General features: G+C 61.8%; 56 protein-coding genes and 1 riboswitch (1 of these 57 only partly in view). Of the genes, 29 read left to right on the top strand and 27 right to left on the bottom strand.

What is annotated here, in order from left to right; all coding sequences use genetic code 11:
• The 7 genes from rdgB to HX823_RS05120 form a co-directional block, all read right to left on the bottom strand.
• Nucleotides 1–521, bottom strand: the 5' portion of a protein-coding gene (gene rdgB, locus HX823_RS05150; RefSeq protein ID WP_177074291.1) for an RdgB/HAM1 family non-canonical purine NTP pyrophosphatase. 76 nt of this gene lie to the left of the window's left edge; the window shows 521 of its 597 coding nt (coding positions 1–521); its start codon is at nucleotides 519–521; the stop codon falls past the left edge of the window.
• The gene (locus HX823_RS05145) at nucleotides 518–952 is read right to left on the bottom strand and encodes a DUF4426 domain-containing protein (RefSeq protein ID WP_016976033.1); all 435 of its coding nucleotides are present in this window, start codon (nucleotides 950–952) and stop codon (nucleotides 518–520) included. Before HX823_RS05145 ends, rdgB begins: the two co-directional genes overlap by 4 nt.
• Nucleotides 953–973: 21 nt before the next feature.
• A complete protein-coding gene (gene metW, locus HX823_RS05140; RefSeq protein ID WP_010207236.1) occupies nucleotides 974–1,594 on the bottom strand; it encodes a methionine biosynthesis protein MetW in 621 nt (206 codons plus the stop codon).
• A 7-nt stretch (nucleotides 1,595–1,601) separates the two neighbouring features.
• On the bottom strand, nucleotides 1,602–2,741 hold the full coding sequence (locus HX823_RS05135) for a homoserine O-acetyltransferase (RefSeq protein ID WP_177074290.1): 1,140 nt from the start codon (nucleotides 2,739–2,741) through the stop codon (nucleotides 1,602–1,604).
• A gap of 95 nt (nucleotides 2,742–2,836) precedes the next feature.
• Nucleotides 2,837–3,427 carry a YggT family protein gene (locus tag HX823_RS05130; RefSeq protein WP_095013876.1) on the bottom strand — a complete coding sequence of 197 codons (591 nt, stop codon included), beginning with the start codon at nucleotides 3,425–3,427 and terminating at the stop codon, nucleotides 2,837–2,839.
• Nucleotides 3,428–3,436: 9 nt separating this feature from the next.
• Nucleotides 3,437–4,255 (bottom strand): pyrroline-5-carboxylate reductase, encoded by an 819-nt coding sequence (gene proC / locus HX823_RS05125; RefSeq protein ID WP_177074289.1) that lies wholly within the window; start codon nucleotides 4,253–4,255, stop codon nucleotides 3,437–3,439.
• A 33-nt stretch (nucleotides 4,256–4,288) separates the two neighbouring features.
• Nucleotides 4,289–4,975: a YggS family pyridoxal phosphate-dependent enzyme gene (locus tag HX823_RS05120; RefSeq protein ID WP_177074288.1), complete on the bottom strand. Its 687-nt coding sequence runs from the start codon at nucleotides 4,973–4,975 to the stop codon at nucleotides 4,289–4,291.
• A 57-nt stretch (nucleotides 4,976–5,032) separates the two neighbouring features.
• On the opposite strand from HX823_RS05120, the gene HX823_RS05115 reads away from it, so the two are divergent.
• Nucleotides 5,033–6,067: a type IV pilus twitching motility protein PilT gene (locus HX823_RS05115; protein ID WP_177074287.1), complete on the top strand. Its 1,035-nt coding sequence runs from the start codon at nucleotides 5,033–5,035 to the stop codon at nucleotides 6,065–6,067.
• A gap of 122 nt (nucleotides 6,068–6,189) precedes the next feature.
• Here HX823_RS05115 and HX823_RS05110 read toward each other — a convergent pair whose 3' ends face one another.
• Nucleotides 6,190–6,828: a C40 family peptidase gene (locus HX823_RS05110; protein WP_033897060.1), complete on the bottom strand. Its 639-nt coding sequence runs from the start codon at nucleotides 6,826–6,828 to the stop codon at nucleotides 6,190–6,192.
• Between the two features lie 250 nt (nucleotides 6,829–7,078).
• Between HX823_RS05110 and HX823_RS05105 the strand changes: the two genes are divergently transcribed.
• Complete coding sequence (locus HX823_RS05105) at nucleotides 7,079–7,507, top strand: TM2 domain-containing protein (protein ID WP_218169641.1); 429 nt, start codon at nucleotides 7,079–7,081, stop codon at nucleotides 7,505–7,507.
• A gap of 143 nt (nucleotides 7,508–7,650) precedes the next feature.
• Here HX823_RS05105 and HX823_RS05100 read toward each other — a convergent pair whose 3' ends face one another.
• The 7 genes from HX823_RS05100 to gshB all read right to left on the bottom strand — a co-directional run bounded on the left by HX823_RS05100 (nucleotide 7,651) and on the right by gshB (nucleotide 13,538).
• Nucleotides 7,651–8,922: a dihydroorotase gene (locus tag HX823_RS05100; protein WP_177074286.1), complete on the bottom strand. Its 1,272-nt coding sequence runs from the start codon at nucleotides 8,920–8,922 to the stop codon at nucleotides 7,651–7,653.
• Nucleotides 8,919–9,923, bottom strand: coding sequence for an aspartate carbamoyltransferase catalytic subunit (locus HX823_RS05095; protein ID WP_016976042.1), 1,005 nt, complete (start codon nucleotides 9,921–9,923; stop codon nucleotides 8,919–8,921). Before HX823_RS05095 ends, HX823_RS05100 begins: the two co-directional genes overlap by 4 nt.
• 24 nt (nucleotides 9,924–9,947) lie before the next feature.
• The gene (gene pyrR / locus HX823_RS05090) at nucleotides 9,948–10,454 is read right to left on the bottom strand and encodes a bifunctional pyr operon transcriptional regulator/uracil phosphoribosyltransferase PyrR (RefSeq protein WP_033897063.1); all 507 of its coding nucleotides are present in this window, start codon (nucleotides 10,452–10,454) and stop codon (nucleotides 9,948–9,950) included.
• Nucleotides 10,455–10,527: 73 nt separating this feature from the next.
• On the bottom strand, nucleotides 10,528–10,965 hold the full coding sequence (gene ruvX / locus HX823_RS05085; protein WP_003195067.1) for a Holliday junction resolvase RuvX: 438 nt from the start codon (nucleotides 10,963–10,965) through the stop codon (nucleotides 10,528–10,530).
• Nucleotides 10,965–11,534: a YqgE/AlgH family protein gene (locus tag HX823_RS05080; protein WP_033897066.1), complete on the bottom strand. Its 570-nt coding sequence runs from the start codon at nucleotides 11,532–11,534 to the stop codon at nucleotides 10,965–10,967. Before HX823_RS05080 ends, ruvX begins: the two co-directional genes overlap by 1 nt.
• A gap of 67 nt (nucleotides 11,535–11,601) precedes the next feature.
• The gene (locus tag HX823_RS05075; protein WP_038850851.1) at nucleotides 11,602–12,507 is read right to left on the bottom strand and encodes an energy transducer TonB; all 906 of its coding nucleotides are present in this window, start codon (nucleotides 12,505–12,507) and stop codon (nucleotides 11,602–11,604) included.
• A gap of 77 nt (nucleotides 12,508–12,584) precedes the next feature.
• A complete protein-coding gene (gene gshB, locus HX823_RS05070; RefSeq protein WP_177074285.1) occupies nucleotides 12,585–13,538 on the bottom strand; it encodes a glutathione synthase in 954 nt (317 codons plus the stop codon).
• A gap of 239 nt (nucleotides 13,539–13,777) precedes the next feature.
• Between gshB and pilG the strand changes: the two genes are divergently transcribed.
• From pilG to madM, 18 genes are all read left to right on the top strand, one after another.
• Nucleotides 13,778–14,185: a twitching motility response regulator PilG gene (pilG, locus tag HX823_RS05065; RefSeq protein WP_010564379.1), complete on the top strand. Its 408-nt coding sequence runs from the start codon at nucleotides 13,778–13,780 to the stop codon at nucleotides 14,183–14,185.
• A 46-nt stretch (nucleotides 14,186–14,231) separates the two neighbouring features.
• Nucleotides 14,232–14,597 (top strand): twitching motility response regulator PilH, encoded by a 366-nt coding sequence (gene pilH / locus HX823_RS05060; protein ID WP_016976047.1) that lies wholly within the window; start codon nucleotides 14,232–14,234, stop codon nucleotides 14,595–14,597.
• Nucleotides 14,598–14,609: 12 nt separating this feature from the next.
• The gene (locus HX823_RS05055; RefSeq protein WP_177074284.1) at nucleotides 14,610–15,134 is read left to right on the top strand and encodes a chemotaxis protein CheW; all 525 of its coding nucleotides are present in this window, start codon (nucleotides 14,610–14,612) and stop codon (nucleotides 15,132–15,134) included.
• A complete protein-coding gene (locus HX823_RS05050) occupies nucleotides 15,131–17,182 on the top strand; it encodes a methyl-accepting chemotaxis protein (protein WP_177074283.1) in 2,052 nt (683 codons plus the stop codon). The genes HX823_RS05055 and HX823_RS05050 overlap by 4 nt, the downstream gene beginning before the upstream one ends.
• 169 nt (nucleotides 17,183–17,351) lie before the next feature.
• Nucleotides 17,352–23,156 carry an Hpt domain-containing protein gene (locus tag HX823_RS05045; protein WP_177074282.1) on the top strand — a complete coding sequence of 1,935 codons (5,805 nt, stop codon included), beginning with the start codon at nucleotides 17,352–17,354 and terminating at the stop codon, nucleotides 23,154–23,156.
• Entirely contained in the window at nucleotides 23,149–23,604 is a 456-nt protein-coding gene (locus tag HX823_RS05040) for a chemotaxis protein CheW (RefSeq protein WP_033897072.1), read from the top strand. The genes HX823_RS05045 and HX823_RS05040 overlap by 8 nt, the downstream gene beginning before the upstream one ends.
• Nucleotides 23,605–24,000: 396 nt before the next feature.
• A complete protein-coding gene (locus HX823_RS05035; protein ID WP_133075454.1) occupies nucleotides 24,001–24,240 on the top strand; it encodes a DUF6124 family protein in 240 nt (79 codons plus the stop codon).
• A 61-nt stretch (nucleotides 24,241–24,301) separates the two neighbouring features.
• Nucleotides 24,302–24,931, top strand: coding sequence for a nucleotidyltransferase domain-containing protein (locus HX823_RS05030; protein WP_177074281.1), 630 nt, complete (start codon nucleotides 24,302–24,304; stop codon nucleotides 24,929–24,931).
• A complete protein-coding gene (locus tag HX823_RS05025) occupies nucleotides 24,894–25,328 on the top strand; it encodes a hypothetical protein (protein ID WP_177074280.1) in 435 nt (144 codons plus the stop codon). The genes HX823_RS05030 and HX823_RS05025 overlap by 38 nt, the downstream gene beginning before the upstream one ends.
• 207 nt (nucleotides 25,329–25,535) lie before the next feature.
• Nucleotides 25,536–27,206 (top strand): malonate decarboxylase subunit alpha, encoded by a 1,671-nt coding sequence (gene mdcA, locus HX823_RS05020; protein WP_177074279.1) that lies wholly within the window; start codon nucleotides 25,536–25,538, stop codon nucleotides 27,204–27,206.
• Nucleotides 27,207–28,040, top strand: a complete 834-nt coding sequence (locus HX823_RS05015; protein WP_038849449.1) for a triphosphoribosyl-dephospho-CoA synthase — start codon at nucleotides 27,207–27,209, stop codon at nucleotides 28,038–28,040. It abuts the gene before it with no gap.
• Complete coding sequence (locus HX823_RS05010; RefSeq protein WP_177074278.1) at nucleotides 28,040–28,339, top strand: malonate decarboxylase subunit delta; 300 nt, start codon at nucleotides 28,040–28,042, stop codon at nucleotides 28,337–28,339. Before HX823_RS05015 ends, HX823_RS05010 begins: the two co-directional genes overlap by 1 nt.
• Nucleotides 28,332–29,174 carry a biotin-independent malonate decarboxylase subunit beta gene (locus tag HX823_RS05005; protein ID WP_177074277.1) on the top strand — a complete coding sequence of 281 codons (843 nt, stop codon included), beginning with the start codon at nucleotides 28,332–28,334 and terminating at the stop codon, nucleotides 29,172–29,174. Before HX823_RS05010 ends, HX823_RS05005 begins: the two co-directional genes overlap by 8 nt.
• On the top strand, nucleotides 29,171–29,941 hold the full coding sequence (gene mdcE, locus HX823_RS05000) for a biotin-independent malonate decarboxylase subunit gamma (RefSeq protein WP_177074276.1): 771 nt from the start codon (nucleotides 29,171–29,173) through the stop codon (nucleotides 29,939–29,941). Before HX823_RS05005 ends, mdcE begins: the two co-directional genes overlap by 4 nt.
• Nucleotides 29,935–30,522 (top strand): malonate decarboxylase holo-ACP synthase, encoded by a 588-nt coding sequence (locus tag HX823_RS04995; RefSeq protein WP_177074275.1) that lies wholly within the window; start codon nucleotides 29,935–29,937, stop codon nucleotides 30,520–30,522. The genes mdcE and HX823_RS04995 overlap by 7 nt, the downstream gene beginning before the upstream one ends.
• Nucleotides 30,519–31,418, top strand: a complete 900-nt coding sequence (gene mdcH, locus HX823_RS04990; RefSeq protein WP_177074274.1) for a malonate decarboxylase subunit epsilon — start codon at nucleotides 30,519–30,521, stop codon at nucleotides 31,416–31,418. The genes HX823_RS04995 and mdcH overlap by 4 nt, the downstream gene beginning before the upstream one ends.
• 67 nt (nucleotides 31,419–31,485) lie before the next feature.
• Nucleotides 31,486–31,890 carry a malonate transporter subunit MadL gene (gene madL / locus HX823_RS04985; protein WP_061434475.1) on the top strand — a complete coding sequence of 135 codons (405 nt, stop codon included), beginning with the start codon at nucleotides 31,486–31,488 and terminating at the stop codon, nucleotides 31,888–31,890.
• 1 nt (nucleotide 31,891) lies between these two features.
• Nucleotides 31,892–32,656, top strand: a complete 765-nt coding sequence (gene madM, locus HX823_RS04980; RefSeq protein ID WP_034109906.1) for a malonate transporter subunit MadM — start codon at nucleotides 31,892–31,894, stop codon at nucleotides 32,654–32,656.
• Between the two features lie 106 nt (nucleotides 32,657–32,762).
• Here the strand turns inward: madM and HX823_RS04975 are convergent, their stop codons facing one another.
• Genes HX823_RS04975 through HX823_RS04965 form a run of 3 tightly spaced genes read right to left on the bottom strand, consistent with a single transcriptional unit; the run spans nucleotide 32,763 to nucleotide 34,829 of the window.
• Entirely contained in the window at nucleotides 32,763–33,683 is a 921-nt protein-coding gene (locus tag HX823_RS04975; protein ID WP_038849433.1) for a LysR substrate-binding domain-containing protein, read from the bottom strand.
• A 37-nt stretch (nucleotides 33,684–33,720) separates the two neighbouring features.
• A complete protein-coding gene (locus HX823_RS04970) occupies nucleotides 33,721–34,263 on the bottom strand; it encodes a chromate transporter (protein WP_061434471.1) in 543 nt (180 codons plus the stop codon).
• A complete protein-coding gene (locus HX823_RS04965) occupies nucleotides 34,263–34,829 on the bottom strand; it encodes a chromate transporter (RefSeq protein ID WP_038849429.1) in 567 nt (188 codons plus the stop codon). Before HX823_RS04965 ends, HX823_RS04970 begins: the two co-directional genes overlap by 1 nt.
• A gap of 163 nt (nucleotides 34,830–34,992) precedes the next feature.
• On the opposite strand from HX823_RS04965, the gene HX823_RS04960 reads away from it, so the two are divergent.
• Nucleotides 34,993–35,610 carry a hemolysin III family protein gene (locus HX823_RS04960; RefSeq protein ID WP_177074273.1) on the top strand — a complete coding sequence of 206 codons (618 nt, stop codon included), beginning with the start codon at nucleotides 34,993–34,995 and terminating at the stop codon, nucleotides 35,608–35,610.
• Here the strand turns inward: HX823_RS04960 and HX823_RS04955 are convergent.
• The gene (locus tag HX823_RS04955; RefSeq protein ID WP_177074272.1) at nucleotides 35,605–36,507 is read right to left on the bottom strand and encodes a LysR family transcriptional regulator; all 903 of its coding nucleotides are present in this window, start codon (nucleotides 36,505–36,507) and stop codon (nucleotides 35,605–35,607) included. The two genes, HX823_RS04960 and HX823_RS04955, sit on opposite strands and share 6 nt — an antisense overlap.
• A 108-nt stretch (nucleotides 36,508–36,615) precedes the next feature.
• On the opposite strand from HX823_RS04955, the gene HX823_RS04950 reads away from it, so the two are divergent.
• Both HX823_RS04950 and HX823_RS04945 read left to right on the top strand, forming a co-directional pair.
• Nucleotides 36,616–37,839 (top strand): D-amino acid dehydrogenase, encoded by a 1,224-nt coding sequence (locus tag HX823_RS04950; protein WP_177074271.1) that lies wholly within the window; start codon nucleotides 36,616–36,618, stop codon nucleotides 37,837–37,839.
• Between the two features lie 34 nt (nucleotides 37,840–37,873).
• Nucleotides 37,874–38,776 (top strand): transporter substrate-binding domain-containing protein, encoded by a 903-nt coding sequence (locus HX823_RS04945; RefSeq protein WP_177074270.1) that lies wholly within the window; start codon nucleotides 37,874–37,876, stop codon nucleotides 38,774–38,776.
• A gap of 3 nt (nucleotides 38,777–38,779) precedes the next feature.
• On the opposite strand, the gene HX823_RS04940 is transcribed toward HX823_RS04945, so the two are convergent.
• Together HX823_RS04940 and HX823_RS04935 are read right to left on the bottom strand one after the other, a co-directional pair.
• Nucleotides 38,780–39,499 carry a 16S rRNA (uracil(1498)-N(3))-methyltransferase gene (locus HX823_RS04940; RefSeq protein WP_177074269.1) on the bottom strand — a complete coding sequence of 240 codons (720 nt, stop codon included), beginning with the start codon at nucleotides 39,497–39,499 and terminating at the stop codon, nucleotides 38,780–38,782.
• Nucleotides 39,500–39,650: 151 nt separating this feature from the next.
• Nucleotides 39,651–41,057 (bottom strand): adenosylmethionine--8-amino-7-oxononanoate transaminase, encoded by a 1,407-nt coding sequence (locus HX823_RS04935; protein WP_177074268.1) that lies wholly within the window; start codon nucleotides 41,055–41,057, stop codon nucleotides 39,651–39,653.
• 271 nt (nucleotides 41,058–41,328) lie between these two features.
• Between HX823_RS04935 and HX823_RS04930 the strand changes: the two genes are divergently transcribed.
• Together HX823_RS04930 and HX823_RS04925 are read left to right on the top strand one after the other, a co-directional pair.
• Nucleotides 41,329–41,880, top strand: coding sequence for a cytochrome b (locus tag HX823_RS04930; protein ID WP_177074267.1), 552 nt, complete (start codon nucleotides 41,329–41,331; stop codon nucleotides 41,878–41,880).
• A 32-nt stretch (nucleotides 41,881–41,912) separates the two neighbouring features.
• A complete protein-coding gene (locus HX823_RS04925) occupies nucleotides 41,913–42,491 on the top strand; it encodes a YceI family protein (RefSeq protein WP_046034960.1) in 579 nt (192 codons plus the stop codon).
• A 67-nt stretch (nucleotides 42,492–42,558) separates the two neighbouring features.
• Here the strand turns inward: HX823_RS04925 and HX823_RS04920 are convergent, their stop codons facing one another.
• The 5 genes from HX823_RS04920 to ahcY all read right to left on the bottom strand — a co-directional run bounded on the left by HX823_RS04920 (nucleotide 42,559) and on the right by ahcY (nucleotide 49,012).
• Nucleotides 42,559–44,445 (bottom strand): DEAD/DEAH box helicase, encoded by a 1,887-nt coding sequence (locus HX823_RS04920; protein ID WP_038849418.1) that lies wholly within the window; start codon nucleotides 44,443–44,445, stop codon nucleotides 42,559–42,561.
• 221 nt (nucleotides 44,446–44,666) lie between these two features.
• Entirely contained in the window at nucleotides 44,667–45,458 is a 792-nt protein-coding gene (locus HX823_RS04915) for an ABC transporter substrate-binding protein (protein WP_177074266.1), read from the bottom strand.
• 63 nt (nucleotides 45,459–45,521) lie between these two features.
• Entirely contained in the window at nucleotides 45,522–46,604 is a 1,083-nt protein-coding gene (locus tag HX823_RS04910; RefSeq protein ID WP_038849415.1) for a hypothetical protein, read from the bottom strand.
• An 82-nt stretch (nucleotides 46,605–46,686) separates the two neighbouring features.
• Nucleotides 46,687–47,532 carry a methylenetetrahydrofolate reductase [NAD(P)H] gene (gene metF, locus HX823_RS04905; protein ID WP_038849413.1) on the bottom strand — a complete coding sequence of 282 codons (846 nt, stop codon included), beginning with the start codon at nucleotides 47,530–47,532 and terminating at the stop codon, nucleotides 46,687–46,689.
• A 70-nt stretch (nucleotides 47,533–47,602) separates the two neighbouring features.
• Nucleotides 47,603–49,012 (bottom strand): adenosylhomocysteinase, encoded by a 1,410-nt coding sequence (gene ahcY / locus HX823_RS04900; RefSeq protein ID WP_016977735.1) that lies wholly within the window; start codon nucleotides 49,010–49,012, stop codon nucleotides 47,603–47,605.
• 21 nt (nucleotides 49,013–49,033) lie between these two features.
• Nucleotides 49,034–49,139, bottom strand: a riboswitch (S-adenosyl-L-homocysteine riboswitch).
• 198 nt (nucleotides 49,140–49,337) lie between these two features.
• Here ahcY and HX823_RS04895 point away from each other — a divergent pair.
• From HX823_RS04895 to HX823_RS04885, 3 genes are all read left to right on the top strand, one after another.
• Entirely contained in the window at nucleotides 49,338–49,742 is a 405-nt protein-coding gene (locus tag HX823_RS04895; RefSeq protein WP_010207175.1) for an acyl-CoA thioesterase, read from the top strand.
• A 99-nt stretch (nucleotides 49,743–49,841) separates the two neighbouring features.
• A complete protein-coding gene (locus tag HX823_RS04890) occupies nucleotides 49,842–51,773 on the top strand; it encodes a patatin-like phospholipase family protein (RefSeq protein ID WP_177074265.1) in 1,932 nt (643 codons plus the stop codon).
• Between the two features lie 71 nt (nucleotides 51,774–51,844).
• Nucleotides 51,845–52,732 carry a formate/nitrite transporter family protein gene (locus HX823_RS04885; RefSeq protein WP_177074264.1) on the top strand — a complete coding sequence of 296 codons (888 nt, stop codon included), beginning with the start codon at nucleotides 51,845–51,847 and terminating at the stop codon, nucleotides 52,730–52,732.
• Here the strand turns inward: HX823_RS04885 and HX823_RS04880 are convergent.
• A complete protein-coding gene (locus tag HX823_RS04880) occupies nucleotides 52,726–53,985 on the bottom strand; it encodes a sodium:proton antiporter (RefSeq protein ID WP_038843256.1) in 1,260 nt (419 codons plus the stop codon). The two genes, HX823_RS04885 and HX823_RS04880, sit on opposite strands and share 7 nt — an antisense overlap.
• A gap of 193 nt (nucleotides 53,986–54,178) precedes the next feature.
• On the opposite strand from HX823_RS04880, the gene HX823_RS04875 reads away from it, so the two are divergent.
• On the top strand, nucleotides 54,179–54,565 hold the full coding sequence (locus HX823_RS04875) for an MAPEG family protein (protein ID WP_010207167.1): 387 nt from the start codon (nucleotides 54,179–54,181) through the stop codon (nucleotides 54,563–54,565).
• The last annotated feature ends 52 nt before the right edge of the window (nucleotides 54,566–54,617 follow it).

Genomic DNA, 54,617 nt, shown 5'->3' with positions numbered 1-54,617 from the left:
CTCAGTTCGGCACTGGAAACATTGCGTTCGGGCACCCAGAACAGCGGGTCATAGCCAAAACCATGTTCGCCACTGGCCGCATGCAGGATGCGCCCGTGCCACAGGCCTTCGCACAGGATCGGCAGCGGGTCATCGGCGTGGCGCACCAGGGCCAACACGCAGACGAACTGCGCGCCGCGCTCTTCATCCGGCACGTCCTTGAGGGCGTCCAGCAGCTTGGCGTTGTTGGCCGCGTCGCCCTTGCCGTCGGCATAACGTGCCGAATAAATGCCAGGGGCACCGCCGAGGAAGTCCACCGCCAGGCCCGAGTCGTCCGCCAGCGCCGGCAGGCCGGAGATGCGTGCTGCGTTACGCGCCTTGAGGATGGCGTTCTCGACGAACGACAAGCCGGTCTCTTCCGGCTCCACCTGGCTGAACTCGCCAATGGAGCGCAGGTGCACGGAGTCGCCGAGCATCGCCTGCAATTCTTTGAGTTTGCCGGCGTTATGGCTGGCCAGTACGAGTTGGGTGAGTTTCATCATTCGGCCGGGAACAGTTCTTGGTTGAATTGGAAGCTATGGGCTTTGCCGCCGGTTTCAACATTGATGGTAAACGTCTTGTATTCCCGCTGGGTCACGGAGTAGGGCGCGAGATAGTTGACGCCGCCTTTCTCGTTGATCTGCTTGAAGGTCAGGATCTCGCTCTTGCCGCCCAGGTCCTTGATGGTGCCGGTGACTTGCGCGGCCACCGGGGTCACGCCCTTGATCACGGTCACGTTGATCAGGCCCTTCTCCTTGCTGCGTACCACGCCGACAGCCTGGGCCGTTTCCGGTTGCAGGAAGCTGGAGGTGAAGGTGTTGTAGTGCACGGTGATGTCACCGAAGTCTTTCTTGCGGTTAGCGTCTATTGCGTCTGCGGCCACGGCGCTGGCGCCCAGGCAGGCGGTCAATAGAAAAATAGCCAAACGACTCATGAGCGTCCCTCTTGAAGATGATTAGACGGCAATCTTGTGGTCGGTCAGGCCAGGACTGCTGACCCGGTAAATACCAATTTCGCCCAACAGGTTGGGCCATAGTTTACTCGCCCAGCCGTGGCGGTGCTGTTGATCGACGGCAAGGCGGTTGATCACCTTGGCTTCACGCTCGCCACACAAGGCTTCGAAGTCTTCGAAGGTGCAGAAGTGGATATTCGGCGTGTTGTACCAGGTGTAGGGCAGGAAGTCCGACACCGGCATGCGGCCCTTGGTGGCCAGGTACCAGCGGCAGCGCCAGTGGCCGAAGTTCGGGAAGGTGATGATGCACTGGCGGCCGACGCGCAGCATTTCGTCGAGGATGCGGTCCGGGTAGTGCACGGCTTGCAGGGCCTGGGTCATCACCACGATGTCGAAGCTGTTGCTGGCAAAGTTGCCCAGGCCCTTGTCCAGGTCCTGTTCGATCACGTTGATGCCCTTGGCCACGCACTGGGCGATGTTATCCGGGTCGTTTTCCAGGCCATAGCCGGTGACTTGCTTGTTGTCGCGCAGCCAGCTCAGCAGTTCGCCATCGCCGCAGCCCAGGTCGAGCACGCGGCTGCCGGCGGGGATCCATTCTTGGATGATTTCCAGGTCGGCTCTCATGGCGTTCTCACACAGTAATCCGGTTCATGTAATTGCCGAACGCCTGCAAGTAACGCGGGATCGGAATCAGGAAGGCGTCGTGGCCTTGCGGCGCATCGATTTCCAGGTAGCAAACGTCTTTGCGCGCGGCCATCAGCGCATCCACCAGCTCACGGGAGCGGGCCGGCGAGAAGCGCCAGTCGGTGGTGAACGACATCACGCAGAACTTGGCCGTGGCGCCTTCGAAGGTTTTCGCCAGGTCGTCGTCGTGATTGGCGGCCGGGTCGAAATAGTCCAATGCCTTGGTCATCAGCAGGTAGGTGTTGGCGTCGAAACGCCCGGAGAACTCCTCACCCTGATAACGCAGGTAGCTTTCCACCTGGAACTCGACGCTGTGGAAGTCGTAGTTGAGCTTCTCACTCTTGAGCCCACGGCCGAATTTCTCGCCCATGGAGTCATCGGATAGGTAGGTGATATGCCCCACCATCCGCGCCAGCATCAGGCCGCGCTTGGGGATCACCCCGGCTTCCTGGAACGAACCGCCGTGGAACTCCGGGTCGGTGAGGATCGCCTGGCGCGCCACTTCGTTGAAGGCGATGTTCTGCGCCGACAACTTGGGCGCCGAGGCGATGGCCAGGCAATGGCGCACGCGGTCCGGGTAAGTGATGGTCCATTGCAGCGCCTGCATGCCGCCCAGGCTGCCACCGATCACGGCGGCCCACTGGTGGATGCCGAGCAAGTCGGCGAGGCGGGCCTGGCTGTGCACCCAGTCTTCCACGGTCAGTACCGGGAAATCGGCGCCGAACGGCTTGCCGGTTTCCGGGTTGATACTGCTCGGGCCGGTGGAACCGTTGCAGCCGCCGAGGTTGTTCAGGCTGACCACAAAGAATTTGTCGGTGTCGATGGGCTTGCCGGGGCCGATGCAACTGTCCCACCAGCCGGGCTTGCGCTCGTCGACCGAGTGGAAACCGGCGGCGTGATGATGGCCGGACAAGGCGTGGCAGATCAGCACGGCGTTGTTCGCCGTGGCATTCAGTTGGCCATAGGTTTCATAGATCAGGTCATAGGCAGGCAGCGAACGCCCGCAGGCCAGGGCCAGCGGTTCGCTGAAGTGCGCCACTTGGGGCACGACCAGTCCAACAGAATCGGGGGGAAAGGCAGCTGGCATCGACCCTGCTCTCGTTTAAATGAGGCGTAAGTCTAAAGACCGCTGCACCTAGCGGCAAGCAATGGCGAGGGAGGGGCCTCCCTCGCCATGGAACATCAGATCAGCAGGCGCAGAATCTCTGGCATGCCGGTCATGGCTGCCAGGTTGTTGATCACCAGCATGTCGAGCAACTTGAGCACCATGAACGCCAGGATCGGCGAAATATCCAGGCCGCCCAGGTTCGGCAGCAGCTTGCGGAACGGCGCCAGGGCCGGTTCGCAGATCTGGTTCACCAGCTCGGCGCCAGGGTTGTGGCTGCCCGGGGCGACCCAGGACAGGATCACGCTGATGATCAGGGCGAAGAAGAAGATCTTCAGGAACAGCGCGGTCACGCCGATGATGGCCCAGACCAGCAGTTGCACGAAGTTGCCGGTGGTGCCGTAGGTCAGCAGCAGGGTCAGCGCCATCAAGGCCAGCTGTACCAGGATCGCCAGGACCAGCGACGACATGTCCAGGCCGAACAGGCTCGGAATGATCCGACGCAACGGCTTGAGCAGCGGCTGGGTGGCCTTGACGATGAACTGGCAGAGCGGGTTGTAGAAGTTCGCACGCACCAGCTGCAGCACGAAGCGCATCAGGACGATCAGCAGGTACAGACTGCCGAGGGTTTGCAGCACATAGACGGCTGCGGTGTTCAAACCAATCATGTTGGCTCCTTATTTGCCCAGTTGTTCGGCGAGTTCCGCCGAGCGGTGCGCAGCGGCACCCAATGCTTTTTCCACCAGGGCTTCAAAGCCCCCGGCCTGGAACGACTCGATGGCCGCCTGTGTGGTGCCGCCTGGCGAGGTCACGCGACGGCGCAACTCGGCGGCGTCCACATCGCTGGCCACCGCCATATGCGCGGCGCCCAGGGCAGTCTGCTCGGCCAGTTGCTCGGCCACGTCCTTGGACAGGCCCAGTTTCACGCCGGCCGCAGTCATGGCCTCGATCAGCAGGAAGAAGTACGCCGGGCCGCTGCCGGACACGGCGGTGACCGCGTCCAGTTGCTGCTCCTGCTCCAGCCACAGGGCGAGGCCCACGGCGGACAGCAGCTCCTGCGCCTGGTCACGTTGTTCGGCGCTCACCTGCGCGGTGGCATACAGCCCGCTCACACCTTGGCTGACCAGTGCTGGCGTATTGGGCATGCAGCGCACGATCGGCTGGGCACCGAGCCAGGTGTTCATGCTGGCGCAGGTGATGCCGGCAGCGATGGACACCACCAGTTGCTGCGGCTGCAGGCTCGGACGCAGGCTTTCGCACACGGCTTTCATGGCCTGCGGCTTAACGGCCAGCACAATCACATCGACGCCCTGGATGGCCTCGGCGTTATCGGCAAAGGTTTCAATACCGTGTTCGGCGCTGACGCGGCCACGGGTGTCGGCGCCTGGGTCGCTGGCGCGGATCTGCGCGGCGTCCAGGCCCTTGGCCCGCAGGCCACCGATCAGGCTGGCCGCCATGTTACCGGCGCCGATAAAGGCAATACGCGTGTTGCTCATGACAGGTCCTTACTCAGAGGGAAGTCAGCCATTTCATGGCTGGCCGTAGTCGCGGGCGCCAAACAGGGCGGTACCGATCCGCACCCAAGTGGCGCCTTGGGCAATAGCCGACTCAAGGTCATGGCTCATGCCCATGGAAAGTGTGTCCAGTGGCAGGTTCAGGCTGTTTTGCAGGTTGCATACCGCGGCGAACGCTGCGTCTTGCGCGGTCCGATCTTCAGTCGGCTCCGGAATCGCCATCAGGCCACGCAGTTTCAGGCGCGGCAGGGCGTTGATCGCATGGGCCAGGGCCGGCAGGTCGGCGGGTGTACAGCCGGACTTGCTGGCTTCGCCACTGACATTGACCTGGATGCAGATATTCAGCGGTGGCAGGTCGGCCGGGCGTTGTTCGGACAAGCGTTGAGCGATTTTGAGGCGGTCCACGGAATGCACCCAAGCGAAGTTCTCGGCGATAGCGCGCGTCTTGTTCGATTGAATGGGGCCGATGAAGTGCCAACTCAAGGGCAGGTCGGTTAATTCGGCCTGTTTGCCCAGGGCTTCCTGCAGGTAGTTCTCGCCAAAGTCGCGCATGCCGGCGGCATAGGCTTCGCGCACGGCTTGCGCGGGTTTGGTCTTGCTCACGGCCAGCAGGTGGATGCTGCTTGCGTCACGTTGCACGGCGTCGGCTGCGGCGCGGATGCGCTGGCTAACCTGGCCGATGTTGTCTGCTATCGTCGACATTCAAGATGCGCCCGTGGATATGGAGTCCGCGGCATTCTACTGGAAATGGAAAGCCCTATGGATATCACTGAATTACTCACGGCCAGCGTGCGCCGTGGTGCCTCCGACCTGCATTTGTCTGCCGGCCTGGCGCCGATGCTGCGGCTGGATGGCGAGGTCTGGCCGCTGGAGGGCCCGGTGCTTTCACCTACGCAAGTAGCGGACTTATTGAGCCCTTTGCTCACTCAGCACCAGCAAAAGGATTTCGAAACATCTCTAGAAACAGATTTTGCCTTCGAACTGCCCGGCGTGGCGCGCTTCCGGGCCAATGTGTTCCGGCAGGATCGCGGCATGAGTGCGGTGTTTCGCACCATCCCTTCTGAGATCCAGAGCCTGGAAAGCCTCGGTCTTGGCGAAGTGTTCCAGCGTATCGCCCAATTGCCACGTGGTCTGGTGCTGGTCACCGGCCCGACCGGCTCAGGCAAGTCCACCACCCTGGCGGCGATGATCGATTTTCTCAATCAACATCGGCGTCAACACATCCTCACCCTTGAAGATCCCATCGAATTTATCCATACGCCGAAAATGGCGTTGATCAACCAGCGCCAAGTGCATCGCGACACCCATGGTTTTTCCACTGCCTTGCGCTCGGCACTGCGCGAAGACCCGGACGTGATCCTGGTGGGCGAACTGCGCGACCTGGAAACCATCCGCCTGGCGCTGACGGCGGCTGAGACCGGGCACCTGGTGTTTGGCACCCTGCACACCAGTTCGGCGGCTAAGACTGTCGACCGGCTGGTGGACGTGTTCCCGGCCGGGGAAAAGGCCATGGTCCGCTCGATGCTGTCGGAGTCGTTGCAGGCAGTGGTGTCTCAGGTGCTGGTGAAGAAAGTCGGCGGCGGGCGCGTAGCGGCCCATGAAATCATGCTGGGCACGCCGGCCATTCGGAATTTGATCCGGGAGGACAAGGTGGCGCAGATGGTTTCAGCGATTCAGACGGGCGGGGCGTTGGGGATGAAGACGTTGGATATGAGCTTGAAGGCGCTGGTCGGGGCGGGGGTGATCAGCCGGGAGGATGCGAGGGAGAAGGCGAGGGTGCCAGCAGATTTATGAGGAACCAATGTGGGAGCGGGCTTGCTCGCGAAAGCGGTGTGTCAGTCAACTTACATATCGACTGAAGCACCGCCTTCGCGAGCAAGCCCGCTCCCACATTTTGTAACGCGTTTAGCCAGGAATCAGCGTTGTACGACCCGCAAGTTGTTCTGCTCTTTCGGAAGCACCCGCTTGGCAATCACGTAATTCTTGTCCCAGAACGGCTTCTTCAGGGTGTCGATACTCACCGACTTGCCACGACGCGGTGCGTGGATGAAGCGGTCGTTGCCCAGGTAGATGGCAACGTGGTTCACCTGGCGGCTCTTCAGCTTGAAGAACAGCAGGTCTCCGGGTTTCAGGTCCTTGCGATCAACCTTCTGCCCGTGGCCAGCGGCCATGGCGTTGGACGTGCGCGGCAAGTCCACCGCTGCAACATCATTAAACGCATATTTCACCAAGCCGCTGCAGTCGAACCCTTTACTTGGGCTGCTGCCGCCCCAACGATAAGGGGTACCGAGCACGTTCACGGCGCGGCTGAGGACGGTGCTGCTCTGCTTGGTGTTGACGCCGACCAGGCCTGGGACTGCTTTGCCGTTATGGGCCTTGCTCAGTTGAGTCGGGCGGTTGACGGTCAGCTTTACCGATTTGGCGGTGCTTGGCGTGCTGTGGACTTTAGGGGTGAAACCGTTAACGTTAGGAAGTCGTTGCTCACGATTGGTGGCGTGGGCGGCCAGTGGCATTAATAGGCAAATGGTTAGCCATGTCTTGAAAAATGGTCGCATTAGGCGTGGCTCTTATGGGTTTGCGCGCAACTTTATAACAGCTTTTTGTGTCGTTCTCAGGCCGTTTGTCGACTGAACCTTGACGTCAAAATCAGGAAAAACGCGACGATTCGCCGCAATTGTCCTACACAAGTCAGGTGGCATAAGGCTTTCAGGGCAGGGAAGATACCATTTGCCGTACGTCGGGCGCCTGTAAAAAAGTCACAAAGAAAATGAAAAAATTTATCTATCGAGGCAAAAGAGGTACGCGATGAACACCTATCAGCAGATTGGCCCGCAGCAAGACACCCACAGTAAGGTGATCGGTTACCTGCTGTGGATTTTCGGTTTTACCGGGGCGCATCGCTTCTATTACGGCAAACCCGTCACCGGCACGATCTGGTTTTTCACCCTCGGCCTGTTGGGTATTGGCTGGCTGATCGACTTTTTCCTGATCCCGGCGATGGACCGTGAAGCGGACCTGCGTTTTACCGCCGGACCCATCGAATACAACGTGGCCTGGATCCTGTTGGCGTTTCTGGGGGTATTTGGCGTACACCGCATGTACCAGGGCAAATGGATCACCGGCCTGATCTACCTGCTGACCGGCGGCTTGTTCCTGGTGGGGGTGCTGTATGACTTCTGGACGTTGAATACGCAGATTTCGATCCGCAATGCCGAGCGTAATAACGGGCGTTGAGTTTCTCAAGCCATACAGAAAACCAAATGTGGGAGCGGGCTTGCTCGCGAAGGCGGTGGATCAGTCTATTAATCTGTTGACTGACAATTCGCCTTCGCGAGCAAGCCCGCTCCCACAGTTACTGTGCCCACTCTAGACCAGCGTCAGGCCTGGTAACTGATACGGCCGTCAACCAGGGTGTAACGCACCGTCGCCGGCAGGCTGTGCCCGATGAATGGGCAGTTTTCACCCTTGGACAACCACTGCTCCCCGGCAACCGTGGAGCTGGCCGGATCAAACAGCACCAGATCCGCCGCCGATCCCACCGCCAACTTACCCGCCGGCAGGCGCAGGGCCTCGGCCGGGCCAGCGCTCAGGCGTGCCAGCAGTGTCGGCAAGTCCAGCAACCCATCTTCCACCAACGTCATCGCCAACGGCAGCAGCAGTTCGACACTGCTGATGCCCGGCTCTGTCGCGCCAAACGGTGCCAGCTTGGCATCCCGCTCATGGGGCTGGTGATGGCTGGAAATCGCCGAAACCACACCGGACTTGACCGCTGCGCGCAAACCGTCGCGGTCGGCCAAAGTGCGCAGCGGCGGCTGCACGTGGTACAGGCTGGAGAAGTCGATCAGCGCTTCATCCGTCAGAATCAGCTGATACAGCGCCACATCCGCCGTTACCGGCAAGCCACGGGCCTGGGCCTGGGCGATCAAGGCGACACCTCGTGCACTGGTCAGTTGGCTGAAGTGCGCACGCACGCCGCTTTGTTCCACCAGCAGCAGGTCACGGGCCAGGGCCACGGTCTCGGCGGTTTCCGGAATGCCCGGCAGGCCGAGGAAGCTGGCCACGGAGCCTTCATGGGCCAGGCCGCCTTCGGCCAGGTCGCGGTCCTGGGAATGGAAGATCACCGTCAGGTCGAAGGTGGCCGCGTATTCCAGGGCGCGCAACAGCGTGCGTGTGCTGCGAAAACTTTCCAGGCCATTGCCGAACGCCACGCAACCGGCGTCGCGCAGGGCGATCAGTTCGGCGAGTTGTTCGCCTTCCAGGCCTTTGCTCAAGGCGCCGATAGGGAACACCTTGCAATTGCCGGCTTCACGGGCGCGGTCGAGGATCAGTTCGGTCACGGCCGAGGTGTCGAGGATCGGCTTGGTGTGCGGCGGGCAGCACAGGCTGGTCACGCCACCGGCAGCGGCGGCGCGGGTTTCGCTGATGATGTTGCCTTTGCGGCTGTAGCCTGGCTCGCGCAGGGCGACGTTCAGGTCGACCAGGCCCGGCGCGGCCACCAAGCCTTTGGCGTCGAGGGTTTCAGTCGCGCTGAAACCTGCCGGAGCAGCGCCGATGGCGATAAGCTTGCCGGCTTCCAGATGCAAATCGGTGACTTGATCCAGGCCACTGGCCGGATCGATAACGCGAGCGCCAAGAATGCTGAGCTTCACTGGGCGTTCTCCTGCTCGAATTGACGTTGCGCGGTTTGCCCGCTCATGGCCATGGACAGCACGGCCATGCGCACGGCGATACCGTAGGTGACCTGGTTCAGGATCACCGACTGAGGGCCGTCGGCCACCGCCGACTCAATCTCTACCCCACGGTTGATCGGGCCCGGGTGCATGACGATGGCATCCGGCTTGGCGCCGGCCAGGCGCGCAGTGGTCAGGCCGAACAGGCGGTAGAACTCGCCTTCGCTCGGCAGCAGGCCACCGGCCATGCGCTCACGTTGCAGGCGCAGCATGATCACTACATCCACGTCCTTGAGGCCGGCGGCCATGTCGGTGTAGACCTTCACGCCGTACTGCTCGATGCCGATCGGCAGCAGGGTTTTCGGGGCGATCACGCGGATATCCGGGCAACCCAGGGCTTTCAGGGCCAGCATGTTGGAGCGTGCAACCCGCGAGTGCAGGATGTCGCCGACGATGGCCACCGAGAGGTTTTCAAAGCTGCCCTTGTGCCGACGGATGGTGAGCATGTCGAGCATGCCCTGGGTCGGGTGGGCGTGACGGCCGTCGCCGCCGTTGATGATCGCCACCTGCGGGCACACGTGTTCGGCGATGAAGTGCGCGGCACCGGAGTCGCCGTGGCGCACCACGAACATGTCGGCGGCCATGGCTTCCAGGTTGCGCAGGGTGTCGAGCAGGGTTTCGCCCTTGCTCGCCGACGACGTGGACACGTTCAGCGTGATCACGTCGGCCGACAGCCGCTGGGCCGCCAGTTCAAAGGTGGTACGGGTGCGCGTGGAGTTCTCGAAGAACACATTGCAGATGGTCTTGCCGCGCAGCAGCGGGACCTTCTTCACCGCGCGGCCACCGACTTCAAGGAACGAGTCGGCGGTGTCGAGGATTTCGGTGAGCAGTTCGCGGGGCAAACCGTCGAGGGACAAGAAGTGTTGCAACTGGCCCTGAGCATTGAGCTGCAGCGGGCGCTTGGCATCGAGAGGCGTCATCGCGGGGACTCTTTACAAGGCGGTTTAAAGGGCGAGGTCTTGCAGTTCGAGTTCGAGCGGCGTGGGACCGGACAATTTTACCCGCTGGTGGGCTGAAAGCGACAGTGTGGCGCCGACCACATCCGGGCTGATCGGCAGTTCGCCGGCATCCAGGTCGAGCAGGCACACCAGGGTCACGCTGGCCGGGCGGCCGTAGTCGAACAGTTCGTTCATGGCGGCACGGATGGTGCGGCCACTCATCAGCACGTCGTCGATCAGCACCAGGTGCTGGCCTTCGATCTCGAACGGCAGGGCCGACGGGCGCACTTGCGGGTGCAGGCCGTTCTGGCTGAAGTCGTCACGGTAGAAGGACACGTCGAGGGTGCCGAGGGGCGAGTCGCTGCCCAGTGCTTCCAGCAATGCCTGGGCCACCCACACACCACCGGTGCGAATGCCGATGAAGCGCGGCTCGCTGATGTTGCGGTGTTGCAGATGGGCCGTGAGGCTTGTGGCCATCTGGCTGATCAGTTCGGCGGGGTTCGGCAGGCTCATGCAGGCTCCTTCAGGACCTTGGCGCAGGCAAGGTCCGGGCTCAAACGTAAAAAGACGCGGCAAGCCGCGTCAGTCAGGATTCAAATAATGCAGTGTTTTCATCCAGCCATCCCTGCAACAACAGGGCGGCGGCGATGGCGTCCACGGGGTTGTCGCGGTAGCTGCCCTTCTGCCCGCCACGGTCACGGCGCTCACCCTTGGCTTCAAAGGTGGTGAGGCGTTCGTCGTGGGTATAAAAGGGCAGGTTGTAGCGGCCATTGAGGCGGCGGGCGAATTTTTCGGCGCGCAGGCACATGTCGCTGGGGGTGCCGTCCATGTTCAAGGGCAGGCCGACCACGACCGCATCGGGCTTCCACTCTTTAATGAGGGCTTCGACCTGGTTCCAGTCCGGCACGCCGTTCTGGGCTTTCAAGGTGCACAGCTCGCGGGCCTGGCCGGTGATGACCTGGCCGACCGCGACGCCGATCTGTTTGGTGCCGTAGTCAAAACCCAGGATCAGTCGCAAAGCCATCAGGCGTGCCCCGCCTGGCTGGTCAACAGGCTGAGGTTGACCCGCAGCTTGGCGGCCGCCGCTTCCAGACGCAATTCGCTGGGCGTGTTGAACAGGATGTCGGCGTCGAAGGGGCACGTCAGCCAGGCGTTGCTGGCCAGTTCGGCTTCCAATTGGCCCGCTTCCCAGCCCGCATAACCGAGGGTGATCACACTTTGCTCAGGGCCCACGCCGTCGGCGATGGCGAACAACACGTCCTGGGAGGTGGACAGTGACACACCGTCCAGATCGACCGTGGCCTGGAACTTCGGCCCCGTCGGGTGCAGCACAAAACCGCGATCGGTCTGCACCGGCCCGCCGATGTAGATCGGCACGCCCTGGCAACGGGCAGGCGGGTCGACTTCCGGGCGCAGCTGTTCAAGGATATCCGCCAGGTTCAGCTCTTGCGGGCGGTTGACCACCAACCCCATCGCACCATTGGCCGTGTGCTCGACGATGTAGGTCAAGGTCTGCGCAAAGTTCGGGTCGGCCATATGGGGCATGGCGATCAGGAATTGATGCTTGAGGTAGGTCGGGCTGACGTTTTTCATGTTCGATAGTGTGGCGGTGGAGGGGCGAACTGACAAGCTGGTGATGTGCCACAGGTGGCAATTGTCATCAATTGCTCGACAACCGATCGCCCTTGGCGAACTTCCAGGTGCGGATGATTTCCAGGCGATCGACGTCGTTCAAGTCGCCGCTGAAAGGGGCAAAAGGCGCGGCCAGGCGCACGATGCGCTGGGCGGCCTGGTCCAGCAACGGCTGGCCGGACGACTCCAGTACCTGCACTTCATATAACGTGCCGTCGCGGTTGATTGAAACCAATAGACGCAAATTGCCGTAAATCTGCTGACGCCGGGCCTCTTCCGGGTAGTTGAGGTTGCCGATGCGCTCGACCTTCTTGCGCCACTCGTCTTTGTACCAGGCACCTTTGTCGCGCATGGTCGAGGCGGCGTTGAGCCGGTAGATGCGCGGGCGCTTGGCGTACAGCTGCTGTTCGTTGGCCAGTTCGGCTTCGAGGCTGGAGATTTCGTCGGACAGGGTCGAGCTGTCGAAGGTCGGCGCTGGCTTTACGGGCTCGGGCGTGGGTTCGGTCTTGGTCTTTTCACGCTGGGTCGGGGCTTTTTGCGGCTTGGGCGCGACGGTGGTCACTGCCGCCTTGGGCGCGGCCTGCTTGACCTCCGGCTTGGGCACCGGCGGCGGGGTGACTTTATTCACCTTGTTGTCCTGGAACGGCGCCACTTCGGTGGTCTTGGGCACGGCTTTCTTGTCGAGGGTGCCGCTGCCTTGCTGGTTGTCCTGGGCGAGGAAGTCAGCCTTCTCGGGCTTCTTTTCGCTTTTGAATGTGGCGAGGGTGATTTCCAGGGTTTTGCTGATCTGCTTGGGCTCGACCATGGTGAAACCCACGCCGAGGATCAGGGCTAGGTGAATCAACGCCGCCAGGAACAGGGTAAATCCGAGCCGATCAGCCGGGCGCACGCCGCTGTGGGAGAGTTCGGGGGGCAGATCGGACGGGAGTGTCATGACAAGAAAACCAACATCGCGCGTTTCACAGGTGGCGCATGATAACGCAATGTTGGTTTGTGTCCGGCTGTTCTATATCACTTGGCTTGCAGCTTGCGCTCAATGGCCACCATCAGCATTTCGCCGATGTTCGTGCCAAATGCGTTGTCGATCTCGCGGATGCAGGTCGGGCTGGTGACGTTGATTTCAGTCAGGTTCTCGCCGATCACGTCCAGGCCGACAAACAGCAAGCCCTTTTCACGCAGGGTCGGGCCGACCTGGGCTGCAATCCAGCGGTCCTTGTCCGACAGCGGGCGCGCTTCGCCACGACCACCGGCCGCCAGGTTGCCACGGGTCTCGCCCGCCGCCGGGATGCGTGCCAGGCAGTAATCCACCGGTTCGCCGTCGATCATCAGGATGCGCTTGTCGCCGTCCTTGATCGCCGGCAGGTAGGCCTGGCCCATGATCTGCTGGGTGCCCAGGGCAGTCAGGGTCTCCAGGATCACCGACAGGTTCGGGTCGCCTGCGCGGTGACGGAAGATCGAGGTGCCGCCCATGCCGTCCAGCGGCTTGAGGATCACATCGCCATGTTTGGCGGCGAATTCACGCAGCACATCGGCGCGGCGGCTGACCACGGTCGGCGGCGTGCACTGTGGGAACAGGGTGGCGAACAGCTTTTCATTGCAGTCGCGCAGGCTCTGCGGCTTGTTGACGATCAGCACGCCGGCGCGCTCGGCCTGCTCCAGCAGGTAGGTGGAGTAGACGAACTCCATGTCGAACGGCGGGTCCTTGCGCATCAGGATCACGTCCAGATCGCTCAGCGGGCTGTCGATTTCATCTTGCAGTTCGAACCACTTTTCCGGGTTGGCAAACACCTGCAGCGGGCGCATGCGTGCACGGGCCTCGCCGTCGCCCTGGTAAAGATCGCGCTGCTCCATATAGAACAGGGTCCAGCCGCGGGCCTGGGCGGCCAGGAGCATGGCCAGCGAGCTGTCCTTTTTATAGGAAATGCTGGCGATAGGGTCCATGACAATGCCGACGCGAACGCTCATGGGGGATTTCCTCTAGCAAATAAGGGCGCATAAAAGTGGCGTCAGAGTGGCGCTGCGGCTGTTGTGGGTCAAGGAAAAACCACCTGGCCGGTTGCTCGATAGATTGCGCCCGGAGACTGTGCTAAAAAGACTGCCACGGCGCAGCAGCCCTTGAATTCCAAGGCCCGCGGCGCTCATCCTGTGCAACATCAGGCAGTACACACCGAAAACCGATTCGCTGTGGCGATGGCAGAGCAGATATGGAACAGCATTCCAACGCCTTGAGAGTGATGGTGATCGACGATTCGAAGACGATCCGCCGCACCGCTGAAACCTTGTTGAAGAACGTGGGGTGCGATGTCATCACGGCCATCGACGGTTTCGATGCCCTGGCCCGGATTGTTGATCATCACCCGCATATTATTTTTGTCGACATCATGATGCCGCGCCTGGATGGCTATCAGACCTGCGCGCTGGTGAAGAACAACCCGGCGTTCAAGTCGATCCCGGTGATCATGTTGTCGTCCAAGGACGGCCTGTTCGACAAGGCCAAGGGGCGCATCGTGGGGGTCGATCAGTTTTTGACCAAGCCATTCAGCAAGGAAGAACTGCTGGGCGCGATCAAGGCCTACGTGCCGGGGTTCGCCGCAGTAGAACAAGCACACTGACGCCGCCTCACAAGGGCCGGCGTCCACCTATGTAGTGGGGAAAACCATGGCACGTGTTCTGATCGTCGACGATTCGCCGACCGAAATGTACAAACTGACCGGCATGCTGGAAAAGCATGGTCACCAGGTCCTCAAGGCCGAAAACGGCGCGGACGGCGTGGCGCTTGCCCGCCAGGAATTGCCCGACGCCGTGCTGATGGACATCGTGATGCCGGGCCTCAACGGCTTCCAGGCCACCCGCCAGCTGTCCAAGGAGCCGGAAACCAACGGCATCCCGATCATCATCATCACCACCAAGGACCAGGAAACCGACAAGATCTGGGGCGCGCGCCAGGGCGCCAAGGACTACCTGACCAAGCCGGTGGATGAAGAAACCCTGATCGCCACCCTGAACAAGGTGCTGGCCGGCTGACGGTTCGCCATCATGACCGAGTCGCAAACCGCCTTCGAGCTGCTGCTGGACATTGACCGCCGCTGCCGCCTGCTGGCCGCTGACCTGCCGTCCCAGGAAACCCGCCTGCAACGCTGGAGCGGGATCGGCTTTCGCCTGGACCAGCACTGGTATGTGGCGCCCATGGGCGAAGTCGCCGAAGTCCTGCACGAACCACGTTGCACCTTGATGCCCGGGGTCAAGGCCTGGGTCAAGGGCGTGGCCAACCTGCGTGGGCGCCTGTTGCCGGTGATGGACCTGGGTGGATTCCTCGGCCTTGAGTTGTCCAAGGCGCGCAAGCAACGGCGGGTGCTGGTGGTGGAGTTCAACGACGTGTTTGTCGGGCTGCTGGTCGACGAGGTGGTGGGGATGCAGCATTTCGCACAAGACGCCTGGCGGGCGAACACCGCGCCCGACGCAGTGTTTATTCAAGGCCGGTTCGACGGCGACCCGTCGTGGCAGGTGTTCAGCCCCTTCGCCCTGGCCCAGGCCCCTGGCTTCATGGATGTTGCCGCATGACCACCGCTACCGCACTCAAACCCCAGGCCGGCTCACGCAGCCGCTCGCAGATCATCGTGCTGTTCATCGCACTGATCGTGTTCATCATGTTGCTGTTCGCCAACTTCGCGTACCTCAATACCCAGTCCACCTACGACAAACAGTACATCGGCCACGCCGGTGAGCTGCGCGTGCTGTCCCAGCGCATCGCCAAGAACGCCACCGAAGCCGCCGCCGGCAAGGCTGCGGCGTTCAAGCTGCTGGGCGACGCGCGTAACGACTTCGCCCAGCGCTGGGGCTTCCTGAAAAAAGGTGACCCGCAAACCGGTCTGCCCGCCGCGCCCAGCGCAGTGCGTGCCGAAATGCGCGCGGTGCAGACCGACTGGGAAGCACTGCTGAAAAACACCGACGCGATCCTCGCCAGCGAGCAGACCGTGCTGTCGCTGCATCAGGTGGCCGCGACCCTGGCCGAAACCGTGCCGCAACTGCAGATGGAGTCGGAAAAGGTCGTCGATATCCTCCTGCAACGTGGTGCTCCGGCCAGCCAGGTAGCGTTGGCCCAGCGCCAATCACTGCTGGCCGAACGTATCCTTGGCGCGGTGAACACCGTGCTGGCCGGCGACGAAACCGCCGTGCAGGCCGCCGATGCCTTTGGCCGCGACGCCAACCGCTTCGGCCAGGTGCTCAATGGCATGCTCCAGGGCAACCCCGGTTTGCGCATCACCCAGGTCGAGGACCGCGACGCCCGCGCGCGGTTGGCGGAAATCGCCGAGCTGTTCGAATTCGTTTCCGGCTCCGTGGATGAAATCCTCGAAACCTCGCCGCAGCTGTTCCAGGTGCGGGCCTCAGCGAGCAACATCTTCAATCTGTCGCAAACCCTGCTCGATGAAGCCTCGCACCTGGCCACCGGGTTCGAAAACCTCGCCAGCGGGCGCAGTTTTGACACCATCGGCGGCTATGTCCTGGGCCTGCTCGCACTGACCTCGATCATTTTGATCGGCCTGGTGATGGTGCGCGAGACCAACCGCCAGCTGCACGAAACCGCCGAGAAGAACGAACGCAACCAGAACGCGATCATGCGCCTGCTGGATGAAATCGAAGACCTGGCCGACGGCGACCTCACGGTGACTGCCTCGGTGACCGAAGACTTCACCGGCACCATTGCCGATTCCATCAACTATTCCGTCGACCAACTGCGCGACCTGGTCGCCACCATCAACCTCACCGCCGGGCAAGTCGCCGGCGCCGTGCAGGATACCCAGGCCACCGCCATGCACCTGGCCCAGGCCTCGGAGCATCAAGCCCAGCAGATCGCCGAGGCGTCCACCGCGATCAACCAGATGGCCCAGTCCATCGACCAGGTCTCGGCCAACGCTGCCGAGTCCTCGGCGGTGGCAGAGCGCTCGGTGGAAATCGCCAACAAGGGCAACGAGGTGGTGCACAACACCATCCATGGCATGGACAACATCCGCGAGCAGATCCAGGACACCGCCAAGCGCATCAAGCGCCTGGGCGAGTCGTCGCAGGAAATTGGCGACATCGTCAGCCTGATCGACGACATTGCCGACCAGACCAACATCCTCGCCCTCAACGCTGCTATCCAGGCAAGCATGGCCGGCGATGCCGGGCGTGGGTTTGCCGTGGTTGCCGATGAAGTGCAGCGCCTGGCCGAGCGCTCATCGGCGGCGACCCGGCAGATTGAAACGTTGGTGCGGGCGATCCAGGCCGACACCAACGAAGCGGTCATTTCCATGGAACAGACCACCACCGAAGTGGTACGCGGCGCGCGGCTGGCCCAGGACGCCGGGGTGGCGCTGGAAGAGATCGAAGGCGTATCCAAGACCCTGGCGGCGCTGATCCAGAGTATTTCCAACGCAGCGCAGCAACAGACCTCATCGGCCGGGCAGATCTCCCTGACCATGAACGTGATCCAGCAGATCACCACCCAGACCTCGTCGGGCTCCACGGCCACCGCCGAAAGCATCGGCAACCTGGCGAAAATGGCCAGCCAGTTGCGGCGGTCGGTGTCGGGTTTCACACTTCCACCTGCCAAGCAGCCGGAAGATTGAAATGCTATCCAAATGTGGGAGCGGGCTTGCTCGCGAATGCGGTGTATCAGTCACCTAATCTATTAACTGACCCACCGCATTCGCGAGCAAGCCCGCTCCCACATTAGATATCCATTGGTTTTGGGATATCTGCAACATCAGCAACCCATGAATTCTAAGCGGAGCAGTTATGGTTGATCGGCACGACTACGTGGCCCTCGAATGGGTCAAGGGCGACATTGCCGAAACCCTGAAACAGGCTCGCTCGGCGCTCGACGCTTATGTCGAGACTACAGGCGCCGAAGCGATCAGCGAGTGCCTGGCGTGCGTCCACCAAGTGCATGGCGCGTTGCAGATGGTCGAGTTCTACGGCGCGGCGCTGCTGGCCGAGGAAATCGAAGAACTGGCGCTGGCCCTGCAAGCCGGGAGCGTCAGTCAGCGCGACGAAAGCATTCGCCTGTTGCAACAAGCCCTGACTCAATTGCCGTTGTACCTGGACCGCGTGCACAGTGCCCGCCGCGACCTGCCGCTGGTGGTGTTGCCACTGCTCAATGACCTGCGCAGCGCGCACGGTGAAAGCCTGTTGTCGGAAACCAGCCTGTTCAGCCCGCAACTGCTGACCATCGCGCCACTGCCGGATGAGGCCCTGGCCCAACGCGCGGTACCCGACCTGAAAGAGCAACTGCGCCAGTGGCACCAGCTTCTACAGCAGGCGCTGGCCGGGCTGCTGCGTGAAGACCATGGCCCCAGCAACCTGGAAGACATGGCGCGGGTGTTCGCACGCCTCGAAGCACTGTGCCAAGGCGCGCCGCTGTTGCCGTTGTGGCAAGTCACCTCGGCACTGGTCGAAGGCATGCTCACTGGCGTGATCGCCAACAGCCCGGCGCTGCGCAGCCTGCTCAAGGCCAGCGACAAACAACTCAAGCGCCTGCTGGCCCAAGGCATTGGCGGGATCAACCAGCCGGCGCCGGATGAGCTGCTCAAGAGCCTGTTGTTCTATGTGGCCAAGGTCACCCGGCCAACGCCGCGCATGCAAAGCCTCAAGGAACGCTACGGCCTGGATGAAGCCTTGCCTGACAGCGCGGTGGTCGATGCCGAGCGCGCACGCCTGGCCGGGCCGGACCGCAACGCCATGGGCTCGGTGCTGGGCGCCTTGTGTGAAGAGTTGGTGCGGGTCAAAGAACGCCTCGACTTGTTCGTACGCAGCGACCGCCAGCACACCAGCGACCTTGATGCATTGCTGGCGCCGCTGCGGCAGATCGCCGATACGCTGGCGGTGCTGGGCTTCGGTCAGCCGCGCAAAGTCATCATCGACCAACTCGCCGTGGTGCTGAGCCTGGTCCAAGGCCAGCGCGAACCCAATGACGCTGTGTTGATGGACGTCGCCGGCGCCTTGCTTTACGTCGAAGCCACGTTGGCGGGCATGGTCGGCACTGTCGAGCCGGAAAGCCGCGAAGAAAGCCGCCTGCCCACCACCGACCTGACCCAGATCCACCAGTTGGTGATCCGTGAATCCTGCCAGTGCCTCAAGCAAGCCAAGGAACTGGTGATCGACTGCATTGAAGCCGATTGGGACCGCCAGCGCCTGGAGTCCCTGCCGGAGCTGCTGAGCCAGGTGCGCGGCGCCCTGGCGATGATCCCGTTGCCCCGCGCGGCCAGCCTGATGCGCGGCTGCACGGATTACGTCGACGAACAGTTGATGGGCAACGATGCACCGCCTTCCGAGAGGCAACTGGCGCATTTCGCCGACGTGATCAGCAGCCTGGAGTACTACCTGGAACGCATGCTCCAGGACCCGGATGCTGCGGGCGAGCGGGTGCTGGAACTGGCTACCCAAGGCTTGGCCGCACTGGGTTACCTGCCCGCCGAAAAACCCTGGCGCCAGGCCCTGGTTGCACCGGATGGCGCGCTCTCGGCCGAGGTTGCGCCGAGCCAATCCCAGTTCGACGCACTCGCCAGCCCCACGTCGCGGCTGAACCCGCCCGCCCTGCAGCGCCCTGGCAGCCTGTTGCCGCCGCCGGCCGATGAAGAGCCTATCGACGATGAACTGCGCGAAGTCTTCCTTGAGGAGACCGACGAAGTCCTTGAGGTGCTGCACCGTTACCTGCCCAACAGCGCGGACAAAACCGCTCAGGCCGAAATGCGCCGCGCCTTCCACACCCTCAAAGGCAGCGGCCGCATGGTGCGCGCCCTGGTCTTGGCCGAGTTGGCCTGGGCGGTGGAAAACCTGCTGAACCGTGTGCTGGAGCGCAGCGTGTCCCTCGACCCTGACGTGCAGCAGGTGCTGGACGAAGCGGTGGCCTTGCTGCCGGAGTTGATCGCGGACTTTGCCATCGACGACCAGCGTCAACGCGATGAAGTCGATGCCCTGGCTGCCCGCGCGCACGCCTTGGCCAGCGGTACACCCGCGCTGACCGCCGAGCCTCATGATCCGATGCTGCTGGAGATTTTCCGCAACGAAGCCCAAAGCCATCTGGACAGCCTCAACCACTTCCTGCAACAGGCCGCCGAGCATGTGCCGCTGCAAGTCAGCGATGAACTGCAACGCGCCCTGCACACCCTCAAGGGCAGCGCCTATATGGCTGGCGTGTTGCCCATTGCCGAGCTGGCGCGCCCGCTCGACCACCTGACCCGCGAATACAAGGCCCACCGCTTGCCGCTGGACCTGGACGAAGTGGAGTTGCTGCTGGAAGCCGAAGGCCTGTTCCAACAGGGGCTGCGCGATCTGGACAACGATCCCCTGGCGCCGATCAACGGTGCAGAGGACCTGATCCGCCGCACCCAGGGCCTGCTGGATCAGCGGCTTGAAGCGCTGCTCGACGTGCACATCAAGCGCGACCCACAACTGATCGCCAACTTCCTGGCCCAGGGCATGGATATCCTGCTCGACGCCGAGAGCCTGCTGCGTCGCTGGCAGCAACACCCCGGCGAACGCCAGGAACTCACCGCGCTGCTGGATGAATTGACCACGCTAGGGGAGGGCGCGCACGTCGCAGACCTGCATGCCATCGACGCCCTCTGCGAAGCCTTGCTCGACCTGTACGGCGCCGTTGAGGAAAGCAGCCTGGCGGTCAGCGAGCGGTTTTTCCATGAGGCCGAACAGGCCCATGAAGCGCTGATCAACATGCTCGACCAACTGGCCGCCGGCCAGGAAATCAGCCCGGCACCGGCCCGTGTCCACGCCCTGCGCGAGCTGCTGGATGAAGCCCTCGACCCGTCCGCCCCCGGCCTGATCAAAAGCGATGGCAGCCGCGCGCTGAGCATTGCTGAACTGGGCGCCGCCACACAGCAGTTGGATCAGCAAACGACGATGGACGACGAGATCGTCGAGATCTTCCTCGAAGAAGCCGTGGACATCCTCGACAGCGCCGGGCAGTCGCTCAAGCGCTGGTTGCTGGAGCCCGACAACGCCGCGCCGCTGTCGTCGTTGCAACGCGATCTGCACACCCTCAAGGGCGGTGCGCGCATGGCGGAAATCGAGCCGATTGGCGAACTGGCCCACGAGTTGGAGTGCCTGTACGAAGGGCTGGTGGACCGCCGCTACAGCTACTCTGCCCAATTGTCCCAAGTGCTGATGGCCAGCCATGAGCGCCTCGCCTTGCAGCTTGAAGAACTGCAGCATCACCAACCCTTGAGCGATAGCGCTGAGCTGATCGCCAGGGTGCGCGCCTTGCGCCAAGGCAGCGCGCCTGCGGCACCGGCCGCCGCGCCGCCTGCGTCTGGCGCCGACCCTGAGCTGCTGGATATCTTCCTCGAAGAAGCGGCCGACATCCTCGACAGCTCCAGTGCTGCGCTGTCGCGCTGGCAGGCCGAGCCCGGTAATCGCCAGGAAGTGGAGACCCTTCTGCGCGACCTGCACACCCTCAAGGGTGGCGCGCGTATGGTCGAGATCGCGCCCATCGGCGACCTGGCCCATGAACTGGAATTTCTCTACGAAGGCCTGTCCGCCGGTTTGCTCGCGCCATCCCCGGCGTTGTTCGCATTGCTGCAAGGCTGCCACGACCGCCTGGCGCAGATGATCGACGCGGTGGCGGACGGCTTGCCGGTCGGCTCGGTGGACAAGCTCATCGAGCGCATCAAAAGCCTGGTGCACCCGAGCGACGAGCCTTTGACGCCATTGGCGTTGCCGGCGGGCAAGGCGGAGGCCGTCGTCGATCCGATGGCCGACATGGTGAAGATCTCTGCCGAGTTGCTCGACGACCTGGTCAACCTGGCTGGTGAAACCTCGATCTTTCGTGGCCGTATCGAACAACAAGTCAACGACGCACGCATCGCCCTGACCGAAGTGGAAACTACGATTGAGCGCATGCGCGACCAACTGCGTCGCCTCGACACTGAAACCCAGGGCCGCATCCTCAGCCGTCAGCAAGCCGAGGCCGAGCGCCTGGGCTATGAAGACTTCGATCCGCTGGAAATGGACCGCCATTCGCAGTTGCAGCAACTGTCGCGCGCATTGTCCGAATCTGCCTCTGACTTGCTCGACCTCAAGGACACCCTTGAGCGCCGCAACGAAGACGCCCACGACCTGTTGCAGCAACAGGCGCGTATCAACACCGAGTTGCAGGAAGGCCTGATGCGCACGCGCATGGTGCCGTTCGAACGCATGCTGCCGCGCCTCAAACGCATCGTGCGCCAAGTGGCGGGTGAGTTGGGCAAGGACGTGGAGTTCATCGTCGGCAACGCTGAAGGCGAGATGGACCGCAACGTGCTGGAACGCATGGCGGCGCCGCTGGAACACATGCTGCGCAACGCCGTCGACCATGGGCTGGAGTCCCGCGATGCACGGCTGCTGGCCGGTAAGCCGGAGAAAGGCCGCATCACCCTGGACCTGACCCACGAAGGCGGCGACATCGTCTTCGACATGCGCGACGACGGCGCGGGTGTGCCGCTGGAGGCCGTGCGGCGCAAGGCGATCAAGCGCGGTTTGCTCGACCCGAATCAGGAGATCAGCGACCGCGACGTGTTGCAGTTCATCCTGCAACCGGGCTTCTCCACGGCGGAAAAGATCACGCAGATTTCCGGGCGTGGTGTGGGCATGGATGTGGTGCATGAAGAAGTGCGTCAGTTGGGCGGCTCGATGTTCATCGACTCGACGCCGGGTATGGGCGTGCACTTTCGTATTCGCTTGCCGTTCACCGTGTCCGTCAACCGTGCGCTGATGGTGCAATGTGCGGACGATCAATATGCGATCCCGCTCAACACCATCGAAGGCCTGGTGCGTGTGTTGCCCCATGAGTTGGCCGGGCATTACCAGCAAGACCCGCCGCGTTATGAATACGCCGGCCAGCGTTACGAGCTGTTCTATCTGGGCGACCTGTTGCACACCGTCAGCCGCCCGAAACTGTTGGGCCAATATCAACCAGTGCCGGTGCTGCTGGTGCAGTGCAATGAGCGGCGCGTGGCGATCCATGTGGACGGCATGGCTGGTACGCGGGAAATCGTGGTCAAGGGCCTGGGGCCGCAGTTTGCCGGCGTGCAGGGTTTGTCTGGCGCGACGATTCTGGGCGATGGTCGCGTGGTGTTGATCATCGACCTGCTGGCGCATATCCGTGCGCGCCCAGCGGCCTTGCCGGCGCAGTCGGTGGATGCGCCGCTGATCCTCAACGACCCGCTGAAAAAGCGCCCGTTGCTGGTGCTGGTGGTGGACGACTCGGTTACCGTGCGCAAAGTCACCAGCCGCCTGCTGGAACGCAACGGCATGAACGTGCTCACCGCCAAGGACGGCATCGACGCCCTCGCCGTGCTGGAAGAACACACCCCGGACCTGATGCTGCTCGACATCGAAATGCCGCGCATGGACGGTTTCGAAGTCGCCACCCAAGTGCGTAACGACCCCCGGCTGATGCGCCTGCCGATCATCATGATCACCTCGCGCACCGGCCAGAAACACCGCGACCGCGCCATGGCCATCGGCGTGAATGACTACCTCGGCAAGCCGTACCAGGAATCGGTGTTGCTCGAAAGCATCGCCTACTGGAGCAAGTCCCATGCTTGACCACCGCGCCAGCCAACTCACCGGCCTGCTGCTACCCCTGGCTGACCGCCACCTGGTGCTGCCCAACGTCGCCATCGCCGAACTGATCGACTTCCAGCGCGGCGAACCGGCCAGCGACGCGCCGCCGTGGTATTTGCGGCAAGTGACCTGGCGCGATCGGCAAATCCCGCTGATCAGCTTTGAAGCGGTGTGCGGCGAAGCCAGCGTGACCGGCGAACGCTCGCGGATCGTGGTGTTGAACGCGTTGGGCGGGCGACCGACGTTGAAGTTTATTGCGTTGGTGATCCAGGGGATTCCCCGGTCGTACAAGCTCGACAGTGAGTTGAGTTATGTCGACGTGCCGCTGTGCCCGCTGGAGCTGGCGGCGGTGCAGGTGGGGGAGCATGTGGCGAAGGTGCCGGACTTGATGGGGTTGGAGGCGTTGTTGGTGGAGTCCGGCCTGGCCTGATCGTTTTCACTTACACCTCTGCCTGTGGCAAGCCCGCTCGCCACAGAAAGCGCTTTGCCTTGAGGGCTGTGGGCTGCTCTCGGATTTTTCCTGCAAGATTTTGGGCTGTGCATGAACTTGTCGCGAGCAGCCAGCGCGCCTAGTCTTCGTCTCGTCATCGCAAAAAACGGTGACACGGACGTGCAAGTCCGACGAAACTGTTTAGGCGTACAAACGCCCAGCCAACCAACGGGCGTTTTTTGTGCTCGCTGCTTTATGGCGGCTGCGCGCAGGAGGTCTTCGGACCTGCTGGGTGTCCTAAACAGGCCCGGTCTTGCACACCTGCGCACGGTCGCCACCCTCATTCGCGTGCAAGCGAAAGGTGGCGCTCCTTACTCACTGTTTAGGAGCTTCATCATGATCAAACCTACCCCCAATCCGCCCCTCTTCACCGTAAACCCGCACGAAAACACCGAAACCCTGCTGGTCAACGCCAGCGAAACCCTGTCTTCCCTTAACGCACTCACCTGCAATCTCGCCTTCGACCTGGACACCTCCCAGCGCGCGATCATGCTCGGCATCCAGCAAATGGCGGAGCTGGGGCAGCTATTAGTGGATCGGGCCCTGGAACAGATTTCCCCTTCTGCAGTCGCTTAAAACTTGATCGTTCCCAAAAAGGGACCTATCGTTCCCTTTTTGGGACTCTTTGGCCGCTGCCATGCACACCTTGCCGATCAGCACTGCACTCTTCACCGTCACCCAACAAAAAGTACTGGGCCTCCTGTTCGGCAAACCCGATCAAAGCTTCTTCACCAATGAAATTGCGCGATGGGCCCAGGTGGGCAAGGGCAGCCTCACTCGTGAGCTTGAACGTCTGCAATTGGCGGGCATCTTGAGCATGACGCGCCAAGGCAACCAGACCCATTACCAAGCCAGCCCCCAATGCCCGATTTACTCGGAGTTGTTGGCCATCGTGCGCAAGACCCTGAGCCTGGATGAACCATTGCGCACTGCACTGGCGCCGTTCGCCAAGCAGATAACCTGGGCGTTTATCTACGGCTCCATCGCCAAAGGCGAGGCGCACTCATCCAGTGACATAGATCTCATGTTGATCGGCGAAAGCCTCAACTACAGTGATGTCATGGAGCAGCTCATGCCGCTGGAAGAGCAACTGGGCCGCACCCTCAACCCGACGCTTTACACCCCTGAAGACTGGATCGGCAAATGGAATGCCGGGAACAGTTTTGTGCAGCGGGTCGTGCAGCAGGACAAGATCAACCTGATGGGGAGCAACCCCCTGGAATCCACGGATGGACAACAAGGTAAACCTGGAGAATCTGCAACGTAGCGGCGGCTTGAAGGCTGAGCCGCCGGATCGCAAAGAGTGTGATGGGCTGATGCGTTCAGCCAGGGATCGGCTGAGGGACGCCGGTAATCCGCAGTTATCATTCGCCAGTCGTTTCGACCTGGCTTACAACGCCGCTCATGCTATCGCCCTTACGGCCTTGCGCTTGCAAGGTTATCGCTCGGATAAACGCTATCTGGTCTTCCAATGCCTGGTTCATACCGCAGACGCTGGCAAGGTGCAGGTGAGGTTGTTGGCGTTGTGTCATGAGCGTCGGAACCTCGCGGAATATGAAGGGTACATGGATGAAGATGAGGCGCTGCTGGGCCAATTAATGGAAGTTGCGAAGATATTAATGAGCAATGTGCAAGCATTGCTTGCTGGTCATAGGTGGGAATGAATCACCGGTCAACTGTAGGAGCCGGCTTGCCGGCGATGGCGTGCTGTCAGTTGGCACATTGTTCAATTAGCGACCGCTATCGCTGGCAAGCCAGCTCCTACACAGGCTTTGTTACTCCAGCCGTAACGATCCACCGCCGAGCTTGATTGATGGCCCCCTCAATCACTCCTAAGGTAAGCCCCACGACAGCAAACCCGTGGAGCGACCATGACAACAACAATCACCCCCGACTCGCGCTGGACGCGGCGGCGCGACGAGAAGCAGCGGCGGCTCGGGCTGGTCAAACAGTTTGCAGACGGTGCGGTACTGTCCAGCGACAAGATCGTCGAGGCGCTTGAGGCATTGATCCTCCCCGGCGACCGTGTGGTACTGGAAGGCAACAACCAGAAACAGGCCGATTTCCTCTCGCGCTCCCTCGCTAAAACCGACCCCGCCAAGCTCCACGATTTACACATGATCATGCCCAGTGTCGGCCGTTCCGAGCACCTGGACCTGTTTGAAAAGGGCATCGCGCGCAAGCTGGATTTCTCCTTCGCGGGCACCCAATCCCTGCGCATCAGCCAGTTGCTCGAAGACGGCCTGCTGGAAATCGGCGCGATCCACACCTACATCGAACTCTATGCGCGGCTGGTGGTGGACCTGATCCCCAATGTGGTGCTTTCCGCCGGCTTCATGGCCGACCGCGCTGGCAATATCTACACCGGCGCCAGCACCGAAGACACCCCGGCGCTGATCGAGCCCGCCGCGTTCAGCGATGGCATCGTGATCGTGCAGGTCAATCAGTTGGTGGATGACGTCACCGATTTGCCGCGCGTGGATATCCCGGCGAGCTGGGTAGATATTGTGGTGGTGGCCGACAAGCCGTTCTACATCGAACCGCTGTTCACCCGCGACCCGCGCCACATCAAGCCGGTGCACGTGCTGATGGCAATGATGGCGATCCGTGGCATCTACGAAAAACACAATGTGCAGTCGCTCAACCATGGCATCGGCTTCAACACCGCCGCCATCGAGTTGATCCTGCCGACCTATGGCGAATCCCTTGGCCTCAAGGGCAAGATCTGCCGCAACTGGACCCTGAACCCGCACCCCACGCTGATCCCCGCGATTGAAAGCGGTTGGGTGGAAAGCGTGCACTGCTTCGGCACCGAACTGGGCATGGAAAACTACATCGCCGCACGGCCGGATGTGTTCTTCACCGGCCGCGACGGCTCGATGCGTTCCAACCGGATGTTCTGCCAACTCGCTGGCCAATACGCGGTGGACCTGTTTATCGGCGCCACCCTGCAAGTCGACGGCGACGGTCATTCCTCCACCGTGACCCGTGGCCGACTCGCCGGGTTTGGCGGCGCACCGAACATGGGCCACGACCCGCGTGGTCGTCGCCATGGCACGCCCGCCTGGCTGGATATGCGCCACGACGATGCGCCGGAAGCACTGCTGGAACGCGGCAAAAAACTCGTGGTGCAAATGGTCGAGACCTTCCAGGAAGGCGGCAAACCCACCTTCGTCGACACCCTCGATGCCGTGGAGGTCGCGCGCAAAAGCGGCATGCCGCTGGCACCGATCATGATCTACGGCGATGACGTCACTCACCTGCTCACCGAAGAGGGCATTGCCTACCTGTACAAAGCGCGTTCACTCGAAGAGCGCCAGGCGATGATCGCTGCCGTCGCAGGTGTCACGGCGATTGGCATGCGCCACAACCCCAAGGACACCGCGCGCATGCGCCGCGAAGGGTTGATCGCCTTGCCCGAAGACTTGGGCATCCGCCGCACCGACGCCACCCGCGAACTGTTGGCCGCCAAGAGCGTGGCCGACCTGGTGGAGTGGTCCGGTGGCTTGTACAACCCGCCCGCCAAATTCAGGAGCTGGTAAATGCGCGCCCTTAAATTGCATGAACTCAGCCTTGCGGATCGCCTGGCCGATCTGGCCGTCGATGCGCTGATCGATGAAGCGGACCTGTCGCCCAAACCCGCGCTGGTGGACCGGCGTGGCAACGGCGCCCACAGTGATTTGCACCTGGGCCTGATGCACGCCTCGGCGTTGTCGCTGTGGCCGATGTTTAAGGAGATGGCCGAGGCGGCAATTGAATTCGGTGAAGTCGGCTTGCCCCTGCGTGAAGCCCTTGGGCGCATTGGCCGTGAAGGTGAGCAAGCAATGTTGACCACCACCAACGGCGTGAACACCCATCGCGGTGCGATCTGGGCCCTTGGTTTGCTCACGGCAGCGGCGGCGCTGGAACCCCGCGCCGTCACGCTGACGGCAGCCAAACTGGCCTTGCTCAACGACCGCTATGCGCCGCAGCCCGTGAGCCACGGTGCTCAAGTCGCCCAACGTTACGGCGCACGCGGCGCTCGTGAAGAAGCGCAACTGGGCTTCCCGTCCGTGGTGCAACGCGGCTTGCCGCAGCTGCACCGAAGCCGCCAGCAAAACGCCGGCGAACAGAACGCGCGCCTGGACGCCTTGCTCGCGATCATGACGGACCTGGCCGACACCTGCGTGCTCTACCGTGCTGGCACCGAAGGCCTCTACGCGATGCAACGCGGCGCCCAGGCCGTGCTGGAGGCAGGCGGCAGCGCAACCCTCGGCGGTCGTCGCCAACTGCACGCGCTGGACCTTCAACTGCTGGCCCTGAATGCCTCCCCCGGCGGCGCCGCCGACCTGTTGGCCGCCTGCCTGTTTATCGACCGCCTCGACGGAGCGTTGTGATGGAAACCTTGTCCTTTGAATTCCCCGCCGGGCAGCCGCCAAAAGGCCGTGCGCTGGTGGGTTGCGTCGGCTCGGGCGATCTGGAGGTGCTGCTGGAACCGGGCACGCCGGGCACGCTGACCATCCAGGTGCAGACCTCGGTGAATGGCGCCGAGCAACGCTGGCAGCATCTGTTCGAGCGTATCTTCCAGGAACAGACGCCACCGGCGATGAACATTGATATCCACGACTTCGGTGCCACCCCCGGCGTGGTGCGTTTGCGCCTGGAGCAGGGTTTCGAGGAGATCGGCCATGACTGACTTACTCGCCAAACACAGCTTCGTTGAGCTGGGCGCTCGGCAGCGGGCCAAGGCGTTGCTGGACGCCGGTTCCTACCGCGAATTGATCGACCCGTTCCAGCGCGTCATGTCGCCGTGGCTCAGTCGCCAAGGTGTAGTGCCGCAGGCCGATGACGGTGTGGTGATTGCCAAGGGCAACATCGATGGAAAACCTGTCGTCATTGCGGCCATCGAAGGCAACTTCCAGGGCGGCAGCCTGGGTGAAGTCGGCGGTGCAAAAATTGCGGGCGCTCTGGAGCTGGCGGCCGAGGACAATCGCAAGGGCATTCCCACCTGCGCCGTCCTGTTGCTGGAAACCGGTGGCGTGCGCTTGCAGGAAGCCAACCTGGGCCTGGCGGCCATTGCGGATATCCACGCGGCGATTGTCGACTTGCGCCAATACCAGCCAGTGATCGGCGTGGTGGCGGGCAGTGTCGGTTGCTTTGGTGGCATGTCCATTGCGGCTGGATTGTGCAGTTACCTTGTGGTCACCCGCGAAGCACGCCTGGGTTTGAACGGCCCGCAAGTGATCGAACAAGAGGCTGGCCTGGAAGAATACGACTCCCGCGACCGGCCTTTCATCTGGAGCCTTACGGGCGGTGAGCAACGCTTCAACAGCGGCTTGGCCGATCGTTATGTCGCTGACGATGTGGTCGGGATTCAACACACCGTCAGCGCATTGCTGCAACAAGGCCTGCCCACCCAACAACGCAGCCGTCAGGCCGAGCACTACCTGGCGCGCCTGGCCGAACTGGACGCCACGCCGCAAATCGACCCGGCAACGGTACGTGCGCTGTATCAAGGAGAACGCTCATGAGAGGTTTGCAGTGGTTCAACGCATTGAGCGCCGGAGCGACAGCCGTTGAGGGTTTGCCACGCTCGTTGAAAGTCGCTGAGGGTGTGTTGGGTGAACAGCCCGTGCGCTACATCGCCGTGGTCACCGACGCGCAAAACCGCTTCCCCCGCGCACGCAATGGCGAAGTCGGTTTGCTGGAAGGCTGGGGTCTGGCGAAGGCCGTCGATGAAGCCATCGCCCGTGGCGACAAGCGCCCGATCATCGCCATCGTCGATGTACCGAGCCAAGCCTATGGCCGTCGCGAAGAAGCCCTCGGCATCCACCAGGCCCTGGCGGCCGCCGCCGACAGCTATGCCCGTGCGCGTCTGGCCGGGCACCCGGTGATTGCGCTGTTGGTGGGCAAGGCCATGTCCGGTGCGTTTCTCGCCCATGGGTATCAAGCCAATCGCCTGATTGCCCTGCGCGATCCCGGTGTGATGGTGCACGCCATGGGTAAGGCTTCGGCGGCGCGGGTGACCCTGCGCAGCGTCGAAGAGTTGGAAGCCTTGGCCGCCAGCGTGCCGCCCATGGCCTATGACATAGACAGTTACGCCAGCCTGGGCTTGCTGTGGGAAACCTTGTCGGTCAGCCAGATTGAACAACCTACGTTGGAGGATGTGGCGCGGGTCAGCGATTGCCTGGTCAGTGCGATCAAGGATATTCGCAGCACCGACTTGAGCGGCCGCCTCGGTGCGACCAATCGCGCCGCTTCCAGCCACGTACGCCAACTGCTGCGGGAGCAATGGTGAACGCCCACGACTTGCTCTGGGGCATGACCCCGGCGCATCTGCCTGCCGACGCTCCGGCGTGGGCGGTGGAGGCGATTGGCACGGTGGTGGTGCGTCGCGCAATCGTTGCGCCGGGCTGGATTGCGGTGGGCGTGCGCGGGCGTTTGCGCGAGCAGCGGTTTGCTGCCGAGATGCCGATTGCCGCGGTGCAGCGGCGAGTCACGCCGCAAGCGCTGCGTGAGGTTACCTCGATGCGGGACTTACCGGCTTTGCACGCACTCGAACAACTGCGGCCACTGCTGGCGCCCTTGAATTGGGGCGTCACGGGCAGCGCGGGTTTTGAGCTGGCCACGGGCATTGAAGCGCTGCATGCCCAGAGCGATCTGGACCTGATGCTGCGCACGCCGGAGCCGCTGGATCGCAACGACGCACGTGACTTGCTGACCACCTTGGACAACGCCGCGTGCGCTGTGGATATGCAACTGCAAACACCTTTCGGCGCCGTCGCCTTGCGCGAATGGGCCGGTTCATCGCGGCGCGTGCTATTGAAAACCGCCCGCGGTGCGCACCTCGTCATTGATCCTTGGCAGGCCGTGGCATGAGCAGCCTTTTGGTCTTCCCCGGCCAGGGCGCCCAACGCCCCGGCATGCTCCAGGCGTTGCCGGCCGATGTGTTGGAACACGCCAGCGATGCCTTGGGCGAAGACGTGCGCGTATTGGATTCGGTGCAGGCCCTGGCGAGTACCCGCGCCGTGCAGCTTTGCCTGCTGATCGCCGGCGTAGCCCACGCCCGCTTGCTGCAGCACACGCCGGATTACGTCGCAGGACTGTCCATCGGTGCTTACCCGGCAGCGGTGATTGCCGGTGCGCTGGATTTCGCCGACGCCCTCAAACTGGTCAGCCTGCGCGGCGAGCTGATGCAGAACGCTTATCCACAGGGCTACGGCATGACCGCGATCATCGGCCCGGAGTTATCCACCGTCGAAAACCTGCTGGCCGAAATCCACAGCCCCGAAACCCCGGTGTACCTGGCCAATATCAACGCCGACAACCAGACGGTGATCGCTGGCAGCGACCAGGCCATGAAGCTCGTTGCCAACCGCATCAAGGGCAACGGTATCGCCAAGCGCCTGGCCGTCAGCGTGCCGTCCCATTGCGCATTGCTGGAGCAGCCAGCCCTGGCCTTGGCGCAAGCCTTCGTGCCACTCAAGGCGCCGCGTATCACCTACCTGAGCAGCACCCGTGCGCGGCCGATCCACAACCCGGAGCAACTGCGCGACGACCTGGCCTTCAACATGTGTCGCATCGTCGACTGGCGCGGCACCGTGCAGAGCGCCTACGAGCGCGGCGTGCGCCTGCAAATCGAACTGCCTCCGGGCGCGGTGCTCACCGGCCTGTCGCGCCGGGTGTTTGAACAGGGCACGGTGATCGCCTGCGAAGGCGCACGCCTGGACACCTTGCAGGCCCTGCTGCAAGAGGAGGAGCGCCGCCACCGATAAAGCAGCACCCAAGGCTTTCGAAGCACAACAACAACAATTTCGATCGAGCACTTTGAGGACAACAACAATGATTATCTACGGTGTGGCATTGCTGGCGATCTGCACGCTCGCGGGCGTGATCATGGGCGACATGCTTGGCGTGTTGCTGGGCGTCAAATCCAATGTGGGCGGGGTGGGGATCGCGATGATCCTGCTGATCTGCGCTCGCCTGTGGATGCAGAAACGCGGCGGCATGACCAAGGATTGCGAAATGGGCGTGGGCTTCTGGGGCGCGATGTACATTCCCGTGGTGGTGGCGATGGCTGCGCAACAAAACGTGGTGACCGCTCTGCACGGTGGCCCTGTGGCGGTGCTCGCGGCGATTGGGTCAGTGGTGGTGTGTGGTTGCACCATTGCGCTGATCAGCCGTACCCACAAGGGTGAACCGCTGCCCGATGAAGAACCGCTGATCGTTCCTGCGGGAGGCCGCTGATATGTGGGACCTCATTGAAAAAGGCTTGGAACATAACGGCCTGGTCACCGCGTTTGCCTTTGTCGGCGTGGTCATGTGGATTTCCGTGGTGCTGTCCAAGCGGCTGACCTTCGGGCGCATCCATGGCTCGGCGATTGCCATTGTCATTGGTCTGGTGTTGGCCTGGGTCGGTGGCACCATTACCGGTGGCCAGAAAGGCCTGGCTGACCTGGCGCTGTTCTCCGGCATCGGCTTGATGGGCGGCGCGATGCTGCGCGACTTCGCCATCGTCGCCACGGCGTTTGAAGTGCAAGCCACCGAGGCGCGCAAGGCCGGAATGATCGGTGTGATCGCGTTGCTGCTGGGCACGATCCTGCCGTTTATCGTCGGCGCGAGCATGGCCTGGGCCTTTGGGTATCGCGATGCGATCAGCATGACCACCATTGGCGCGGGCGCTGTGACCTATATCGTTGGCCCGGTGACCGGTGCGGCGATTGGCGCGACGTCGGATGTGATGGCGCTGTCGATTGCCACCGGGTTGATCAAGGCGATTCTGGTGATGGTGGGTACGCCTGTGGCGGCGCGTTGGATGGGGTTGGACAACCCGCGTTCGGCGATGGTGTTTGGTGGGTTGGCCGGCACGGTGAGCGGCGTGACCGCTGGTTTGGCGGCGACAGATCGGCGGTTGGTGCCCTATGGCGCGTTGACGGCGACGTTTCACACTGGGCTTGGGTGTTTGCTGGGGCCTTCGTTGCTGTACTTCATCGTGCGCGGGTTGGTCGGTTAACTTCGGAATTTGTGTTGTCTGGTCGGGCGTCTTCGCGGGCAAGCCCGCTCCCACATTTGGAATGCATTTCAAATGTGGGAGCGGGCTTGCCCGCGATAGCGGTTTGTCAGGCTGTCACCTGGCGGTTGGCGTACATGCGGCACTCCGCCAACAACGCCAGCAAGTTCGGATCACGCTCCTTGGCCTTCAAGAACACCACGCCAATATGCTGCTGCAACCGATACCGGGGTTGCAGCGGTATCAACTTCACGCGGTTCTCATACACCGCCGCAATCCTGCCCGGCAGCAGCGCATAACCCACACCCGAACTGACCATGCTCAGCAACGTGAAGATGTCATTGACTTGCATCGCCACCTTCGGCTCGAACCCCGCCTGCTTGAACACGCGATTGCCATCCTGGTGCGTGGCGAAGCCTTGGGTGAGGGTGATGAAGGTCGCGTCGCGCACATCTGCCAGGTCGATTTGCTGGTCGCGGTCGAACGGTGAATCCGCCGGGGTGGCGAGGAAGATATCGTCGGAGAACAGCGCGATCTGTTCGCAGTCCGGGTCGTTGGCGTGCTCGTCGAGGGAGATGAGGATCGCGTCCACTTCCATGTTCTTGAGCTTGTAGAGCAGGTCGAAGTTGGAGCCCAGGATCAGGTCGATGTTGAGTTCGCTGCGGCGGATCTTCAAGCCCATGATCAGCTGCGGCACGGTCTTCACCGTCAGCGAGTACAGTGAGCCGAGCTTGAAGCGTTCGGCCGAGAAGCCGGCCGCTTCGCGGGTGAGGCGCACGCTGTCGACCACATCGGCCACCAGTTTCTGCGCGCGCTCTTCCAAGACGTAGGCGCTTTCCAGCGGCGTGAGGTTGCGCCCTTCGTGTTTGAACAGCGGGCAGCGCAGGGCGTTTTCCAGGGAGTGGATGGCGCGGTGCACACTGACGTTGCTGGTTTGCAGCTCGGCGGCGGCGCGGGCCAGGTTGCCGGTGCGCATGAACGCCAGGAAGATCTCGAGCTTTTTGAGGGTGAATTCTTCGTCGATCAGCATGGCCGTGGCTCTGGTTCGAATGCCGTCGATTGTGCCCCTAAAACCAGTCCGCTCCCAGCCATGCACTGCACAGGCCCAATAGCACGCCGAGGAGGATCAGCCAGATCGCATTCAGCCGCGTGTAATACACCACGGCGGCACTGGCCAGGGTCAGCACCAGGCTGGTGGCGTTGCTTTCCAGGCTGTTCATGAGGATGTAGCTGGCGGCGAGGATCAGGCCAATGGAAATCGGCAGCAGGCTGCGCTTGACCCGCTGCACCCACGGCGTTTCGGTATGGCGCTCCAGCCAGCCGGCGCCGACGTAGGTGAGCACCGAGCACGGCACCAGCTTGGCCAGCAAGGCCACGATGGCGCCGGGCAGGCCGGCGGCTTGCTGGCCGATAAACACCAACAGCATGCCATTGGGGCCGGGCAACGCCTGGGATAGGGCGAAGAACGCGACGAACTGTGCGTCGGTCAGCCAATTCATGTCGTTGACTGAGTAGCGATGGATATCGCCGATGGCCACCATGTTGCCGCCGATCGACATCAACGACCATAGCGCGCATTGGATCATCAAGTGCAGGAGCGTGCCTTGCATCAGCGGGCTCCCTTGCGTGTATCGATAAAGCCCAGCGCCAGCGAACTGGGGATGCAGATCAACAGCACCATCCACAGCGGCAGCACCAGGATTGCCATCAGCACAAAGGTCATCAGGAACGCGACGTAGTTGGCGACCGTCCTGGGCATGGCCTTGAGCAGGCGTAGGGTGGTGCCCAGAATCAGGCCGGTGGCAATCGGCATCACCGCGCCGAAAATCTGCTGCACCACCTCATGGCTCCACCACTGTGTATAGGCGAATCCGGCAAGCACGGTGATCAGCGACGGGAACAGGTACAGCCCGCACACGGTCACAACCGCACCGGGCAGGCCATGCAGGCGACGGCCGTAGATGATGCCGACGTTGGCGATATTGGGACCGGGGAAAAACTGGCCAGTGGTCAGCAGCTCATTGAACGCCTGTTCGCTGACCCAGCGCCTGCGGTCGACCATCATTTGCCGCGCCCAGGGCATCACGCCACCAAAGCCGAACAGGCCAACCATGGCAAAGTTGTAAAACAGCTGCCATAGGCTGGGTTGCGGCGCGTCGGGTTCAAACTCGAGCATGGTCAACACCAATGATTGGGGCGGATGCGCCCCCTGTAGGCGCCGCTGTGAATCATCCAATGGACGGTAGTGTTCGTGCAAATGAAGAAAGGGTGTTACCTGATAGTGAGTGGGTGGCGTCAGAATGCTTAAGGTGATAACGGTTATTCGAGGTGAGTGACACATGTATCACGGGGAACGATTCAACGCCTGGAGCCATTTGCTTGGGGCGGTTGCGGCCTGTATCGGCGCGGTGTGGATGTTGGTGGTGGCGAGCCTGGATGGCAGCCCCTGGAAGATCGTCAGCGTGGCGATCTATGGCTTTACCCTGATGGTGTTGTACAGCGCCTCGACCGTGTACCACAGCGTGAAGGGGCGGCGAAAAGAGATCATGCAGAAGGTCGATCACTTTTCGATCTACCTGCTGATCGCCGGCAGTTACACGCCGTTTTGCCTGGTGACCTTGAGAGGGCCGTGGGGCTGGACGCTGTTTGGCATCGTGTGGGGGCTGGCGGTGATCGGCATCCTGCAGGAGATCAAGCCGCGCTCCGAAGCGCGCATCCTGTCGATCGTGATTTACGCGGTGATGGGCTGGATCGTGCTGGTGGCGGTCAAGCCGCTGCTTGCCGCATTGGGCACGGCGGGGTTTATCTGGCTGGCGTCGGGCGGCGTTTTATACACCGTCGGTATCATCTTTTTTGCCTTGGAGCATCGCCTGCGCCACTCCCATGGGATCTGGCATTTGTTTGTGATCGGCGGGAGTTTGCTGCACTTCGTGGCGATCATGCATTACGTCCTATAAACGCTCCAGAAGCTCACGGGCACGCTGGCCAAAGATCTGCAGCAGATTGGCCAGCATGTGCGGCGGCGGTTCATCGGCGCGGGTCAGGGCGTACAGGGTGATCGGCAGTGGCGGCGTGAGCGGGCGGATGCACGTGGTGGTCGTCGAGGCACCCAGGGCCGTAAAGGGGTCGATGACTGTGAGGCCGGCGCCGGACTCCACCATGGCACGAGCCAGGGAGTAGGTTTGCACGGCGATTGTCACCCGTGGCGGTGGGTCGACGTTTTCCAGGTAACTGTCGAGTTTTGCCGCCAGCGGGTCGGCGCTGGACAGGCCAATCAGCGGCGTGCCTGCCAGATTCGCCAGGGGCAATGGCTGGCTCAATTCGGCGTCGGACCAATAGCCCTTGGACGCCAGCGCCACCAGCACGCCGTTGGCCAGCACCTGCGTGGTCAACCCCGGATGACCGGAAAAGTTGAGCGTCAGCGCCAGGTCGATCTCACGCATCAGCAGCTTCTGCACCAGCTCGCGGCTATGGTCGCTGGACAGCTCGCAGGCCATGTCCGGGTAGTCGCGCTTCCATTCCAGAATCGCCGGCGGCAGCAGTGACAAGGCCAGCGCCGGGATCGCGCCGATGCGCACACTCTGGCCTGGTGCACGGCGCAGACTCTTGGCCAGGCGTCGCACGCCTTGCAGGCTTTCGGTGACTTTCTCCACTTCGCTTTCCAGCGCCAGGGCTTCCGGGGTGGGCTGCAATTTGCCGCGCACGCGCAGGAACAGCGGGAAGCCTAGCTGCAATTCAGCGTGTTGCAGCACCTTGGTGACCGCCGGTTGCGACACATGCAACAACTGCGCGGCGGCGCTGACGGAGCCGGTCTGGCGGATGGCCTGGAAGATTTCGATATGACGCAAGCGCATGGCAAGTCCATAACCTTTGTTTATAGGTGAGCTATCTTTATTCATTGTCGGCGGCCTGTCACCTGCCCCTAGGCTTGAGGCCTCTGGGTTCAACGGCGGGCGGCGCAAATGGTGTGCATTATCGGGGGTGGAGTGATTGGCCTGGCCAGCGCCTATGCGTTGGTGCGTGCCGGTCATGAGGTGACGGTGATCGACGCGCGCGAGACCCTGGGCAGCGAGACCAGCTTCGCCAACGGCGGTCAACTGTCCTATCGCTACGTGGCGCCGCTGGCCGATGCGGGTGTGCCGCTGCAAGCCATCGGTTGGTTGTTGCGCGGTGACTCTCCCTTGAAGCTGCGCCCGCGCCTGGACCCGCAACAGTGGCGCTGGATGGCGGCGTTTCTGGGCGCCTGTCGTGGCTCGGTGAACAAACGCAATGCTGCGCACCTGCTGCGCCTGGCATCCCTGAGCCAGGACACCTTGCAGCAGTGGCGTGACGAAGATCACCTGGATGGCTTCGATTGGCGGCGCAACGGCAAGCTGGTGACCTTTCGCAGCGCCAGCTCCTTTGACCATGCTCGTAGCAAGGTCGCCGATATCCTGCAACAGCAAGTGCTCTCAGCCGCCGATTGCGCACGCCTCGAGCCCGCGCTGGCGGGCGGTGGTTTTGTCGGCGGGATCTACACGCCCAATGAGGAGGTCGGTGATTGTCATGCGTTCTGCCAGCAGTTGGCGGCGCGGTTGGAAGCGTCGGGACGATGCCGCTTTTTGCTGGGCCGCAAGGTCACCGGTATTCGCCACGCCGAGGGCACAGTGCAGGCCATCGAGTTGGGCGATGAGGTGATGCCGGTTGAGCATCTGGTGCTGGCGGCCGGGTATCGCAGCGCCGAGTTGGGGGGGCCGTTGCCGCTGTACCCGCTCAAGGGCTACAGCCTCAGCGTGCCGATTGGCACGCAACATCAGGCGCCGAATGTGAGCATCACCGATTACGACCGTAAGATCGTGTACGCGCGTATTGGTGAGCAACTGCGAGTAGCCGCGATGGTGGATATCGTTGGCTTCGACGCCAGCCTTGAGCCCAAACGCCTGGCGTTGATGAAGCGCCAGGCACTGGAGACGTTTCCTGACGCTGGCGACTACGCCCACGCGGTGGAATGGGCCGGCATGCGTCCGGCGACGCCGACCGGCGTACCGCTGATTGGCGCCAGTACCTGCCGCAACCTGTGGCTGAACCTTGGCCACGGCGCGCTGGGTTTTACATTGGCCTGTGGCAGCGGGCAGTTGCTGGCTGAACTGATTGGCCAGCGAGCGCCTTCCATTGATATGCAGGGCCTTGCGCCCCGTGCCGCGTAGAGATTCACAAACCGAAAACCAACGGAGAATAACAATGAAAAAGATCCTGTTGACCGGCTGCACCCTGGGGCTTTTGTTCAGCGCACAGGCCTATGCGAATCAAGCGCCCCTGGACGGTGCGCTGGCCAAGATCGCCAGCGCCAAGTCCATAACCTTGGGCTATCGCGATGCGTCGGTGCCGTTTTCCTACGTGGGGGATCACAGTGGCAAGCCCATGGGCTATTCGGTGGAGCTGGCGAACAAGATCGTCGAGCGCATCCAGCAGAAAACCGGGGTGGCCACGCTCAATGTGAAGTACAACCTGGTGACGTCCCAGACCCGCATCCCGCTGGTGCAGAACGGCACCGTCGACCTGGAATGCGGCTCCACCGGGGTGACCGCCGAGCGGCAGAAGCAGGTGGCGTTTTCCTACGGGTTTATCTACGTGAAGGGGCAATTGCTCACGGCCAAGGACAGCGGCATCAAAGGCTTTCCCGACCTGGCAGGCAAAAACGTGGTGACCACCGCCGGCACCACCAACGAGCGCTTCCTCAAGAGTTACAACGTCGAGCACAAGGCCAATATCTCAGTGATCAGTGCCAAGGACCACGGCGAAGCGTTCAAGATGCTTGAGACCGGTCGCGCTGCGGCGTTCTACATGGACGACGCGTTGCTCTATGGCGAACGCGCCAAGGCCAAGGACCCACACAACTGGGTCGTGGTGGGCGAGGAGCAATCGCGGGAAATCTACAGTTGCATGGTGCGCAAGGACGACCCGCAGTTTCTGGCGGTGGTCAACGAAACACTCGCCGACCTGTACCGCAGTGGCGAGATCAACGGGATTTACCAGCGCTGGTTTGAACAGCCGATTCCGCCCAAGGGCCTGAACCTGGAATTCCCGATGACCAGCGAGTTGAAGGCGATCATTGCCAAGCCGGTCAGTGACCCGGTGGAGTAAACCCTAGAAATCGCCCCACAACTGTTGGGCGACCGCCAACGCCACCACCGGCGCCGTCTCGGTACGCAATACACGCGGGCCGAGGCGGGCGGCGTGGTAGCCGGCAGCTTGGGCGGTGTCGACTTCATTATCGGTCAGCCCACCTTCAGGGCCGATCAGAAAGGCCAGGCTGGAAGGTTTGGCGTGACTGACCATCGGCTCGGCCACCGGGTGCAGCACCAGCTTCAAATCCGCTTCGGTCTGTTTCAACCAGTCCGCCAGCAGCAGTGGTGGGTGAATCACCGGCACCGTGGAGCGCCCGCATTGCTCGCAGGCGCTGATCGCCACCTGGCGCCAGTGCAGCAGGCGTTTGTCGGCGCGTTCGTCCTTGAGCCGCACTTCGCAGCGCTCGCTGAAAATCGGCGTGATGGCGTTGACGCCCAGTTCGGTGGCTTTCTGAATGGCCCAATCCATGCGCTCGCCCCGGGACAAGCCCTGGCCCAGGTGGATGTGCAGCGGCGATTCAGCTTGGCCGGCAAAGCTTTCGGTGAGTTGCACGCTAACTCGTTTCTTGCCGACTTCCAGCAGGCTGCCCCGGAACTCCTGGCCGGAACCGTCGAACAATTGCACGGCGTCACCTTCGCCCATGCGCAGCACACGGCTGATGTAGTGCGCCTGGGCTTCCGGCAGTTCGTGATCGCCAAGGCTCAGTGGGGTGTCGGTGAAAAAACGGGACAGTCTCATTTCTTTTCTCTGCAAAATTCTGTGTAGGCGCGAGATAACGTAGAAGCAAAATAACTGTGGCGAGGGAGCTTGCTCCCGTTCGACTGCGCAGCAGTCGCCTGCTTTTGGGGGCGCTTCGCACCCCAGCGGGAGCAAGCTCCCTCGCCACAAATCAACCGGGGTCGCGGAAGCCTGGGTGGAAATCTTTTGGTACCGCAACACTGACACTGCTGTTAGTGGCGATATCGATGCCTTCGCTGGCGACTTCGGCGAGGAATTCGATCTGTTCCGGCGTAATCACATAGGGCGGCAGGAAATACACCACGCTGCCCAGTGGCCGCAACAGTGCACCACGTTCCAGGGCATGCTCGAACACCTTCAGGCCACGGCGTTCCTGCCAGGGGTAGGCGGTCTTGGTGGCTTTGTCCTGGACCATCTCGATGGCCAGCACCATGCCGGTCTGGCGCACTTCCGACACATGTGGGTGGTCCACCAGGTGCGCGGTGGCGCTAGCCATGCGCTGGGCCAGGACCTTGTTGTTCTCGATGACGTTGTCTTCTTCGAAAATATCCAGGGTCGCCAACGCTGCCGCGCACGCCAGCGGGTTGCCGGTGTAGCTGTGGGAGTGCAGGAAGGCGCGCAGGGTCGGGTAGTCGTCGTAGAACGCGTCGTACACGTCATCGGTGGTGACCACGGCGGCCAACGGCAGGTAACCACCGGTGAGGGCCTTGGACAGGCACAGGAAGTCCGGGCGGATACCGGCCTGCTCACAGGCAAACATGCTGCCGGTGCGACCGAAGCCTACGGCGATTTCGTCGTGGATCAAATGCACGCCGTAGCGATCGCAGGCTTCGCGCAGTAACTTGAGGTACACCGGGTGGTACATGCGCATGCCGCCGGCGCCCTGGATCAGCGGTTCGATGATCACGGCGGCGACGGTGGCGTGGTGCTCGGCGAGGGTCTGTTCCATTACCTGGGCCATCGTGCGCGAGTGGTCTTCCCAGCTCACGCCTTCGGGGCGCAGGTAGCAATCGGGGCTTGGCACTTTGATCGTGTCGAGCAGCAGCGCCTTGTAGGTCTCGGTAAACAGCGGCACGTCGCCTACGGACATCGCGGCGATGGTTTCGCCGTGGTAGCTGTTGGTCAGGGTGACGAAGCGCTTTTTATTCGGTTGGCCGCGGTTGAGCCAATAGTGGAAGCTCATCTTCAGCGCGACTTCGATGCAGGACGAGCCGTTGTCGGCATAGAAGCAGCGGGTCAGGCCCTCGGGCGTCATCTGCACCAGGCGCTCGGACAGCTCGATCACCGGCTGGTGGCTGAAACCGGCGAGGATCACATGTTCCAGCTGGTCGACCTGGTCCTTGATGCGCTGGTTGATGCGCGGGTTGGCGTGGCCAAACACGTTGACCCACCAGGAACTGACGGCATCGAGGTAGCGCTTGCCTTCGAAGTCTTCCAGCCATACGCCTTCACCGCGCTTGATCGGGATCAGCGGCAGTTGCTGGTGGTCTTTCATCTGGGTGCAGGGATGCCACAGCACCGCCAGGTCGCGTTGCATCCACTGGTTGTTCAAGCCCATCGGTGATCTCCTCGAAGCGGTCCTGCGGCGGGCGCAGGTAAAACAATCGCGCAAGCCTATGCAATGGACGGCTATGTCACAAGGCATTACACGTGAATTGACGGTAAAGGCAGGACGGTCTGTCACGTTTCTTAGGAATAGTCTTAATCCCTTGTTAATTTATTATGCATAGGCTCTTGATCGTATTTCTCGATATTTCAAAGCGAAATTTTCCGCTTTAATTCGATAGGTAAATCGCTAGTCTTGGGCGCACTACTACGGGATTAAGTACATGCAGTTACGTAATTCACCGGCCCGCTATGGCTGGGTCAGCATGGTTTTGCACTGGGGCGTGGCCCTGGTGGTGTTTGGCTTGTTCGCCCTGGGCCTGTGGATGGTCGGTCTCGACTACTACAGCGCCTGGCGTAAAGACGCGCCGGACCTGCATAAGAGCATTGGCATCACGCTGTTCGCCATCATGCTGGTGCGTATTGTCTGGCGCCTGGTGAGCCCGCCGCCGCCACCGCTGGCCAGCTACAGCCGCATGACCCGTGTCGGCGCTGCCTTTGGCCACGGGTTCCTGTATCTCGGGTTGTTTGCCGTGATGATCGCCGGTTACCTGATTTCCACCGCAGACGGTGTCGGTATCCCGGTGTTTGGCCTGTTTGAGATTCCTGCCGTGGTTTCCGGACTACCGGACCAGGCAGATAACGCCGGCCTGGTGCATCTGTACCTCGCTTGGGTGTTGGTGGTCTTCGCCGGCTTGCACGGCGTGGCTGCGTTGAAACACCACTTCATTGACCGTGATGTGACCCTGCTGCGTATGCTGGGGCGCAAAGCCTGATGTTCAACCTCGACTCACAAGGAATAGAACGCATGTTGAAAAAGACCCTCGCCGCTCTGGCAATCGGTACTGCCCTGCTGTCCGCAGGTCAGGTGATGGCTGCTGACTACAAGATCGACAAGGAAGGCCAGCACGCCTTCATCGACTGGAAAATCAGCCACCTGGGCTACAGCTACATCCACGGTACCTTCAAGGACTGGGATGGCACCTTCAGCTGGGATGCCGCCAAGCCTGAGGCCAGCAAAATCGCAGTCGACGTGAAAACCGCCAGCCTGTGGTCCAACCACGCAGAACGTGACAAGCACATCGCCAGCAAAGATTTCCTGGACGTTGCCAAGTTCGCTGACGCCAAGTTCGTCTCCACCGCTGTCAAATCGACCGGCGAAAAAACCGCTGACGTGACCGGCGACCTGACCTTCCACGGCGTGACCAAGCCGGTGACCTTCAAGGCCACCTTCAACGGTGAGGGCAAAGACCCGTGGGGCGGCGAGCGAGCCGGCTTCAACGCCAAGACCACCGTCAACCTGAATGACTTCGGCATCAAAGGCCCAGGCCCGTCCTCGCAGACTGTGGACCTGGACATCTCGCTGGAAGGTGTTAAGCAGAAGTAATTTTTGCCTGCACAAAAAAATGCCCCGCATCGAAAGATGCGGGGCATTTTTTATTGGGCTACAAAACTCAGCGGTTGCGGGTCAGCAGCGCTGGCTTTTCACCACGAGGACGGCCTGGCAGTTGATCCAACTGCTCGGGTGTCGGGAAGCGATCAGCCTTCGACTCCTTGTGGATGATCTTTGGCGCCGGGCCACCGCGTGGGTTCTGCACGGCCGGCTCGGACGAGCGAGGCTGGTCGTCACGGGCCGGGCGACGGTTGTTGCTGCGCGAGTCTTCGCGGCGAGCCTGGCCATCACGCGGTGCGCCGTTACGCGGGCCGTTGCGCTTGGCAGGTGGTGTACCGGTGGTGCCGCCGCTGCTGTTGCGTGGACCATTCTGACGACCACCTTGTGGCTGACCGCCACGTGGAGCGCCAGCGCCTGCGCCCTGTGCCGGGGCACCTGGACGACGGCCACGGCCCTGGGCCGGTTTGGCCTGTGGTACGTAGTCGACGCGGTTACCGAAGTTATCCACGTCGTCGTCGAGGAACTCGTCCGGTGCACGGTCGGCAGCGGCACGTGGCGGCTGGCTCGGCTGGCGCTGTTCGCGGGCCGGGGTGCCTTCACGTGGCTTTTGCTCGCGGGCTGGACGCTCGCCACGGCCGTTGGTAGGCGCTTTTTCCTTGCCGCCCTTGTCTTTGCCCTTGTCGCGACGACCGCCGCCACCACCGCCGCCGTTCGGGCCATCGCCCTTCGGACCGCGTGGGTTGCGCGGGTTGCGCACGTCTGGACGCTCGCGCGCTTCAGGCTTCTCAGCCTCAACGGCGCTGGCATCGAAGCCCATCAGGTCGCCGTCGGCGATTTTCTGCTTGGTCATGCGTTCGATGCTTTTCAGCAGTTTTTCTTCGTCCGGCGCCACCAGGGAGATGGCTTCACCCGAGCGACCGGCACGGCCAGTACGGCCGATACGGTGCACGTAATCTTCATCGACGTTCGGCAGCTCGAAGTTGACCACGTGTGGCAACTGATCGATATCCAGGCCGCGGGCGGCGATATCGGTGGCGACCAGGATGCGTACGGTGCCAGCCTTGAAGTCAGCCAGGGCCTTGGTGCGCGCGTTCTGGCTCTTGTTGCCGTGGATGGCGACGGCGGTGAGGCCGTGCTTGTCCAGGTACTCGGCCAGGCGGTTGGCGCCGTGCTTGGTGCGGGTGAAGACCAGCACCTGTTCCCACGCGCCAGCGGTGATCAGGTGAGCCAGCAGCGCACGCTTGTGGCTGGCAGGCAGGCGGAACACGCGTTGCTCAATACGCTCGACCGTGGTGTTCGGCGGCGTGACTTCGATGCGTTCCGGGTTGTGCAGCAGCTTGCCGGCCAGGGCAGTGATGTCCTGGGAGAACGTGGCCGAGAACAGCAGGTTCTGGCGTTTGGCTGGCAGGCGGGCGAGGACCTTTTTCACGTCATGGACAAAGCCCATGTCGAGCATGCGGTCGGCTTCGTCCAGCACGAGGATTTCCACGTGGGACAGATCGACGCTGCCTTGGCCGCACAGGTCGAGCAGACGACCTGGGCACGCGACCAGCACGTCCACACCACGGGACATGGCCTGAACCTGTGGGTTCATGCCGACGCCGCCGAAGATGCAGGCGCTGACGAACTTCAAGTCGCGGGCATACAGCTTGAAGCTGTCGTGCACTTGGGCGGCGAGTTCGCGGGTGGGGGTCAGGACCAGTACGCGCGGTTGGCGCGGGCCGTGACGCTGGGATTTGTCCGGGTGACCATTGGGAAACAACCGCTCCAGAATCGGGAGGGCGAAGCCGCCGGTTTTACCAGTACCTGTCTGAGCCGCGACCATCAGGTCGCGACCTTGCAACACGGCGGGAATGGCCCGCTGTTGCACCGGAGTAGGCTCGGTATAGCCCGCTGCCTCGATGGCGCGGACTAAAGCCTCGGAGAGACCGAGGGAAGCAAAGGACATGAGTAATCCTGTTTTAGTTAGGGCTTGGCCCAAAGGGATAATCTTGCCGGGCGTGAATGACGCTTAGGGGAGCGTTATCCCGTCCGGTCCTGCTGCGTCTGGCGGGCACTCCACCGGCTCGCGCGGGCTGAAAGCTGCGCTGTAGCGGGGTTGGGTGCCTTTTTCAAGACCTCAGCGGCCGGGCGTGAGCCTGGCGGAAAGGCCGGAGTATAACAGAGCAATCACGGCGCGCTGCTTTCCTGCTGCTCAACGGTGCGTCCAGACCCCGTAATCGCTTGGATTCCACCATATTTGGCGCTCAAAACACTATAGGCCGGCTCTTGCTTGAAGCGTTTGAGCTCGGCGGCAAAGCGTTGCACCAACAGATCCATGCCCGCGCCACGACGCACCGCAAGGAACTGCTGCTGGCGGCTGACCACCAACGGCGCCTGGCTGACCTTGCCTTCCAGGCCTAGCGTCTTGATCACATGCTGGCCTACACGGCGGTCGGTGATCACCAGGTCGATACGCCCGAGCATTAATTTGCCGAAGTTGGCTTCATGGCTGGGGGCGGGCTCGCGGTTGAACAGGGTGGAATCGCTGAATGTCGCGCCGTACAGATACCCCGGCGACGTCCCGACAGTCAGGCCGCGCACCTCTTCGAGGCTTTGAACGGGATGGGGGCGATCATTGGCGTAGAACAGCACGAATTCCACCTCCGACAGCGGTTCGCTGGGGTACAGCAGCAAGGCGTCGCGCTCATGGCTGTGGAAAATATCCAGCGCCCCGTCGGCATGGCCTTGGTCGAGCATGGCCAGGCAGCGCTTCCAGGGCAGGAACTGCCATTGCACTTCCACGCCCAAGCGTTGGAACACGATCACCGTGGTTTCGTAGTCCAGCCCCTGCATGGTGCCCTGTTGCTCATACACATAGGGCGCCCAGGGCTCGGTGACAATGCGCAGTTTCTCGCCGTAAGCGGCCAGGCTCAGGCAAGTAAAAAGGGCAGCGGTCACAAGCTTCAGAATGATGGGCATGCCCTGAGGTTACGACGCTCCTGCCTTAAAGAGAAGCTCTGGCGCACGCATCTGCGGGCGATGCTATTTTGCCTCTGAGGTCATCAGGTGTTCGTAGATGGCTGCGCGCCGCTCGCCGAGAATCAGGCGCACCAGCGGGTTGGCGAACCAGTGTTCCAGTTGGTGCGCGTCCACCGGGCACTTCTGGCGCTCTGCCTGGTTTTGCCGAGCCTTGTCCCACCAAACCGGGCCGCACGCTTGGTCGAATTCGTTTTCATGCTCGTAGCAACCGTAGAGAATCTCGCGGATGAACTGCTGCTTGCGCTTGGGCAGGGCCAGGGTGATCAGCTTGTACATCAGGCGCTGCAGGCGCGGTGGGCGCGGCAGGTGGGCGGAAACCTTGCGCGTGTCGGCCAGTGCCTCGGCGCTGACGGGCGTGGCGGCGTGCTTGATGATCCAGGCCTTGACCTTGGCGCGGAACAGCTGTTTGCGGCTCCAGTAGTGGTGGATCAGGTCCGGACACTGGCGGACGTTGACTTGACGGTACGCGGCCACCGACAAGCAGAACTCTTCCAGGGTGTACGCGCCATGGGCCATCGGAAACAATTCGTCCATCAACTCGATCGAGTGCTCCAGCAGGTGTGCGTCTTGCCGGGCCAGGCCCATGACGCCGGAGTTGAGTAGCCACATATCGTCGTCGGCCACGCCCTTGTCGGCCAGGTAGTTGGCCAGAGCTTCATACAGCACGCTTTCGCAGTTATCACCGTATTTTGCGTGGAACGCGTTGCACAACAAGGTGCCGGGCGCGACGCGCTCGAACAGCGCCATGGGCGAGTCGTGGAAAAACGTATCCGTGTCGATCAGCAGCGCGCGTTCCGAGGTTTCGAGGACTTGGCGCAACAGCACATGTTTGGTGCGGAAATGGTAGCCGTGGGGTTCGCTCCAGCGTTGGCGCGTGGCGTCGTCCAGTGCGTGGACCTGCACCGGCAACCCTGCGTAGGGCGTGGGGTTATCGCTGAACACCTGGATGTCCAGCGGCATGTTCTGCGTAGTGCCCAGATGCGCGAGTGCACTGGCGATGCTGAATACCGCTTCCTGATGGTAGGTCTCGGCGCCAAATACCAGGTAAACCAGCTGTGGGCGAGGAGTCGGGGGCGCTGTATTCATTTACTGCTGGCTTCCATTCCGGGAGTGTGTGAACAAAAAAAGCCCCCGTATAAACGAGGGCCTTGATACTGCTTGAACGACCTCAGCGCGGCAGCTTGAGGTTGTTCCAGATCGCAAGGCTCGGTTCAGCCTGGTTAAGGGTATAGAAATGCAGCCCTGGCGCACCACCGTTCAACAAATCTTCACACATATTCGTGATGACCTGTTCGCCAAACGCCTGGATGCTCTTGACGTCATCGCCATAGGCTTCCAGTTGCTTGCGCACCCAACGTGGGATCTCGGCACCGCAGGCGTCGGAGAAGCGCGCCAGCTTGCTGTAGTTGGTGATTGGCATGATGCCCGGCACGATCGGGATGTTCACACCCATGGCCCGTACACGCTCGACGAAGTAGAAGTAGCTGTCGGCGTTGAAGAAGTACTGGGTGATCGCGCTGTCGGCGCCGGCGTTGGCCTTGCGCACGAAGTTCTGCAGATCGTCTTCGAAACTATGTGCCTGGGGGTGCATCTCCGGATAAGCCGCCACTTCGATGTGGAAGTGATCGCCGGTTTCTTCACGGATGAAGCTCACCAGGTCATTGGCGTGGCGCAGCTCACCGCTGGCCATGCCCATGCCGGACGGCAAGTCGCCACGCAGGGCGACGATGCGCTTGATGCCGGCGGCTTTGTATTGGGTCAGCAGGCCGCGCAGGTCGTCCTTGCTGTCGCCCACGCATGACAAATGCGGAGCGGCGGGAACTTTGACTTGGCTTTCCAGCTGCAACACGGTGTTGATCGTGCGGTCACGGGTCGAGCCGCCGGCGCCGTAGGTGCAGGAGAAGAAGTCGGGGTTGTAGCTGGCCAACTGCGTAGCAGTCGCCATCAGTTTTTCATGCCCAGCATCGGTCTTGGTCGGGAAGAACTCGAAGCTGTAGCGACGGTCTTGGGACATGGTCGTACCTATGGAAACTCATCAAGCCAGAAGATGTACACCGTCAATGTGGGAGCGGGCAGCAGGCATATCAGTAGCGGTAAGCGTGCGGCTTGAACGGGCCTTCGACCGTCACGCCGATGTAGTCGGCCTGGGTCTTGGTCAGTTGAGTCACTACGCCGCCGAAGCCGCGGACCATTTCCAGGGCCACTTCTTCGTCGAGTTTCTTCGGCAATACTTCCACGGTCAGGCGCTCGGCTTTCTGGGCAGGCGACAGGTCGGCGTACTTCTGGCCGAACAGGAAGATCTGAGCCAGTACCTGGTTGGCGAACGAGCCGTCCATGATGCGGCTTGGGTGGCCAGTGGCGTTGCCCAGGTTAACCAGGCGGCCTTCAGCCAGCAGGATCAGGTAGTCGTCGTTCTGCGGGTCGAAATCGCCTGCACCGGTACGGTGAACCTTGTGTACCTGTGGCTTCACTTCTTCCCATGCCCAGTTTTTACGCATGAAAGCGGTGTCGATTTCGTTGTCGAAGTGGCCGATGTTGCAGACAACAGCACGCTTCTTCAGGGCCTTGAGCATGTTTGCGTCGCAAACATTCACGTTGCCGGTGGTGGTCACGATCAGGTCGATCTTGCCCAGCAGCGCCTTGTCGATGCTCGCTTCGGTGCCGTCGTTCTGGCCGTTGATGAACGGCGAAACCACTTCGAAACCGTCCATGCAGGCTTGCATGGCGCAGATCGGGTCGACTTCGGAGACTTTAACGATCATGCCTTCCTGACGCAGGGACTGGGACGAACCCTTGCCCACGTCACCGTAGCCGATCACCAGGGCTTGCTTGCCCGACAGCAGGTGGTCGGTGCCGCGCTTGATGGCATCGTTCAGGCTGTGACGGCAGCCGTACTTGTTGTCGTTCTTGCTCTTGGTCACCGAGTCGTTGACGTTGATGGCCGGGATTTTCAGCTCGCCCTTGGCCAGCATGTCCAGCAGGCGGTGCACGCCGGTGGTGGTTTCTTCGGTCACACCGTGGACGCGGTCCAGGATCTGCGGGTACTTCTTGTGCAGCAACTCGGTCAGGTCGCCGCCGTCGTCGAGGATCATGTTGGCATCCCAAGGCGCGCCATCCTTGAGGATGGTTTGCTCCAGGCACCACTCGTACTCTTCTTCGGTCTCGCCTTTCCAGGCGAATACCGCGATACCGGCAGCGGCGATAGCGGCAGCGGCCTGGTCTTGAGTCGAGAAGATGTTGCAGGACGACCAACGCACTTCGGCACCCAGGGCAACCAGGGTTTCGATCAGCACGGCAGTCTGGATGGTCATGTGGATGCAGCCGAGGATCTTGGCGCCTTTGAGCGGCTGCTCAGCGGCGTACTTGCGGCGCAGACCCATCAGGGCAGGCATTTCGGATTCGGCGATAAAGGTTTCGCGACGGCCCCAGGCGGCGAGGGACATGTCGGCGACTTTGTAGTCGTTGAAATCTGCAGGCGTGTTTACTGCGCTCATGAAGAGCCTCCATTCGTAGTGTGCGAATGGGCGCCGTTGTGCGTTTAGTATCCAGCTGGCTAACCAGGCCGGACAACGCCCCATCCGAGCCTGACAGGTTGAACCTGCTGCAGCGCCCCTCGGACAGGTGGCGGGAGAACGGTATCAACTAGAGATGACCGTTTTGAAACGGCGCCGATTATAGCCGTGTGCGCCAGACTTCCCAAGCCTTTCCGTCGGCCATATGAAGATCGCTGATGGGGTTGATAGGCAATGGCGCATAGAGCTTGGGCCCAGGCTCTGCCATGATGTTGCCCATCATTTCGCAAGACGCTTTGGAGTGACCATGAACTTCCACACCCGCAAATGGGTAAAACCCGAAGACCTCAACCCCAACGGCACCCTGTTCGGTGGCAGCCTGCTGCGCTGGATCGACGAAGAAGCAGCGATCTACGCCATCGTCCAACTGGGCAACCAGCGCGTGGTGACCAAGTACATCTCCGAAATCAACTTCGTCAGCGCCTCGCGCCAGGGCGACATCATCGAACTGGGCATTACCGCTACCGAATTTGGTCGCACCTCCATCACCCTGACCTGTGAAGTGCGCAACAAGATCACGCGCAAAAGCATTCTCACGGTAGAGAAGATGGTCTTCGTCAACCTCGGTGAGGATGGCTTGCCAGCGCCCCACGGCCGCACCGAGATCCGGTACGTGAAGGACCAGTTCAAGGACGATAGCCTTCCCGAGTAACCCTGCTGCGCTTTGATTTGCTTTACCAAATCATTCCGCACGGATCTTTCCCAGGCGCTCTCATCACTCAGGACCACACCCTGTACAGAGAGCCCATGGATGAAAGTGTTTAACTCGATCACCAAGATTCAACCCTCAGTGACTGAAGAGGCGTATGCCCCGACCCAGCCAGCGGTGGAGACGCCGCTGGTGGAGGGGGTGGGCGCGCGCAATGTGACACTCATGCGTGATCAGCAGGGACGGGTGGACGTGTTTTTATCGGCCCCCCCTGTCACCAGCCTGGTACTCAGTGGAGGTGGCGCCAAGGGCATTGCTTTCTCGGGGGTGGTGCGGGCACTTGAGGACGCCCAGAAGCTGCAAGGTATCCAATCGATTTCCGGCTCATCTGCCGGTGCTATTTCAGCCGCACTGATTGCCAGTGGCATGGGGGCTGAAGCGTTCGACAAGTTGTCGGATGGTATCGATTTGCCAAGCCTGCTCAATAGCAAAGACGCCGTGACGGCCTGGATGCAGGATGCCAGTACGACACTGGGCAAGCTGGTTGGGCGCTTGCCCGGCGCCGTCGGCAGTACCTCTCAATTGTTGATGACCTTGCTGCCGCGCTTGCAGACCGAGGCACTTCCCCTTGAAGAACTGATTCGCAATGAGTCGCGCCAGTCGATTCTGGGTCATATCGCGCAAACCCCTCGGGAAACCCGGTCGGCGCAAATCATGCGCATTGCTGACAGGTTGAGTGCCGGAGGCGCCCCTACGTTTGGCGACCTTGAGGTGCTGAGTCGGGATATACCTGCGATCAAGCAACTCAACATCACCGGCACCGGCATGTTCGCCGACCGTCCACAGTTGGTGGTGTTCAATGCGAGCCTGACGCCGCAGATGGACATCGCCAGGGCGGCGCATATTTCCGGCGCGTTGCCACTGGTGTTCAAGAGCCCCGTGGAACAAGGTCATGGCTTTCAGGCGTCAGCTGAAACCACCGCATTCAAGGACGGTGGCCTGCTGCTCAATACCCCGGCGCCAGGTGTGGTGGATCGGGCGTTTCCCGAGAGCCCCCTAGCCAAGTCCGAGGCGTTGATCGTCAAATTCGAGTCAGCTGCCTCTGGTGAACGAGCGCGCAGTGGCAGTTTTCTGAGCAACCTGGCAGATCGCATCACGGGCGTTCCGCATTCGGCTGCGGGGGCCTTCCAGGACAAAAAGCTCGAAGCGTTCGCCGAGCAGATCGTCACATTGCCCCTGAAAACCGAAAAAGGGGACTTTAGTGGCCTGCTCACTGGCACGGTCAACTTCACGATGAAGCGGGAGCAGAAGGAACTTCTTCAGGCGAAGGCGCGCCAGACGGTAGACGCCCATCTGGAGCGGCGCACCACGGCACTTGAGCATCACGCCTTCCAGTCACTGGATGACGCCGTATTGGCCATGGATGATTCAATGCTCGCCAGTGTGCAACCGAAGCTGCAAAAAGACCCGGCCGCTGCGGATGTCCTGATGTTTCGGGATAGCGCAAAACAGGCGTTGCAAGTCCTGGATTCTGCGATTACCGAGGCGAACCAGGCGCAAGGCGCGTTGGTGTTCACGCCGAAAATCTTATCGGCTCTGCGCAATCTCGATGTCCTTGCCCAGCGTCCTGAGCACATCGATTGGTTGGGGCGGCGCCTCAATATCGCCCGTCAGCCCAATTTTCAGCAGTTGTTGCAAGCGGCGGCCAAGCAGATCGCAGGCGGTGCATTGCCGATGTCCAAGGTCATTGGCCGTGCTGTCGCTGAGATGAGCGTGCGTGATATTGCGACGAAAGCTGAAAACTTCAGGCGTGAGGTGATCTACCCGTCGCTGTTCCGGCCCGGCCAGCCCGAGTCCAACGTTGAACTGTTGCGCCGTGCGGCCCAGGACCTGGCATGGGCCACCACACCCACCGAATTCAACCGGGTACTCGACACCCTCGTTAACAGTTACAAGGCACGCAACAAGCCTTGGGACAAGGCCTCCAGTTCCACCACCGTGGAGATGGCCAAGGCCTGGAAGCTAAAGGTTTAGTTGCCTGGCCACTGAACAGCCATCGCGGCGGCGTGTCGTAGCTACAGGCACCCCTTGGACTCCGGATGATCATGGCCACCGACGAATCAGGCAAAACCCCCAACCTGTCGCAGGAAGAGCAGCAGGACGTCGATAAAAACCAGCCGCCCCGCGCGGCGGTGCTGCATGAAATCATCCGCACCCAGGGCGACCAAGAGTTGGAGCGCAGCGTCGCCGCCTTGTGGTGGTCGGCGTTGGCAGCCGGGTTGACCATGGGACTGTCGCTGATGGCGATGGGGTTGCTCAACTCGCGCCTGCCAGATGGCGAAGCCTTCAAGGTGATCGCCAGCTTCGGTTACTGCGCAGGCTTCCTGGCGGTGATCCTCGCGCGTCAGCAGTTGTTCACCGAAAACACCCTGACGGCGGTGCTGCCGGTGATGAGCAAGCCCACCCTGGGCAACGCCGGGCGACTGTTGCGATTATGGACGGTAGTACTGGTCGGCAACCTGTGCGGCACCCTGCTGGTGGCTTATGTGATGCTGCACCTGCCGATCTTCGATACCCGGACTGACCAGGCTTTCCTCGAAATCGGGCGCAAGATCATGGAAAACGACGCCAGCCAGATGTTCGCCAAAGGCATCATCTCCGGCTGGATGATCGCGACCATGGTGTGGATGATCCCGTCGATGGAAAGCGCCAAGATGTTCATCATCATCTTGGTCACTTACCTGATGGCGCTGGGGGACTTTACCCATATCGTGGTGGGCTCGGCGGAGGTGTCATACCTGGTGTTTGCCGGCGAACTGGCGTGGAAGGACTTCTGGCTGGTGTTCGCCGGGCCGACGCTGGCGGGCAATATCATTGGCGGCAGCTTTATCTTTGCGCTGATCAGCCATGCGCAGATTCGCAGCGAAAGCAGCCTGCCGGGCAAAAAGGCTGCGGACCCCAGGCATCCGCAGCGGATCGACAAGGATCAGTGAGCGTCGGATGCGGCCTGGGGCTCATCACGGGTCACGCGCTTGACCAGCTTGCCGATACTCAACCCCTGCAACAGGATCGACGACAGCACCACGATGTAGGTGATGCTCAGCAGCAGGTCACGCTCCGGGCCCAGCGGCAGTGCCAGGGCCAACGCTACCGACACACCACCACGCAAACCGCCCCAGGTGAGGATACGGATGGTGCCGCGTGGCACCGTGCGCCAGCGCCGTAGCAGCAGGATCGCCGGGGCCACCGTCAACAGGCGCGACAGCAGGATTGCCACGGCCAGCAGGCTGGCGGCGAATACGTGCAACCAGTTGAACGGCAAGAGCAGCAGCTCCATGCCGATCAGGGCGAACAGCAGGGCATTGAGCATGTCGTCGAGCAACTCCCAGAAACCGTCCAGGTAGCGGCGGGTCATGTCGTTCATCGCCAACTTGCGGCCCAGGTTGCCGATGATCAGACCGGCGACCACCATCGCAATCGGTGCCGAGACGTGCAGCTCGGTGGCCATCGCCGAGCCGCCGATTACCAGGGCGAGGGTCAGCATCACTTCGATCTGGTGCTGCTCGATGCTCTTGATCATCAGGTAGACCAAGTAGCCAATCAGACCGCCGAATACCACGCCGCCGATGGCTTCATGGGCGAACAGCAGGGCGGTGGCGCCGACGGTCGGGGTTTCGCCCAGTTGTGCGATGCCCAGCAACACAGTGAAGACCACGACAGCGGTACCGTCGTTGAACAGTGATTCGCCCACGATAGTGGTCTTCAGCGGTTTCGAGGCATTGGCCGTACGCAACACACCCAGCACCGCAATCGGGTCGGTCGGCGAAATCAGCGCGCCGAACAGCAGGCAGTAAAGGAAGCTCACGTGCCAACCAAACAGGGCGAAGATGTAATACGCCAAGCTGCCGATCACCACGGTCGCGATCAATACGCCGAAGGTCGCCAGCAGGCCGATGGGCCAGCGGTAGCTGCGCAGGTCGTTCAGGTTCACGTGCAAGGCACCGGCGAACAGCAGGAACGACAGCATCCAGTTCATCAGCAAATCGCCGAAGTCGATCTGGCCGATCAATTGCTGGATGCGCTCTTCCAGGCCTGGGTAACCGAGAACGCTCAACCCTTGCAGGATCAGCGAAAACACCAGGGCCGTGACCATCACACCGATGGTGGGCGGCAGGCCGATAAAGCGGAAATTCACATAGGTGAGCAGGGTGGTGAGGCAAATAAAGGCGGCGACAAGTTCAAGCATCCGGGGTCCTTGGAGGTTGGGTGGCAGTGCAGGGTTGGGTGGATGGACCGCGCCAGCGGCGCGATGTTGCAAGGCATTGGATAAAGCGCCATAGAACCTTTGGGCCAGCCAGGGCTCATAGCGGGTGAGTGCGGTTTGGTATTTTTAGTGCTAAAACTCTAATCGCTGTTTAAAACTACAAAAGGAATGTGTGATGACGGTCGCTTTCTGGTGTGTGTTGATCGCAATTTTTCTACCTTACCTGTGCACAGGTGTGGCCAAGTTCAGCGGCGGCAAGTTCGGCCCACGGCAGAACCACGACCCTCGCGCTTTCCTGGACACCCTTGAAGGCTTTGCCAAGCGTGCCCACAGTGCCCAGCTCAACAGTTTCGAAGTCACGCCGGCCTTCGCGGCAGCAGTGATCATCGCGCACCTGGCGGGTACGGCCGAATTGGTGACCATCAATGTGCTGGCCGTGCTGTTTATCACCAGCCGCCTGCTGTACATCATTTGCTACCTGGCAGACTGGGCGATGCTGCGTTCGCTGGTGTGGTTCGTGGGGATGGCGTTGATTGCGAGCTTCTTCTTTGTCTCGATCTGACGGTTGATGCATAGCCATTGTGGGAGCTGGCTTGTGTGGTGAGCGGGCTTGC

The sequence above is a fragment of the Pseudomonas sp. P7759 genome, assembly GCF_013386445.1.
GTDB lineage: Bacteria > Pseudomonadota > Gammaproteobacteria > Pseudomonadales > Pseudomonadaceae > Aquipseudomonas > Aquipseudomonas azotoformans_A.
This window is presented reverse-complemented; position numbering and strand designations above follow the sequence as displayed.

What these genes read in the sequence shown, in the direction of transcription:
- HX823_RS05080 (WP_033897066.1), bottom strand. Translation starts at nt 11,534, where the DNA reads ATGAAAAACGTCAGCCCGACCTACCTCAAGCATCAATTCCTGATCGCC.
- HX823_RS04930 (WP_177074267.1), top strand. Translation starts at nt 41,329, where the DNA reads ATGCAGTTACGTAATTCACCGGCCCGCTATGGCTGGGTCAGCATGGTT.
- HX823_RS05135 (WP_177074290.1), bottom strand. Translation starts at nt 2,741, where the DNA reads ATGCCAGCTGCCTTTCCCCCCGATTCTGTTGGACTGGTCGTGCCCCAA.
- HX823_RS04960 (WP_177074273.1), top strand. Translation starts at nt 34,993, where the DNA reads ATGTATCACGGGGAACGATTCAACGCCTGGAGCCATTTGCTTGGGGCG.
- HX823_RS05045 (WP_177074282.1), top strand. Translation starts at nt 17,352, where the DNA reads ATGGTTGATCGGCACGACTACGTGGCCCTCGAATGGGTCAAGGGCGAC.
- ahcY (WP_016977735.1), bottom strand. Translation starts at nt 49,012, where the DNA reads ATGAGCGCAGTAAACACGCCTGCAGATTTCAACGACTACAAAGTCGCC.
- mdcE (WP_177074276.1), top strand. Translation starts at nt 29,171, where the DNA reads ATGAGAGGTTTGCAGTGGTTCAACGCATTGAGCGCCGGAGCGACAGCC.
- mdcA (WP_177074279.1), top strand. Translation starts at nt 25,536, where the DNA reads ATGACAACAACAATCACCCCCGACTCGCGCTGGACGCGGCGGCGCGAC.
- HX823_RS05110 (WP_033897060.1), bottom strand. Translation starts at nt 6,828, where the DNA reads ATGCGACCATTTTTCAAGACATGGCTAACCATTTGCCTATTAATGCCA.
- HX823_RS04945 (WP_177074270.1), top strand. Translation starts at nt 37,874, where the DNA reads ATGAAAAAGATCCTGTTGACCGGCTGCACCCTGGGGCTTTTGTTCAGC.
- HX823_RS05025 (WP_177074280.1), top strand. Translation starts at nt 24,894, where the DNA reads ATGGACAACAAGGTAAACCTGGAGAATCTGCAACGTAGCGGCGGCTTG.
- HX823_RS05130 (WP_095013876.1), bottom strand. Translation starts at nt 3,427, where the DNA reads ATGATTGGTTTGAACACCGCAGCCGTCTATGTGCTGCAAACCCTCGGC.
- HX823_RS04965 (WP_038849429.1), bottom strand. Translation starts at nt 34,829, where the DNA reads ATGCTCGAGTTTGAACCCGACGCGCCGCAACCCAGCCTATGGCAGCTG.
- pilH (WP_016976047.1), top strand. Translation starts at nt 14,232, where the DNA reads ATGGCACGTGTTCTGATCGTCGACGATTCGCCGACCGAAATGTACAAA.
- HX823_RS04920 (WP_038849418.1), bottom strand. Translation starts at nt 44,445, where the DNA reads ATGTCCTTTGCTTCCCTCGGTCTCTCCGAGGCTTTAGTCCGCGCCATC.
- HX823_RS04875 (WP_010207167.1), top strand. Translation starts at nt 54,179, where the DNA reads ATGACGGTCGCTTTCTGGTGTGTGTTGATCGCAATTTTTCTACCTTAC.
- pyrR (WP_033897063.1), bottom strand. Translation starts at nt 10,454, where the DNA reads ATGAGCCTGCCGAACCCCGCCGAACTGATCAGCCAGATGGCCACAAGC.
- HX823_RS05120 (WP_177074288.1), bottom strand. Translation starts at nt 4,975, where the DNA reads ATGTCGACGATAGCAGACAACATCGGCCAGGTTAGCCAGCGCATCCGC.
- HX823_RS05030 (WP_177074281.1), top strand. Translation starts at nt 24,302, where the DNA reads ATGCACACCTTGCCGATCAGCACTGCACTCTTCACCGTCACCCAACAA.
- HX823_RS05010 (WP_177074278.1), top strand. Translation starts at nt 28,040, where the DNA reads ATGGAAACCTTGTCCTTTGAATTCCCCGCCGGGCAGCCGCCAAAAGGC.
- HX823_RS04890 (WP_177074265.1), top strand. Translation starts at nt 49,842, where the DNA reads ATGAAAGTGTTTAACTCGATCACCAAGATTCAACCCTCAGTGACTGAA.
- HX823_RS04995 (WP_177074275.1), top strand. Translation starts at nt 29,935, where the DNA reads ATGGTGAACGCCCACGACTTGCTCTGGGGCATGACCCCGGCGCATCTG.
- HX823_RS05005 (WP_177074277.1), top strand. Translation starts at nt 28,332, where the DNA reads ATGACTGACTTACTCGCCAAACACAGCTTCGTTGAGCTGGGCGCTCGG.
- HX823_RS04940 (WP_177074269.1), bottom strand. Translation starts at nt 39,499, where the DNA reads ATGAGACTGTCCCGTTTTTTCACCGACACCCCACTGAGCCTTGGCGAT.
- HX823_RS04935 (WP_177074268.1), bottom strand. Translation starts at nt 41,057, where the DNA reads ATGGGCTTGAACAACCAGTGGATGCAACGCGACCTGGCGGTGCTGTGG.
- pilG (WP_010564379.1), top strand. Translation starts at nt 13,778, where the DNA reads ATGGAACAGCATTCCAACGCCTTGAGAGTGATGGTGATCGACGATTCG.
- HX823_RS04915 (WP_177074266.1), bottom strand. Translation starts at nt 45,458, where the DNA reads ATGCCCATCATTCTGAAGCTTGTGACCGCTGCCCTTTTTACTTGCCTG.
- metW (WP_010207236.1), bottom strand. Translation starts at nt 1,594, where the DNA reads ATGAGAGCCGACCTGGAAATCATCCAAGAATGGATCCCCGCCGGCAGC.
- gshB (WP_177074285.1), bottom strand. Translation starts at nt 13,538, where the DNA reads ATGAGCGTTCGCGTCGGCATTGTCATGGACCCTATCGCCAGCATTTCC.
- HX823_RS05095 (WP_016976042.1), bottom strand. Translation starts at nt 9,923, where the DNA reads ATGACGCCTCTCGATGCCAAGCGCCCGCTGCAGCTCAATGCTCAGGGC.
- metF (WP_038849413.1), bottom strand. Translation starts at nt 47,532, where the DNA reads ATGTCCCAAGACCGTCGCTACAGCTTCGAGTTCTTCCCGACCAAGACC.
- HX823_RS05105 (WP_218169641.1), top strand. Translation starts at nt 7,079, where the DNA reads ATGAACACCTATCAGCAGATTGGCCCGCAGCAAGACACCCACAGTAAG.
- HX823_RS05035 (WP_133075454.1), top strand. Translation starts at nt 24,001, where the DNA reads ATGATCAAACCTACCCCCAATCCGCCCCTCTTCACCGTAAACCCGCAC.
- HX823_RS05075 (WP_038850851.1), bottom strand. Translation starts at nt 12,507, where the DNA reads ATGACACTCCCGTCCGATCTGCCCCCCGAACTCTCCCACAGCGGCGTG.
- HX823_RS05015 (WP_038849449.1), top strand. Translation starts at nt 27,207, where the DNA reads ATGCGCGCCCTTAAATTGCATGAACTCAGCCTTGCGGATCGCCTGGCC.
- ruvX (WP_003195067.1), bottom strand. Translation starts at nt 10,965, where the DNA reads ATGGCTTTGCGACTGATCCTGGGTTTTGACTACGGCACCAAACAGATC.
- HX823_RS04895 (WP_010207175.1), top strand. Translation starts at nt 49,338, where the DNA reads ATGAACTTCCACACCCGCAAATGGGTAAAACCCGAAGACCTCAACCCC.
- HX823_RS05115 (WP_177074287.1), top strand. Translation starts at nt 5,033, where the DNA reads ATGGATATCACTGAATTACTCACGGCCAGCGTGCGCCGTGGTGCCTCC.
- mdcH (WP_177074274.1), top strand. Translation starts at nt 30,519, where the DNA reads ATGAGCAGCCTTTTGGTCTTCCCCGGCCAGGGCGCCCAACGCCCCGGC.
- HX823_RS04925 (WP_046034960.1), top strand. Translation starts at nt 41,913, where the DNA reads ATGTTGAAAAAGACCCTCGCCGCTCTGGCAATCGGTACTGCCCTGCTG.
- HX823_RS04950 (WP_177074271.1), top strand. Translation starts at nt 36,616, where the DNA reads ATGGTGTGCATTATCGGGGGTGGAGTGATTGGCCTGGCCAGCGCCTAT.
- madM (WP_034109906.1), top strand. Translation starts at nt 31,892, where the DNA reads ATGTGGGACCTCATTGAAAAAGGCTTGGAACATAACGGCCTGGTCACC.
- HX823_RS04970 (WP_061434471.1), bottom strand. Translation starts at nt 34,263, where the DNA reads ATGCAAGGCACGCTCCTGCACTTGATGATCCAATGCGCGCTATGGTCG.
- HX823_RS04955 (WP_177074272.1), bottom strand. Translation starts at nt 36,507, where the DNA reads ATGCGCTTGCGTCATATCGAAATCTTCCAGGCCATCCGCCAGACCGGC.
- HX823_RS05145 (WP_016976033.1), bottom strand. Translation starts at nt 952, where the DNA reads ATGAGTCGTTTGGCTATTTTTCTATTGACCGCCTGCCTGGGCGCCAGC.
- HX823_RS04885 (WP_177074264.1), top strand. Translation starts at nt 51,845, where the DNA reads ATGGCCACCGACGAATCAGGCAAAACCCCCAACCTGTCGCAGGAAGAG.
- HX823_RS04880 (WP_038843256.1), bottom strand. Translation starts at nt 53,985, where the DNA reads ATGCTTGAACTTGTCGCCGCCTTTATTTGCCTCACCACCCTGCTCACC.
- HX823_RS04975 (WP_038849433.1), bottom strand. Translation starts at nt 33,683, where the DNA reads ATGCTGATCGACGAAGAATTCACCCTCAAAAAGCTCGAGATCTTCCTG.
- HX823_RS05050 (WP_177074283.1), top strand. Translation starts at nt 15,131, where the DNA reads ATGACCACCGCTACCGCACTCAAACCCCAGGCCGGCTCACGCAGCCGC.
- HX823_RS04910 (WP_038849415.1), bottom strand. Translation starts at nt 46,604, where the DNA reads ATGAATACAGCGCCCCCGACTCCTCGCCCACAGCTGGTTTACCTGGTA.
- HX823_RS05055 (WP_177074284.1), top strand. Translation starts at nt 14,610, where the DNA reads ATGACCGAGTCGCAAACCGCCTTCGAGCTGCTGCTGGACATTGACCGC.
- madL (WP_061434475.1), top strand. Translation starts at nt 31,486, where the DNA reads ATGATTATCTACGGTGTGGCATTGCTGGCGATCTGCACGCTCGCGGGC.
- proC (WP_177074289.1), bottom strand. Translation starts at nt 4,255, where the DNA reads ATGAGCAACACGCGTATTGCCTTTATCGGCGCCGGTAACATGGCGGCC.
- HX823_RS05040 (WP_033897072.1), top strand. Translation starts at nt 23,149, where the DNA reads ATGCTTGACCACCGCGCCAGCCAACTCACCGGCCTGCTGCTACCCCTG.